The 54,537-nt window shown below is 55.2% G+C and carries 63 protein-coding genes and 1 pseudogene; 34 read left to right on the top strand and 30 right to left on the bottom strand.

Annotation, left to right across the window (positions count from 1 at the left end):
- Positions 1-8: 8 nt before the first annotated feature.
- From gstA to blr, 12 genes are all read right to left on the bottom strand, one after another.
- Positions 9-614 (bottom strand): glutathione transferase GstA, encoded by a 606-nt coding sequence (gene gstA, locus AB6V08_RS02050; protein WP_368541038.1) that lies wholly within the window; start codon positions 612-614, stop codon positions 9-11.
- Between the two features lie 108 nt (positions 615-722).
- Positions 723-2,231, bottom strand: coding sequence for a dipeptide/tripeptide permease DtpA (dtpA, locus tag AB6V08_RS02045; RefSeq protein ID WP_368541037.1), 1,509 nt, complete (start codon positions 2,229-2,231; stop codon positions 723-725).
- 615 nt (positions 2,232-2,846) lie between these two features.
- The gene (gene nth / locus AB6V08_RS02040; RefSeq protein WP_368541036.1) at positions 2,847-3,482 is read right to left on the bottom strand and encodes an endonuclease III; all 636 of its coding nucleotides are present in this window, start codon (positions 3,480-3,482) and stop codon (positions 2,847-2,849) included.
- On the bottom strand, positions 3,479-4,165 hold the full coding sequence (locus tag AB6V08_RS02035; RefSeq protein ID WP_264438850.1) for an electron transport complex subunit E: 687 nt from the start codon (positions 4,163-4,165) through the stop codon (positions 3,479-3,481). Before AB6V08_RS02035 ends, nth begins: the two co-directional genes overlap by 4 nt.
- Positions 4,166-4,167: 2 nt before the next feature.
- The gene (gene rsxG / locus AB6V08_RS02030; protein ID WP_368541035.1) at positions 4,168-4,788 is read right to left on the bottom strand and encodes an electron transport complex subunit RsxG; all 621 of its coding nucleotides are present in this window, start codon (positions 4,786-4,788) and stop codon (positions 4,168-4,170) included.
- A gap of 9 nt (positions 4,789-4,797) precedes the next feature.
- The gene (gene rsxD / locus AB6V08_RS02025) at positions 4,798-5,850 is read right to left on the bottom strand and encodes an electron transport complex subunit RsxD (protein ID WP_368541034.1); all 1,053 of its coding nucleotides are present in this window, start codon (positions 5,848-5,850) and stop codon (positions 4,798-4,800) included.
- Positions 5,851-7,875: an electron transport complex subunit RsxC gene (gene rsxC / locus AB6V08_RS02020; protein ID WP_368541033.1), complete on the bottom strand. Its 2,025-nt coding sequence runs from the start codon at positions 7,873-7,875 to the stop codon at positions 5,851-5,853.
- Complete coding sequence (gene rsxB, locus AB6V08_RS02015) at positions 7,868-8,446, bottom strand: electron transport complex subunit RsxB (protein ID WP_368541031.1); 579 nt, start codon at positions 8,444-8,446, stop codon at positions 7,868-7,870. The genes rsxC and rsxB overlap by 8 nt, the downstream gene beginning before the upstream one ends.
- Positions 8,446-9,027 carry an electron transport complex subunit RsxA gene (gene rsxA / locus AB6V08_RS02010; RefSeq protein WP_008500564.1) on the bottom strand — a complete coding sequence of 194 codons (582 nt, stop codon included), beginning with the start codon at positions 9,025-9,027 and terminating at the stop codon, positions 8,446-8,448. Before rsxA ends, rsxB begins: the two co-directional genes overlap by 1 nt.
- A 76-nt stretch (positions 9,028-9,103) precedes the next feature.
- On the bottom strand, positions 9,104-9,544 hold the full coding sequence (locus AB6V08_RS02005; protein ID WP_368541030.1) for a DUF2569 domain-containing protein: 441 nt from the start codon (positions 9,542-9,544) through the stop codon (positions 9,104-9,106).
- 86 nt (positions 9,545-9,630) lie between these two features.
- Positions 9,631-9,846, bottom strand: coding sequence for a transcription modulator YdgT (gene ydgT, locus AB6V08_RS02000; protein ID WP_006174966.1), 216 nt, complete (start codon positions 9,844-9,846; stop codon positions 9,631-9,633).
- Between the two features lie 234 nt (positions 9,847-10,080).
- Positions 10,081-10,218: a division septum protein Blr gene (gene blr / locus AB6V08_RS01995; RefSeq protein WP_368541358.1), complete on the bottom strand. Its 138-nt coding sequence runs from the start codon at positions 10,216-10,218 to the stop codon at positions 10,081-10,083.
- A 230-nt stretch (positions 10,219-10,448) separates the two neighbouring features.
- On the opposite strand from blr, the gene AB6V08_RS01990 reads away from it, so the two are divergent.
- On the top strand, positions 10,449-11,489 hold the full coding sequence (locus tag AB6V08_RS01990; protein WP_368541029.1) for an oxidoreductase: 1,041 nt from the start codon (positions 10,449-10,451) through the stop codon (positions 11,487-11,489).
- 50 nt (positions 11,490-11,539) lie between these two features.
- On the opposite strand, the gene add is transcribed toward AB6V08_RS01990, so the two are convergent.
- From add to malX, 3 genes are all read right to left on the bottom strand, one after another.
- Complete coding sequence (add, locus tag AB6V08_RS01985) at positions 11,540-12,541, bottom strand: adenosine deaminase (protein ID WP_368541027.1); 1,002 nt, start codon at positions 12,539-12,541, stop codon at positions 11,540-11,542.
- 96 nt (positions 12,542-12,637) lie between these two features.
- On the bottom strand, positions 12,638-13,810 hold the full coding sequence (locus AB6V08_RS01980) for a MalY/PatB family protein (protein ID WP_368541026.1): 1,173 nt from the start codon (positions 13,808-13,810) through the stop codon (positions 12,638-12,640).
- 48 nt (positions 13,811-13,858) lie between these two features.
- Positions 13,859-15,451 carry a maltose/glucose-specific PTS transporter subunit IIBC gene (gene malX, locus AB6V08_RS01975; RefSeq protein ID WP_368541025.1) on the bottom strand — a complete coding sequence of 531 codons (1,593 nt, stop codon included), beginning with the start codon at positions 15,449-15,451 and terminating at the stop codon, positions 13,859-13,861.
- Positions 15,452-15,628: 177 nt separating this feature from the next.
- On the opposite strand from malX, the gene AB6V08_RS01970 reads away from it, so the two are divergent.
- Positions 15,629-16,657 (top strand): Mal regulon transcriptional regulator MalI, encoded by a 1,029-nt coding sequence (locus AB6V08_RS01970; RefSeq protein ID WP_368541024.1) that lies wholly within the window; start codon positions 15,629-15,631, stop codon positions 16,655-16,657.
- Positions 16,658-16,709: 52 nt separating this feature from the next.
- Here the strand turns inward: AB6V08_RS01970 and AB6V08_RS01965 are convergent, their stop codons facing one another.
- Together AB6V08_RS01965 and manA are read right to left on the bottom strand one after the other, a co-directional pair.
- Positions 16,710-18,251, bottom strand: coding sequence for a YdgA family protein (locus tag AB6V08_RS01965; RefSeq protein ID WP_368541023.1), 1,542 nt, complete (start codon positions 18,249-18,251; stop codon positions 16,710-16,712).
- Positions 18,252-18,349: 98 nt separating this feature from the next.
- Positions 18,350-19,525 carry a mannose-6-phosphate isomerase gene (gene manA, locus AB6V08_RS01960; protein WP_368541022.1) on the bottom strand — a complete coding sequence of 392 codons (1,176 nt, stop codon included), beginning with the start codon at positions 19,523-19,525 and terminating at the stop codon, positions 18,350-18,352.
- Positions 19,526-19,724: 199 nt separating this feature from the next.
- On the opposite strand from manA, the gene fumA reads away from it, so the two are divergent.
- A complete protein-coding gene (gene fumA, locus AB6V08_RS01955) occupies positions 19,725-21,371 on the top strand; it encodes a class I fumarate hydratase FumA (protein ID WP_368541021.1) in 1,647 nt (548 codons plus the stop codon).
- A 183-nt stretch (positions 21,372-21,554) separates the two neighbouring features.
- Positions 21,555-22,949, top strand: coding sequence for a class II fumarate hydratase (fumC, locus tag AB6V08_RS01950; RefSeq protein WP_368541019.1), 1,395 nt, complete (start codon positions 21,555-21,557; stop codon positions 22,947-22,949).
- Here the strand turns inward: fumC and tus are convergent, their stop codons facing one another.
- The 10 genes and pseudogenes from tus to AB6V08_RS01900 form a co-directional block, all read right to left on the bottom strand.
- A complete protein-coding gene (tus, locus tag AB6V08_RS01945; protein ID WP_368541018.1) occupies positions 22,950-23,879 on the bottom strand; it encodes a DNA replication terminus site-binding protein in 930 nt (309 codons plus the stop codon).
- A 72-nt stretch (positions 23,880-23,951) separates the two neighbouring features.
- Positions 23,952-25,250, bottom strand: a complete 1,299-nt coding sequence (gene rstB, locus AB6V08_RS01940) for a two-component system sensor histidine kinase RstB (RefSeq protein WP_368541017.1) — start codon at positions 25,248-25,250, stop codon at positions 23,952-23,954.
- A gap of 29 nt (positions 25,251-25,279) precedes the next feature.
- Positions 25,280-26,560: an Arm DNA-binding domain-containing protein gene (locus tag AB6V08_RS01935; protein WP_368541016.1), complete on the bottom strand. Its 1,281-nt coding sequence runs from the start codon at positions 26,558-26,560 to the stop codon at positions 25,280-25,282.
- Positions 26,560-26,775 (bottom strand): excisionase family protein, encoded by a 216-nt coding sequence (gene xisR, locus AB6V08_RS01930; protein ID WP_368541015.1) that lies wholly within the window; start codon positions 26,773-26,775, stop codon positions 26,560-26,562. Before xisR ends, AB6V08_RS01935 begins: the two co-directional genes overlap by 1 nt.
- 70 nt (positions 26,776-26,845) lie before the next feature.
- On the bottom strand, positions 26,846-27,931 hold the full coding sequence (locus AB6V08_RS01925; protein ID WP_368541014.1) for a RecT family recombinase: 1,086 nt from the start codon (positions 27,929-27,931) through the stop codon (positions 26,846-26,848).
- Between the two features lie 9 nt (positions 27,932-27,940).
- Positions 27,941-31,258, bottom strand: a complete 3,318-nt coding sequence (locus AB6V08_RS01920) for a RecE family exodeoxyribonuclease (protein ID WP_368541012.1) — start codon at positions 31,256-31,258, stop codon at positions 27,941-27,943.
- Positions 31,259-31,396: 138 nt separating this feature from the next.
- Complete coding sequence (locus AB6V08_RS01915; RefSeq protein WP_236345691.1) at positions 31,397-31,561, bottom strand: YdaE family protein; 165 nt, start codon at positions 31,559-31,561, stop codon at positions 31,397-31,399.
- A pseudogene (locus AB6V08_RS01910) lies at positions 31,554-31,670 on the bottom strand (hypothetical protein); the annotation flags it as partial. The gene AB6V08_RS01915 and the pseudogene AB6V08_RS01910, both read right to left, overlap by 8 nt.
- A 9-nt stretch (positions 31,671-31,679) precedes the next feature.
- Positions 31,680-31,958, bottom strand: coding sequence for a hypothetical protein (locus tag AB6V08_RS01905; RefSeq protein WP_368541011.1), 279 nt, complete (start codon positions 31,956-31,958; stop codon positions 31,680-31,682).
- Positions 31,959-32,055: 97 nt separating this feature from the next.
- On the bottom strand, positions 32,056-32,469 hold the full coding sequence (locus tag AB6V08_RS01900; protein ID WP_368541010.1) for a helix-turn-helix domain-containing protein: 414 nt from the start codon (positions 32,467-32,469) through the stop codon (positions 32,056-32,058).
- Between the two features lie 110 nt (positions 32,470-32,579).
- Between AB6V08_RS01900 and AB6V08_RS01895 the strand changes: the two genes are divergently transcribed.
- From AB6V08_RS01895 to AB6V08_RS01815, 17 genes are all read left to right on the top strand, one after another.
- The gene (locus AB6V08_RS01895) at positions 32,580-32,810 is read left to right on the top strand and encodes a hypothetical protein (RefSeq protein WP_368541008.1); all 231 of its coding nucleotides are present in this window, start codon (positions 32,580-32,582) and stop codon (positions 32,808-32,810) included.
- Between the two features lie 2 nt (positions 32,811-32,812).
- Positions 32,813-33,355 carry a toxin YdaT domain-containing protein gene (locus AB6V08_RS01890; protein WP_368541007.1) on the top strand — a complete coding sequence of 181 codons (543 nt, stop codon included), beginning with the start codon at positions 32,813-32,815 and terminating at the stop codon, positions 33,353-33,355.
- 198 nt (positions 33,356-33,553) lie between these two features.
- Positions 33,554-34,543, top strand: coding sequence for a replication protein (locus AB6V08_RS01885; RefSeq protein ID WP_368541357.1), 990 nt, complete (start codon positions 33,554-33,556; stop codon positions 34,541-34,543).
- Positions 34,527-35,216, top strand: coding sequence for a replication protein P (locus tag AB6V08_RS01880; RefSeq protein WP_368541006.1), 690 nt, complete (start codon positions 34,527-34,529; stop codon positions 35,214-35,216). The genes AB6V08_RS01885 and AB6V08_RS01880 overlap by 17 nt, the downstream gene beginning before the upstream one ends.
- Positions 35,217-35,227: 11 nt before the next feature.
- Positions 35,228-35,959: a DUF1627 domain-containing protein gene (locus AB6V08_RS01875; RefSeq protein ID WP_368541005.1), complete on the top strand. Its 732-nt coding sequence runs from the start codon at positions 35,228-35,230 to the stop codon at positions 35,957-35,959.
- Positions 35,949-36,260 carry a hypothetical protein gene (locus AB6V08_RS01870; RefSeq protein WP_368541004.1) on the top strand — a complete coding sequence of 104 codons (312 nt, stop codon included), beginning with the start codon at positions 35,949-35,951 and terminating at the stop codon, positions 36,258-36,260. Before AB6V08_RS01875 ends, AB6V08_RS01870 begins: the two co-directional genes overlap by 11 nt.
- Positions 36,257-36,673, top strand: coding sequence for a hypothetical protein (locus AB6V08_RS01865; protein WP_368541003.1), 417 nt, complete (start codon positions 36,257-36,259; stop codon positions 36,671-36,673). The genes AB6V08_RS01870 and AB6V08_RS01865 overlap by 4 nt, the downstream gene beginning before the upstream one ends.
- Positions 36,673-37,047 (top strand): hypothetical protein, encoded by a 375-nt coding sequence (locus AB6V08_RS01860; protein WP_368541002.1) that lies wholly within the window; start codon positions 36,673-36,675, stop codon positions 37,045-37,047. Before AB6V08_RS01865 ends, AB6V08_RS01860 begins: the two co-directional genes overlap by 1 nt.
- On the top strand, positions 37,040-37,441 hold the full coding sequence (locus AB6V08_RS01855; protein ID WP_368541001.1) for a hypothetical protein: 402 nt from the start codon (positions 37,040-37,042) through the stop codon (positions 37,439-37,441). Before AB6V08_RS01860 ends, AB6V08_RS01855 begins: the two co-directional genes overlap by 8 nt.
- A complete protein-coding gene (locus AB6V08_RS01850) occupies positions 37,441-37,698 on the top strand; it encodes a hypothetical protein (RefSeq protein WP_368540999.1) in 258 nt (85 codons plus the stop codon). Before AB6V08_RS01855 ends, AB6V08_RS01850 begins: the two co-directional genes overlap by 1 nt.
- Positions 37,695-39,683, top strand: coding sequence for a DNA cytosine methyltransferase (locus tag AB6V08_RS01845; protein ID WP_368540998.1), 1,989 nt, complete (start codon positions 37,695-37,697; stop codon positions 39,681-39,683). The genes AB6V08_RS01850 and AB6V08_RS01845 overlap by 4 nt, the downstream gene beginning before the upstream one ends.
- 420 nt (positions 39,684-40,103) lie before the next feature.
- Entirely contained in the window at positions 40,104-40,412 is a 309-nt protein-coding gene (locus tag AB6V08_RS01840; RefSeq protein WP_368540997.1) for a hypothetical protein, read from the top strand.
- Between the two features lie 82 nt (positions 40,413-40,494).
- Positions 40,495-41,094 (top strand): DUF1367 family protein, encoded by a 600-nt coding sequence (locus AB6V08_RS01835; RefSeq protein WP_368540996.1) that lies wholly within the window; start codon positions 40,495-40,497, stop codon positions 41,092-41,094.
- Positions 41,094-41,300 carry a hypothetical protein gene (locus AB6V08_RS01830; RefSeq protein WP_368540994.1) on the top strand — a complete coding sequence of 69 codons (207 nt, stop codon included), beginning with the start codon at positions 41,094-41,096 and terminating at the stop codon, positions 41,298-41,300. Before AB6V08_RS01835 ends, AB6V08_RS01830 begins: the two co-directional genes overlap by 1 nt.
- A gap of 2 nt (positions 41,301-41,302) precedes the next feature.
- Positions 41,303-41,584: a hypothetical protein gene (locus AB6V08_RS01825; RefSeq protein ID WP_368540993.1), complete on the top strand. Its 282-nt coding sequence runs from the start codon at positions 41,303-41,305 to the stop codon at positions 41,582-41,584.
- Positions 41,581-41,949, top strand: coding sequence for a RusA family crossover junction endodeoxyribonuclease (locus AB6V08_RS01820; RefSeq protein ID WP_368540992.1), 369 nt, complete (start codon positions 41,581-41,583; stop codon positions 41,947-41,949). Before AB6V08_RS01825 ends, AB6V08_RS01820 begins: the two co-directional genes overlap by 4 nt.
- Positions 41,942-42,301, top strand: a complete 360-nt coding sequence (locus AB6V08_RS01815; RefSeq protein WP_368540991.1) for an antiterminator Q family protein — start codon at positions 41,942-41,944, stop codon at positions 42,299-42,301. Before AB6V08_RS01820 ends, AB6V08_RS01815 begins: the two co-directional genes overlap by 8 nt.
- On the opposite strand, the gene AB6V08_RS01810 is transcribed toward AB6V08_RS01815, so the two are convergent.
- Positions 42,298-42,873 carry a hypothetical protein gene (locus AB6V08_RS01810; protein WP_368540990.1) on the bottom strand — a complete coding sequence of 192 codons (576 nt, stop codon included), beginning with the start codon at positions 42,871-42,873 and terminating at the stop codon, positions 42,298-42,300. The genes AB6V08_RS01815 and AB6V08_RS01810 overlap by 4 nt on opposite strands.
- 7 nt (positions 42,874-42,880) lie before the next feature.
- A complete protein-coding gene (locus AB6V08_RS01805; RefSeq protein ID WP_368540989.1) occupies positions 42,881-43,909 on the bottom strand; it encodes a hypothetical protein in 1,029 nt (342 codons plus the stop codon).
- Between the two features lie 541 nt (positions 43,910-44,450).
- Here AB6V08_RS01805 and AB6V08_RS01800 point away from each other — a divergent pair.
- The 6 genes from AB6V08_RS01800 to AB6V08_RS01775 all read left to right on the top strand — a co-directional run bounded on the left by AB6V08_RS01800 (position 44,451) and on the right by AB6V08_RS01775 (position 47,125).
- Positions 44,451-44,825 (top strand): hypothetical protein, encoded by a 375-nt coding sequence (locus tag AB6V08_RS01800; RefSeq protein ID WP_368540988.1) that lies wholly within the window; start codon positions 44,451-44,453, stop codon positions 44,823-44,825.
- Positions 44,826-44,918: 93 nt separating this feature from the next.
- Positions 44,919-45,305, top strand: coding sequence for a phage holin family protein (locus AB6V08_RS01795; protein ID WP_017693505.1), 387 nt, complete (start codon positions 44,919-44,921; stop codon positions 45,303-45,305).
- On the top strand, positions 45,292-45,573 hold the full coding sequence (locus AB6V08_RS01790; protein ID WP_368540986.1) for a phage holin family protein: 282 nt from the start codon (positions 45,292-45,294) through the stop codon (positions 45,571-45,573). Before AB6V08_RS01795 ends, AB6V08_RS01790 begins: the two co-directional genes overlap by 14 nt.
- Complete coding sequence (locus tag AB6V08_RS01785; RefSeq protein WP_368540985.1) at positions 45,573-46,202, top strand: glycoside hydrolase family 19 protein; 630 nt, start codon at positions 45,573-45,575, stop codon at positions 46,200-46,202. Before AB6V08_RS01790 ends, AB6V08_RS01785 begins: the two co-directional genes overlap by 1 nt.
- 7 nt (positions 46,203-46,209) lie before the next feature.
- On the top strand, positions 46,210-46,479 hold the full coding sequence (locus AB6V08_RS01780; protein WP_368540984.1) for a hypothetical protein: 270 nt from the start codon (positions 46,210-46,212) through the stop codon (positions 46,477-46,479).
- A gap of 265 nt (positions 46,480-46,744) precedes the next feature.
- On the top strand, positions 46,745-47,125 hold the full coding sequence (locus AB6V08_RS01775; RefSeq protein WP_368540983.1) for a hypothetical protein: 381 nt from the start codon (positions 46,745-46,747) through the stop codon (positions 47,123-47,125).
- 105 nt (positions 47,126-47,230) lie between these two features.
- On the opposite strand, the gene AB6V08_RS01770 is transcribed toward AB6V08_RS01775, so the two are convergent.
- Positions 47,231-47,563, bottom strand: coding sequence for a hypothetical protein (locus AB6V08_RS01770; RefSeq protein WP_368540982.1), 333 nt, complete (start codon positions 47,561-47,563; stop codon positions 47,231-47,233).
- 67 nt (positions 47,564-47,630) lie between these two features.
- Here AB6V08_RS01770 and AB6V08_RS01765 point away from each other — a divergent pair, with 67 nt between their 5' ends.
- The 7 genes from AB6V08_RS01765 (at position 47,631) to AB6V08_RS01735 (ending at position 54,415) form a co-directional block, all read left to right on the top strand.
- Entirely contained in the window at positions 47,631-48,233 is a 603-nt protein-coding gene (locus tag AB6V08_RS01765) for a hypothetical protein (protein ID WP_368540981.1), read from the top strand.
- Positions 48,233-49,717 (top strand): terminase, encoded by a 1,485-nt coding sequence (locus AB6V08_RS01760; RefSeq protein WP_368540980.1) that lies wholly within the window; start codon positions 48,233-48,235, stop codon positions 49,715-49,717. Before AB6V08_RS01765 ends, AB6V08_RS01760 begins: the two co-directional genes overlap by 1 nt.
- A 4-nt stretch (positions 49,718-49,721) precedes the next feature.
- Positions 49,722-51,125: a DUF4055 domain-containing protein gene (locus tag AB6V08_RS01755; protein ID WP_368540979.1), complete on the top strand. Its 1,404-nt coding sequence runs from the start codon at positions 49,722-49,724 to the stop codon at positions 51,123-51,125.
- Between the two features lies 1 nt (position 51,126).
- Complete coding sequence (locus AB6V08_RS01750; RefSeq protein WP_368540978.1) at positions 51,127-52,233, top strand: phage minor head protein; 1,107 nt, start codon at positions 51,127-51,129, stop codon at positions 52,231-52,233.
- Positions 52,234-52,235: 2 nt separating this feature from the next.
- On the top strand, positions 52,236-52,379 hold the full coding sequence (locus AB6V08_RS01745) for a hypothetical protein (RefSeq protein ID WP_368540977.1): 144 nt from the start codon (positions 52,236-52,238) through the stop codon (positions 52,377-52,379).
- Between the two features lie 126 nt (positions 52,380-52,505).
- Positions 52,506-53,258: a DUF6651 domain-containing protein gene (locus tag AB6V08_RS01740; RefSeq protein ID WP_368540976.1), complete on the top strand. Its 753-nt coding sequence runs from the start codon at positions 52,506-52,508 to the stop codon at positions 53,256-53,258.
- 17 nt (positions 53,259-53,275) lie between these two features.
- Complete coding sequence (locus AB6V08_RS01735) at positions 53,276-54,415, top strand: P22 phage major capsid protein family protein (RefSeq protein WP_368540975.1); 1,140 nt, start codon at positions 53,276-53,278, stop codon at positions 54,413-54,415.
- The last annotated feature ends 122 nt before the right edge of the window (positions 54,416-54,537 follow it).

Below are 54,537 nucleotides of genomic sequence, written 5' to 3'. Positions count from 1 at the left end.
CATCCCGGTTAGTTCAACCCTTCCGCTTTCAGCGCAGCAGCCACCGCAGGACGTTCCGCTACGCGTTTCATATAGGCAGCGATATGGTCGAGTCCGTCCATATTCAGCTTAACCGCACGCGCCCAGCGCAGAACGGTAAACAGATAGGCATCGGCGATGGTGAAACGCTGGCCGCAAATCCACTCATCGTTTTTCAGCGAGTCATTAATGAAGTGCAGCTTCTTCTCCAGCAGGGCGCGCACGGTAGGCTTGTACTCTTCCGGCGTGTCAGGGCGGAACAGCGGCGTGAAGCCCTTGTGCAGCTCTGTAGCAATGTAGTTCAGCCATTCGATTGTCTTATAGCGAGAAATGCTGCCGGTCGGTGCCAGCAGCTGGCGGTCAGGCACGTTATCGGCGAGGAACTGCATAATCGCGACGCCTTCGGTCAGCAGCGTACCGTCGTCCAGCAGCAGAGCCGGAACTTGTCCCTTCGGGTTAATGGCAAAGAAATCGTCGCCGTTTTCGAGGCGTTTTTTCATCAGGTCAACGCCGTCCAGCGTGAAATCTTTGCCGCTCTCGCGCAGGGTGATATGGGAAGCAAGAGAGCAGGCGCCCGGTTTGTAGAACAGTTTCATCGGTAACTCCTTTTTGCTGAGGTTTCAGCTATGTTAGTGCGCGTATGCATAAAAAAAAAGCCGCTAACTCAAAGTTAGCGGCTTCCGTTCAGTCGTTCCCCGATGACATTACGCGGTCGCGGTTTCGGTCGCTTTAGCGGATTTGTCGTCGTCCTGAGTCATACGATTCAGTTTAGGCGCGGTCAGGAGCATCAGCACGGCGATAACGCCCGTTGCGATACCAATCTGCATGAACACGGTGCCGTAAACGTTCAGGGAGAGCAGCGGGTCGGTCACGTTTTCCGGAACCGCCATCAGGTTAGCAATCTTACCAGCAATGATTGCCGCACCCGCAGTGGTCAGGAACCAGCTACCCATGATGAAGCCCATCAGACGCTGAGGAACCAGCTGTGCAACCATCGCCAGGCCCAGACCGGAGATCATCAGCTCACCGATAGACTGCAGCGCGTAGCTCAGGATCAGCCAGTTAACGGAGACGATACCCGCGTCAGACGCGAATTTGGTACCCAGCGGCAGCACCAGGAACGCGCCGGAGCACAGCACCATACCGACGGCGAACTTGTGCGGCATTGGCAGACGGTCGCCCATCTTGTTATAGATAGCGGCCAGAATCGGGCTACCGATCATGATCCAGAACGGGTTCAGTGCCTGGAACTGCTCAGGTTCGAACGCGATGCCCAGAATGGAGTGCTCAACGTTACGAATGGCGAAGAAGTTCAGAGACGTCGGCATCTGGCTGTACAGCACGAAGAAGATGATCGCTTCCAGCATCAGAATGAAGGCCACAATCATTTTACGGCGCGCAGCACCTTTCATCGCGAACGCTTCTTTACCGAAGATGATCACGATACCCAGCGCAACAACGCCCAGCACCGCGCGAGCCACGCCCTGGTTGTGCAGCAGCCAGGTTGCGATAGCCGCCAGGATCACTACGCCCACGATGGTCGCCAGCAGTTTACCCATGTGTACCGGCTCGAAGTCAGGTTTAGAACCGTAGTCTTTAACCCAGCTGCGGCAGAACAGGAAGTTCACCACGGTGATCAGCATACCGACGAAGCTCAGCGCGAACGCCACGCTCCAGCCGAATTTCGCGGCCAGCCACGGCGTTGCCAGCATGGAGAAGAAGGAACCGATGTTGATGGACATGTAGTACATGGTGAATGCACCGTCCAGACGTGGGTCATCTTTGCTGTAGCAGGTAGAGAGCAGGGAAGACGGGTTCGCTTTGAACAGGCCGTTACCCACCGCAATGGTTGCCATACCCATATAGACCACAGCGGCGTCATGACCGGACCAGGCAACCAGCCCGTAACCGATCGCCAGAACGATAGCGCCCAGCATAATAACGCGTTTAGTACCCAGAACTTTATCGCCCAGCCAGCCGCCGATTGCGACCAGACCGTACACCAGAGCACTGAATGAGGAGAACAGCGTGATGGAATCCGCTTCGGACATACCCAGCTGTTTTACCAGGTAGACCGCCATGATCCCTTGCAGGCCGTAGTAACCAAAGCGTTCCCATAACTCGATAGAGAAGATGAGATAGAACGCTTTAGGCTGTTTGAAAGCGTTAAGACTTACGCTCTCATCTGTTGGTTTATTGTTTGCAGTAGACACATATACCTCTTTTTTTACATCCCATATTAACGGGGGTGTTCATAGCGTGATGACCGTAGTCCATCCGCTTTATAGTTATATTGGGAGGGGAAACGGCGGGTAATGTTCACTATCCTGACCCATCTGGCAATACATTTGTAATACTCTGTTACATATAACTGAGGCGCTATAATACTCGGATCATACAAATGTTATTCAGCGTTAAATTTCATTGGTTGAGTTTTGTTGGTTTTTTTCACTGCATTAATCCCCAGGGATGGGGTATTTGGCAATATGTTCTGCTATTTGGCCTTTCAGGTAGTGATATAGCCCATATTCTGAAAATTGACTGGTCTTATCTGCGGTATTCGATCGGTTAAATCTTGTCTGCTATAGGGTTTACACAGCTTTTCACAACAAAAATCCAACATGACGTTATCAGAGTGATCTTGATCACAGATGTATAGAAATTTTTGGTGATGAAAAAACAATTAACCTGTTTGAGCGTTAAACAACCGAACAATAGGCAGGGCGATAAGCGGAAAAAACGAACAATGCATGGAGAAAAGGAAGGTTCATAGTTGACCTTCCTTCTTTAAGGGTATGAAAAGGGAGTGAAAAGAAAAAAGGGGAGTATCAGGGATACACTTTTTCTTTAAATTCGCACAGATCTTCGATAATGCACGACCCGCAGCGGGGCTTGCGCGCAATGCAGGTGTAGCGCCCGTGCAGAATCAGCCAGTGGTGACAGTCGACCTTGAATTCGGCGGGCACCACCTTCAGCAGCTTCTCTTCAACCTGCTCAACGTTTTTGCCCGGGGCAAAGTTGGTTCGGTTCGATACGCGGAAGATATGGGTATCCACGGCGATGGTTGGCCAGCCAAACGCGGTATTCAGCACCACGTTGGCGGTTTTACGGCCCACGCCCGGCAGCGCTTCCAGCGCAGCCCGGTCTTCCGGAACCTCACCGCCATGCTGTTCAAGCAGGATCCGGCAGGTTTTAATCACGTTTTCGGCCTTGCTGTTAAACAGGCCGATGGTCTTAATGTACGACTTCACCCCTTCAACGCCCAGCGCCAGCATCGCCGCGGGGGTGTTGGCGACAGGATAAAGCAGGGCGGTGGCTTTATTGACGCTGACGTCAGTGGCCTGCGCCGAGAGCAGCACCGCGATCAGCAGCTCAAACGGTGAGTTAAAATTCAGCTCCGTTGTCGGATGCGGGTTTTCGTCCCGCAGCCGGGTCAGTATCGCAATGCGTTTCTCTTTGTTCATGAGGCCTTCTCGGGGATCCCTTCCTGAACGCTGCGCTCTGCCGCGCGGCGTTTACGTTTCTCGTCAATGAGGTATTTTATCGCCAGCATCATGCCGAGGCCAATAAAGGCGCCCGGCGGCAGCATCGCCAGCAGGAACGGCGTATCGGTATGGAACACTTCGATGCGTAACGCTTTTGCCCAGCCGCCGAGGAGGGCGTCTGCGCCGTCAAACAGCGTACCGTTGCCTAAAATTTCGCGCAGCGAGCCCAGCACGAACATGGCGCAGGTGGCGCCCATGCCGATGGAAAAGCCGTCCAGCGCGGACATCGCCGGGCTGTTTTTCACCGCAAAGGCTTCAGCACGGCCGACCACGATACAGTTGGTCACGATCAGCGGAATAAAGATCCCGAGCGACTGGTACAGGCCGAACGCGTAGGCGTTAATCAGCATCTGCACGATGCTCACCACCGAGGCGATGATCATGACGTAAATCGGAATACGGATTTCCGACGGCGTCCAGCGGCGCAGGGCTGAAATCGACAGGTTGGTCAGGGTCAGCACCAGCGTGGTCGCCAGCCCCAGACCGAGCGCGTTCGTGGCGGTGGAGGTGACCGCCAGCAGGGGACACATGCCCAGCAGCTGCACCAGCGCGGAGTTGTTCTTCCAGAGACCCTGGACGATTACCTCTTTAACCTGGCTCATGACTACTCCTCGCAGGCCGGAAGATTGTTAAGTTGCGCGGGCAGCGTTTCGGCATACAGCCCGGCACGTTTGACGGCGTTCACCACCGCGCGCGGCGTAATGGTCGCCCCGGTGAACTGATCGAACTCACCGCCGTCCTTCTTCACCGCAAAGGCGGCGTCGTCTTCGTCGTGAATCACTTTCCCGGCGAAATGCAAAATCCAGTCGCTTAAGCGCAGCTCAATTTTATCCCCAAGGCCGGGCGTTTCGTGGTGTTCGGTGACGCGCGTCCCCAGCACCGTGCCGGCGAAATCGGCGCCGACGAGCAGCTGGATCGCCCCGGAATAGCCGTCCGGCGCGGTCGCTTCCATCACTGCGCCCACCGCTTTATCCCCTTTGCGGGCGATAAACAGGCGATGTTCGCCCTTGCCTAACTGCGGTGCCTGCACAATAAAGCAGCTTTTTTGCAGGTCATTATCGTAGAAATCCGCCGGGATCACCTGGTCGAACAGCGCCTTTTGCTGCTTCGCCGCCTGTTCATCAATTGTCGTTTTGGTCAGCTCGTTCACCAGCGCCGTCAGCCCGGTCAGGACTGCCGCGAAGACCGCCAGCGTGACGCCGTGTTTTTGCATCGTTTTCAGCATGGCGGGCTCCTAGCGGTGGCCGTACACGCGCGGGCGCGTGTAGTAGTCGATAAGCGGAACGGTGATGTTGGCAAGCAGAACCGCAAAGGCCACGCCATCCGGATAGCCGCCAAAGCTGCGGATCAGCCAGACCAGCAGGCCCGCCAGTGCGCCGAAGATCAGGCGTCCGCGGTTGGTGGTCGACGCCGTGACCGGGTCGGTCAGAATAAAGAAGGCGCCTAGCATGGTGGCACCGGAAAGCAGGTGCATCTGCGGGCTGGCCAGCGTCTCGGGCGAGAACGCCCAGCCGAGGGTGGAGCAGATCGCAAGGGTCAACAGGAAGCTGACCGGAATATGCCAGCGGATCGTTTTCTGCCACAGCAGGAACACGCCGCCCAGCAGATACGCCAGGTTCACCCACTGCCAGCCCGCGCCGGCGATCACGCCGCTGTAAATCGCCGATTTCATGATCTGCTCAACGCTGTGCCCGGCGTGAAGTGACGTTTTGAAGGTGTCGAGCGGGGTCGCCTGGCTGATGCCGTCCACGCCCATGCGCAGCGCGTTCATGTCCGCACCCAGCGCCGTGTGGCCGGTGAAAATCACGTGCAGGGCGTCCATAAAGCCCGGCACCGTCGCGGCGATCTCATGCGGCGGCAGCCAGCTGGTCATCTGCACCGGGAACGAGATCAGCAGCACCACGTAGCCGATCATCGCCGGGTTAAACGGGTTATGACCCAGGCCGCCGTAAAGCTGTTTGGCGATAATCACCGCAAAAACGGTGCCCAGCACCACCATCCACCACGGGGCAAACGGCGGGATGCTGATCGCCAGCAGCAGGCCGGTCAGCAGCGCGGAGTTATCCCCGAGGATGCGGCTGACCTCCATTTTACGCAGCTTCAGCACCAGCGCTTCTGCCGCCAGCGCGGTGGCGCAGCCCAGCACTAACTGGAACAGGGTTCCCCAGCCGAAAAACCAAAACTGTACGGCAATGCCCGGCAGGGCCGCCAGGCAGACCAGCATCATAATGCGCGATGTCTGGCGCTGGTTATGGGTGTAAGGGGAGCTTGCGATTCTGAAAACCATTTATTCCTCGTTTACGGCTTGCTGCGCGGCTTTCTTGGCCTGAACGCGGGCAATCGCGGGGGCGACTGCGGCTTTGCGTGGATCGTCGTTTGCGGCCAGCGACTGCTCTTCCTGCTGCGCCGCCTTACGTGCTTTCGCACGGGCGATAGCGGCCTCAACCGCCGCCTTACGCGGGTCGACAGGTGCCTCTGGCTCTGCTGTTTGTGCCTGTTGCTCCGCCTTGCGCGCTTTGGCGCGGGCGATGGCGGCTTCTACCGCGGCTTTACGCGGATCCACCGGAGCCTCTTGCTCAACGACCACCGCCTGCTGTCCGGCTTTGCGTGCTTTCGCACGGGCAATCGCGGCTTCAACGGCGGCTTTGCGCGGGTCAACGTCGGCCTGCGGCTGTGCGGCCTGCGCTTTCTCAGCCTGACGCGCGCGGGCCTCGGCTTTACGCGCCTCACGGGCGGCAATCGCCTCGCTGTTGTCCGGTTTTGCGCCAGCCGGGATCACGACGGTTTGCGCGGCCGTGGCTTTCTTCTCGCGCACGCGGGCAAGGGCGGCGTTGATGGCGTCCTGATCTTTTGCACCAGGCTGCACGGCGGCCTGCTTATGGCGCTCCTGACGCGCGGCTTTCTCGCGCTCAAGGCGAGCCTGACGGGCCTCGAAGCGCGCTTTGGCTTCCGCCGCGCGCTTGTCTTCCATCGAAATGGCGTAAATCTCGGCCTTCTCCTGGCGGAAATACTGCACCAGCGGAATGTTGCTCGGGCAGACCCAGGCGCAGGCCCCGCATTCAATGCAGTCTGCCAGGTTGTGGGCCTTGGCCTTATCGTGCAGCTGGCCTTTGCTGTACCAGTAGAGCTGCTGCGGCAGCAGGTCTGCCGGGCAGGCATCGGCGCAGGCGCTGCAGCGGATGCAGCCTTTCTCTTCCTGCTCTTCACCCATCTCGGTCGGGGACGGTGCCAGCAGGCAGTTGGTAATTTTCACCACCGGGACATCGAGCCACGGCAGGGTAAAGCCCATCAGCGGGCCGCCCATAATCACCATCTGCTCGCTGCTGGGGCAGAAGCCCGCCTGCTCAAGCAGATGGCGAACCGGCGTGCCCAGACGCGCCCAGACGTTGCCCGGACGAGAAACGGACTCCCCGGTCAGGGTGACCACGCGCTCGGTCAGCGGCTCGCCGTCGATCACCGCGCGTTTCACCGCATAGGCAGTGCCGACGTTCTGCATCAGCACGCCGATATCGGACGAGCGTCCACCGTGGGGAACCTGCTTGCCGGTCAAAATTTGCGTGAGCTGTTTCGCGCCACCGGAAGGGTATTTGGTCGGGATCACGCGCAGGCCGATGTCGTGGCTGCCCGCCAGCACCGCGCGGAGCATCGAGATAGCCTGCGGCTTGTTGTCTTCAATGCCGATCAACACTTCGCGAGGCTGCAAAATGTGGGCAAGAATGCGAATGCCTTCCACCACCTGCGCGGCACAATCCTGCATCAGGCGGTCGTCCGCGGTGATGTAGGGCTCGCATTCGGCGGCGTTAATAATCAGCGTCTGAATTTTGTCTCCGCCGCCGCGCAGCTTGCTGCCCGTCGGGAAGCCCGCGCCGCCAAGACCGGCAACGCCGAACTGGTGGATACGTTCAATCAGCGCCTCGCGGCTCTGGGCGCGGTAGTCGCTCCAGCCGTCGCGATCGATCCAGCGGTCTTCGCCGTCGGCGTCAATCATCACGCTCAGTTCAGAGAGGGCAGAAGGGTGCGCCACGGTGTGCGGGGCAATCGCCACCACCGTGCCGGAGGTCGGGGCGTGAACCGGGAGCATTCGTCCGCGGCCAAAGGTAAGCGGCTGACCGCGAAGCACGCGATCGCCGACTTTCACGCACAGCTCGCCCTCTGCGCCAATGTGCTGTTTTAGCGGCATTACGTAGCGCGCCGCCAGCGGAATTTGACGCAGCGGCGTGCCGTTAGACTGGGTTTTCATCTCCGGCGGATGAATGCCGCCGTCAAAGTCCCAAATCTTCTCTTTTCTGAATGCAGAAAATAACTTAAGCATGTTGTTCCACAGGAATGATGCGAACCGGAATGGTTTGAAGATCCCACTTCCAGCTTTCGGTAGTCGTTTCGACCGGGCGCAGCTCGATACACTGCGTCGGGCAAGGGGCCACGCAGAGGTTACAGCCGGTGCAGAGATCCGCCACAACGGTGTGCATGGCGCGGGTGGCGCCCACAATGGCGTCGACAGGACACGCCTGAATACATTTGGTACAGCCGATACAGTTGGCTTCGTCGATCACCGCCAGCGCGCGCACAGGCTCCTGCGCGTCGGCATCGCCGTCGGCAGGCTGCGGATCGACGTTAAGCAGCGCAGCAATTTTCAGCATCACCGCTTCGCCGCCGGGCGCACAGCGGTTAATTTTTTCACCCTGGACGCCCACCGCCTCAGCGTAAGGGCGGCAGCCAGGGTAACCGCACTGCCCACACTGGCTTTGCGGCAGGAGTTCATCGATTTTTTCAACGACAGGGTCGTCTTCAACCGCAAAACGGCGGGAGGCATAACCCAGAATGACGCCAAACACCAATCCCAGAACGCTGATTGATGCGATGGCAATCCAGATAGCATTCATTACAACTTCACCAGACCACTAAAGCCCATAAAGGCCAATGACATTAAACCTGCGGTGACCAGCGCAATGGCGTTACCGCGAAAGGGTGCTGGAATATCCGCTGCCGCCAGACGCTCACGAATCGAGGCGAACAGTACCATCACCAGAGAGAAACCGACCGCCGCGGAAAAACCGTACAGCGCCGATTGCATGAAGTTATGACCGAGGTTGATGTTCAGCAGCGCCACGCCGAGCACGGCGCAGTTGGTGGTAATCAGCGGCAGGAAGATACCCAGCAGGCGATACAGCGCCGGGCTGGTTTTGCGCACCACCATTTCGGTAAATTGCACCACAACGGCGATAACCAGGATAAAGGCCAGGGTGCGAAGATAGGTCAGACCCAGCGGGATCAGGATCCAGGTATCAATCCACCAGGCGCAGATGGACGCCAGCGTCATGACGAAGGTTGTCGCCAGCCCCATGCCCATCGCGGTTTCGAGTTTTTTGGACACGCCCATAAACGGGCACAGGCCAAGGAACTTCACCAGCACGAAGTTGTTAACCAGCACAGTTCCGACAAAGAGCAGTAAGTAATCGGTCATTATTCAGCCTGAAATAAAAAAGCCGCCTATTATCGGATAAACCACAACAGGCGACAACAGGGTAACTGTAAGGTTATTACGGGTTCACGAAGGTTTTTTTCACACGCGTCGAGCGCTTGAAATAGGGCACCAGCAGCGCCGCAGCCAACAGTGGGAACAGCAGCTGGCGAACGGCCAGCGCGTCGGAAACCGGCGAGAACGCAAAGGCCTTCACCGCCAGCAGCACGGAAATCAGCAGCCAGATAATATAGTGCTTCGGCACACCCTTGCGGCGCTTAAAGAACGCAATGGTCAGCCACAGCGTGTAATACCACATGGCAATGGCGAAGACGAACGACACAAACCACAGCGTAATTCTGCCCGTGCTTTGGGACATCAATGTCTGGAGCGCGTGAGGAGTAATTAATGCGGTGGTGTAAAGCAGAAGCGCAAGGGACGCGCTTAATAAAGCAACCAGCAGCCATGCCAGCGGGGCGATTAACCAGCCTCCAATTCTTTCTCCGGGCGTTGCGGTCATGTCTTCTCCCATTAGTCTGCGCGAAACGTTATATATAAATTTGCAGGGCGCAGAGTATATAACATTTCGCGCGGATGGCTACTTTCTTATAGTACGTAACGCCATACGGACTTAGGCACTTCACCCACGTTGAACAGGCGGCCACCAGAGACCAGCTCGGCACGGCGGTGATCGGCGGCGCGGTACATATTGATGATTTCCTGATTATCCGAAAGGGTGTAGTTCAAATGATCAAACAGTTTTTCCAGGCTCTCAAGAGAATTGATTTTGCGAAATTTTAATAAATAGTCCTGAACTGTCATGTTAATTAGTTTCCATATAAAAGTGAGGAATACCACTAAAGGTAATTCGTTCGAATAATAAACGGATTAATAAAGACGTAAACTGCCCACTCAGATAACGCGACTAAATTAGGAGTTTTCTTTGTTGAAAGATTCAGGCATCAGACGATGCCTGGAAGAGAAGGGTAACCCTGTTCATCACGGCTGGCAATATGTTACTGACATAATGTGTCACTCTTCATGACCGCACGAGGATCACTTCGGCTGTGCGGCTGTGACGGGCTCCGGCGGCTGATAGTTATCAATATGGCTGGCAACGCCCAGAAAAATGACCGAAACCCCAAGGACAACCCATCCCGCTAATTCAATGATTCGATTAAATATTGACGTCATGATTCGTGTTTGTAATTTATCCATAAATACAGATTGTGAATGTTACAGCGCAACAATCATCGCGGCAAGCCCTTTGGGAACGGTTCCCTAAAATGAAATCAGAAGGTTATAGGAATGTAACAAGAATAGCTGGCAGAGGATGCTATTCTAAGTCGTATGGCACATTAATAATGGTTATCGCAGCATATTAGCCAGTGCGAAATAAGCTGATTACCTGAGAGGGCTACAATATGAATGACAACATCCGTGTCGGGCTTATTGGTTATGGTTATGCGAGTAAAACCTTTCACGCCCCTCTGATTGCCGGAACCCCGGGAATGGCGCTGGCGGCGGTGTCCAGCAGCGATGCCGGAAAGGTAAATAGCGACTGGCCCGCCGTCCCGGTGGTGTCAGAGCCTAAGCACCTGTTTAACGATCCCAATATTGACTTAATTGTGATTCCCACCCCCAACGATACCCATTTCCCGCTGGCGAAAGCGGCGCTTGAAGCCGGTAAACATGTGGTGGTGGATAAGCCCTTCACCGTGACGTTGTCACAGGCGCGCGAGCTGGACGCGCTGGCAAAAAGTCTCGGCAGGCTGCTCTCCGTGTTCCACAACCGCCGCTGGGACGGCGATTTCCTGACCGTCAAATCGCTGATTACTGAGGGCGCGCTCGGCGAGATCGCCTATTTCGAGTCCCATTTTGACCGCTTCCGCCCGCAGGTGCGGGACCGCTGGCGTGAACAGGCGGGGCCGGGGAGCGGCATCTGGTATGACTTAGGACCGCACCTGCTCGATCAGGCGGTCAACCTGTTTGGCCTGCCGGTCAGCCTGACCGTGGATCTGGCGCAGCTTCGCCCCGGCGCGCAAACCACGGACTATTTCCACGCCGTTTTAAGCTACCCGCAGCGGCGCATTGTGCTGCACGCCACCATGCTGGCGGCTGCGGAGTCTGCTCGCTACATCATTCACGGCACGCGCGGGAGCTACGTTAAGTTTGGTCTCGATCCGCAGGAAGAAAGGCTCAAAAGCGGCGAGCGCCTGCCGCAGGAGGACTGGGGCTACGATATGCGCGACGGGGTCTTAACGCGCTTTGAAGGCGAAGAGCAGGTAGAGGAAACGGTGTTGACGCAGCCGGGGAACTATCCGGCCTACTACGCGGCGGTGCGCGATGCGCTTAAGGGGACGGAGGAAAACCCGGTTCCGGCAAGCCAGGCGATTCAGATTATGGAGCTTATCGAGCTGGGGATTGAGTCGGCCAAACATCGCGCAACGCTCTGTCTGGCATAAGGCTCTGAGTATATGAAAGCCGGGCAGGCGCAAACCCGCCCGGCAAAGGCTCAACCGCGAGCCACTTTATCCTTAAGCGCCTGTTTCTCAGCGGGCGTCAGGAAGGCCATTTCCAGCCCGTTAATCTGCGCCTGGCGGATCTGCTCCCGGCTCAGCCCGGCTTTCGGCGCCGCAATTGTGTACTCGTGAATAATGTCCACGCCCTGAACCGCCGGATCGTCGGTGTTGAGCGAGGCCAGCACGCCGTGCTCGAGGAAGGTTTTCAGCGGGTGCTTATCCAGCGAGGCGACGGTGCTGGTCTGAATGTTGGAGGTCAGGCAGGATTCAATGCCGATACGCTGCTCGGCGAGGAAGTCCATCAGGGCGCGATCTTCCACCGCCTTGACGCCGTGGCCAATGCGCTCGGCGCCCAGCTCGCGGATTGCCTGCCAGATGCTTTCCGGGCCCGCCGCTTCACCCGCGTGAACGGTGACGTGCCAGCCCGCGTCGCGCGCGCGGTTGAAGTGGGAGAGGAACAGGCTGCCCGGGAAGCCCAGCTCGTCGCCCGCCAGATCGACAGCGGCAATCTGGTCGCGATGCGCCAGCAATGCTTCCAGCTCCTGCAAACAGGCCGCCTCGCCAAAGGTGCGGCTCATGATACCAATCAGACGCGCTTCGACGTCGAACGCCCGGCAGCCTTCGCGCACGCCCGCAATGACCGCTTCCACTACGCCCGCCACCGGCAGATTGTGGGTCATCGCCATATAGCCCGGCGAGAAGCGCAGTTCGACATAGTGCAGGCCGTTACGCGCCGCATCTTCGATGTTCTCAAACGCCACGCGGCGGCAGGCATCCAGCGAGGCCAGCATCTTCACGCCCCAGTCGAGCTTGCTCAGGAAGCTCACCAGGTCCGGTTCATTTGAGGTGACCTGAACGTGAGGGATCAGGGTTTCAAGCGTTTGAGCGGGGAGCGTCAGGTTGAACTGGCGGCCAAGATCGAGAATGGTTTGGGCACGAATGTTACCGTCAAGGTGACGATGGATATCAGTAAGGGGAAGGCGTGTATCAATCATGGTCGCACTCTTTTCTGGTTAAAGTGCGCCATATTATAAAAACAAAACGGGGTAAAAAGCTATTTGCGCAAGGGAATATTCCGTTGCGCAAATGGATTACAGCAGGACGTTAATGCCTGCGATAAGGCGCTGAACCCCTTGCTCCAGCTTGCTGCGCGGGCAGCCTGCGTTGAGGCGAACAAAACCGTTACCCTCTTCACCGTAGGTATATCCCGGCATGATGGCAACCTTTTGCTGCTCGATCAGCACCGTTTGCAGCGCGCGATCGTCGATGTTTAGCGGGCGCAGGTCAATCCACGCAAGATAGGTGGCCTCCGGCGGCTGCCAGTTCAGCGCCGGGAAGGCGCGGTTAAGCTCGTCGGCAACGTAGCGCAAATTCCCCGCTAAATAGTCGCGAAGCGCGTCGAGCCAGGCTTCGCCCTCCTGATAGGCGGCAATGTGCGCCACCAGCGCCAGAACGGAAGGGGATGAAAGCCCGTCGCGACCCTTCAGGGCGCTGAGATAAGCGCTGCGGCTCTCGTCATCGCCAATCAGCCCGTAGGCGCCGGTCAGCGCCGGAATGTTAAAGCTCTTGGAGCCGGAGGTGAGCAGCGCCCATTTCCCCCGCGCGACGGCGTTCCACGGGGTATGGCGATGTTCGCCCCACACCATATCCATATGGATCTCATCGCTGATGACCGCCACGCCGTAGCGCTCGCACAGCGCTGCCATGGTGCTCAGCTCCTCGTGCGTCCATACCTTTCCGGTAGGGTTCTGCGGGCTGCACAGCAGCAGGATCTTGTTCTGCGGCTTCGCGAGGGCGGCTTCGAGCGCGGCCATATTGCCCTGCCAGCCCTGCGCGTTTTTCTCCATCGCCACGGGCACAACGGTGCGCTGATTGCCTTCGATGGCCTTATAGAAGGCATCGTAGGCCGGGGTATGAACCACAATGCCGTCGCCCGCGTCAGACCAGATGCGGATCAGCTCCGACACCATATAAATGACGGACGGGCCGTAGACGAGGGATTCGGGATCGATCCGGCTGTTAAAGCGCTGTTTAAACCAGTGGGCTACCGCGGCCAGGAATTCGTCGTTTTTCCAGCGGCTGTAGCCAAACACGCCGTGGTTAATGCGCTGATGTAATGCGTCGATGATGCAGGGGGCGGTGGCGAAATCCATATCCGAGATGGTGAAGGGCAGCAGGTCGGCGGCGCCGAAGCGGTCTGCGACGTAATCCCACTGGGTACACCAGGTGCCGTGACGATCGACGACGTTAGAAAAATCGGTCATAACGTTGGTCCTTAAAGTAAAACCCCCTCATGGCGAGGGGGCGAGGCATCAGGCTTCGACCGTTCGCATCAGGGTCGCCAGCTCGTCTTTGACGGACTGCACCTGCGGGCCGATGACAACCTGCAAATTATGCTGATTCAACTGTACCACGCCGATGGCCCGGTTGGCCTTGAGGGCGTTGGTATCCACTTTGGACATATCCGCCACCGACAGACGCAGGCGGGTGATGCAGTTATCCAGAGAGGTGATGTTATCCGCGCCGCCCAGCGCCGCCAGGATAGCAGGGGTGTTGTAGCCCGATTTACCCACGGTGCCCGCAACCGCCTGCTCCACGCTGCTGGCGGTATCGGCATCGCGGCCTGGGGTTTTCAGGTTGAAGCGGGTGATGGCGAAGCGGAAGATCCCGTAGTACACCGCGAACCAGATAGCCGCCACAACCGGCACCAGATACCACTTGGTAGACAGGCCGTGCAGAATACCGAACACCACGAAGTCAATCACGTTACCGTCGGTGTTGCCGATCGTCACGCCCAGAACCGCCATCACGGTGAAGCCCAGACCGGTCAGAACCGCGTGAATGAGGTACAGCACCGGGGCAACGAACAGGAACAGGAACTCGATAGGCTCGGTGGTGCCGCCAACCACGCAGGCGATCACGCCGGAAATCAGCAGGCCCTTAATTTTATGACGATTTTCCGGGCGAGCACAGTGGTACATCGCCAGCGCCGCGCCCGGCAGGCCGCCGAGGAAGGCCGGCATTTTACCCTGAGACAGGAAGCGGGTCGCGCTTTCGGAGAAGCCGTGCGTGGTCGGGCAGCTCAGCTGCGCCTGGAAGATGGTCAGCGCGCCGCTCACGTCGTGACCGCACACCTCCATCGTGCCGCCCGCTTCGGTAAAGCGGATCAGCGCCACCAGAATGTGTTGCAGGCCGAACGGCAGCAGCAGGCGCTCGCCGGTACCGAAGATCATCGGGCCAAAATCACCCGCGCCGTTGATGATGCGGCCGATCCCGGTGATGCCCATCGCGAAGACCGGCCAGATCAGCGGAATGATCAGACCAAACAGGCCCATAACCACCAGCGTGATAATCGGGACAAAGCGGGTGCCGCCGAAGAAGGCCAGCGCGTCGGGCAGGCGAATATTGTGGAAGCGTTCGTGCAGCATCCAGATGATCACGCCCGCGATCACCGCGCCGAGAATCCCGGTATCGATGGACTGGATCCCAATCACGCTCTGAATGTTATTGGCTTTCAGGATTGCTGCATCGGTGGTTGGCAGAATGCCTTTCGCCGTGAGCCAGAAGTTAACCGCAAGGTTCATTACCGCGTAGCCGACGAAGCCCGCAAAGGCCGCCACGCCTTTATTTTCACGCGCCAGACCCAGCGGGATGGCGATACAGAACATCACCGGCAGGAAGCTAAAGGCAAAGGAGCCGACCTTGCTCATCCAGATAAAGATGGCCTGCAGTACCGGGTTGCCAAGGAACGGGATCAGGGTAATAACGTCATGGCTGCTTAGCGAGCTGCCGATCCCCAGCATGATCCCGCAGAAGGAGAGAAGCGCCACGGGCAGCATAAAGGTTTTACCCAGTTGCTGGAAAAACTCCCACAGCGATATTTTTTGTGCCGCTTTCGCCGTCATAAAACGACTCCTTTATTGGTAAAATAGATTTGCCTGCTTCAATGCTGCGAGAAGATAAAACGTTTTATCAAACTTTAGTGCGCGCTGAATCACATTCTCCATCTTTGGCTGGTAGTATAAATACATCGTATTGATAAAACGTTTTACCGATCTCATTATCAGGGAGTTCCGCCACACATGGCTGTAGCGAAAAAAGTCACCATTAACGATGTTGCCCTGGCGGCTGGCGTATCGGTCAGTACCGTTTCGCTGGTGCTGAGCGGAAAAGGGCGTATCTCTTCCGCCACGGGCCAGCGCGTAAACGAGGCGGTGGAACAGCTCGGCTTCGTGCGAAATCGCCAGGCCTCGGTTCTGCGCGGCGGTCAGAGCGGGGTTATTGGGCTGATTGTTCGCGATCTGACCTCGCCGTTTTACGCTGAACTGACCGCCGGGCTGACCGAAGCGCTCGAAGCGCAGGGGAGGATGGTGTTTTTACTTCACGGCGGCCGCGAGCCGGAGCAGCTGCTGTCCCGTCTGGACATGCTGCTGATGCAGGGCGTCGACGGCGTGATTGTCGCGGGAGCCTCCGGGGTGGGAAGCGAGCTGTGCGAACGCGCCGCAGAGAAAGGCGTGCCGCTGGTGTTTGCCTCGCGCGCCAGCTATCTGGACGAAGCCGATACCCTGCGCCCGGACAACATGCAGGCCGCACAAATGCTGACCGAACATCTTATTCGACGCGGCCATCAGCGCATTGCCTGGCTGGGCGGAAAAAGCTCCTCCCTGACCCGCGCCGAACGGGTCGGGGGCTACTGCGCCACGCTTATCAAGTACGGACTGCCGTTCCACAGCGAGTGGGTCGTGGAGTGCGAATCCAGCCAGAAGAAAGCGGCAGAAGCGATCGGCTCAATGCTTAGCAGCAGCCCCACCATCAGCGCCGTGATTTGCTACAACGACGTGATTGCCATGGGCGCCTGGTTTGGCCTGATCCGGGCCGGGCGTCAGAGCGGCGAGGGGGGCGTTGAAACCTTCTTCGGCCATCAGGTGGCGCTGGGGGCGTTTGCGGATGTGGGCGAAAGCGCGCTGGACGATCTGCCCATCGTCTGGGCGACAACCCCCGCGCGGGAGATGGGCTATACCCTGGCGGACAGAATGATGCAGCGCATTGAGAAATCAGACGTGCAGACGGGGCACCAGATTGTGTCGGCGCGGCTGGTGACTATCAAATAATCCCAGCCGCCGACAGGCCAATAAAAAACCCCTCATCGAGGGGTTTTTTACATTACTGCTGAGGCGCTACCGGCGCGGGTGGCGCTACCGGGGCTGCGGGTTCAGCGGGCTCTGGAGCGCCGAGGGTTGGCATGCCAAACATTCCCACGAACTCTTCCAGCGGCATTTTCTGACCGTTAAGCGTAACCTGGCCGTTGGCGTACTGCAGGCTGGCACCAATGGTGTTGTTTTCCAGGGTGGTGATGCGGAACATCTGGCCCATCGCCGCCAGGCCTTTCACCTGCTGGCTCGCCAGTTTGCCGGCATCTTCTTCACCGTAACCCTCAAGCTTCGCAATCTGGGTCATAAACTCGGTGGCCATATCCACCGGGATAGCGAGCTTGCTGTCGAGGGACTTCACGCTGCGATCCACTTCCTGCGCCAGCGTCTGGGCTTCACCCGTAGCAGTGGCCGGATCTTTTAAGAACAGCGACAGGTTAAAGCTGGTTTCGCCTTTGCTGTTCTTCCAGCTCAGCGGCGCCACGGTAATCACCGGTTCGCCTTTTAGCAGGATCGGCAGGTTGTTGAACAGTACCGCCATCGCCTGCTGCTGATACACTTCCGGATTCTGCTTTAACGCGGCGTCGGTCAGCAGCGCCTGGCTTTCCTGGCTGTATTTCTGGCTAAACTGATGCCAGGCCGCGCCGTCGATGTTGCCGATTTTCAGCGACAGCTTGCCGGTGCCCAGATCCTGATTCTGTACCTTCAGGCTTTTCAGGGTGTAATCCAGCTGGGTATTGATGCTCTTGCCGTCTTTGGATACATCGGATTTTCCGTCCAGATCCATCCCTTCCAGCACCGCCATCTCTTTACCTTCTACCGCGATGGCGACCTTCTCAAGGCTGATTTTCTGATCGCCGATACGCTCGTCAAAGCTGGTCATACGGCTGTTGCCGTCGGCTTTCAGGTTGTTGAAGGTCAGCTGAACCTTCTGATCGAACTCGTTAACCGCGTCCACCAGTCCGCTCTGCGCTTCGCCGCTCAGGGAGTAGGTTTTACCGTCGCGATCGGCGTCGAGGGTAAAGTTACCGCCGCTAAAGGCGACTTTCTCGTTACCGTTTTCGTAGTTCAGCGGCTTAAGCGCGATATCAGAACTTGTGTCACCGGCATAGCTGATGCGGGTCTGCACTTCGAATGGCGAGGTGTTTTTCGCGATATCGAACAATGGTTTAGTGACATCGTTGTTCACCAGAACGGTTTTCACGGATGCCATAGAGGGAATGAGGTTAAATTTCTTAAGCTGCGCCAGCGGGAAGGGGCCGTGGCTCACGACTTCGTCCAGCACCACGCTCTGGCCGGGCTTCAGCCACGGGTTCTCAGTGCCCGCAACCGGCTTCACGACCAGCTCCATATGGCTGGTAAACACGCCGCGCTGGTAGTTTTGATAGCTCAGCTCTACGCCGGCTTCCGGCGCGCTGCGCTTAATTTCGCTGTTGGCCTGCGCCACCATCTCTGCCAGACGACCCTCCAGCTGCTTGCCGGTAAACCAGGACGCACCCGTCCAGATCGCGCCCAATGCAACAATAACGCCAACCGCTACGACCGATTTTTTCATTGCGACTATCCCTAAAATGAAACCAGGCGGTAAAAACCGCCTGGTGATAAAAGTCATTAACTAGATTAGCAAGAGTTGTTACAAAAATCAGTAAGCGGTTATAGCTTATTGAAAACTCGCGCCAGACGACCCGCGCCGCTGATGCTAATCGGTGACTCATTGGCGGCGATAAACGCCGACTCGCCCGGCTTGAGCACCAGACGCTGCGCGTCTTTGTGCAGCACCGCTTCGCCTTCCACGCAGAACAGGATCGCCGCGCTGTCCTGGGCCACCTCTGTTTCTGCCTGGCTGAGATCGTGCAGGGAGAACGCGAAATCTTCCACCGGGATCGGGAAGTCCAGCTCTGCGCCCTGTTTAACCGGCTGGGTCAGCAGCTCCGATGCGGGTTTGGCCACAAACTTCACGTTGGCCACCAGCTCCGGAATGTCGATGTACTTCGGCGTCAGGCCCGCGCGCAGCACGTTATCGGAGTTCGCCATCACTTCCAGCGCCACGCCCTGAAGATAGGCGTGCGGGGTTTCGGCAAACAGGAACATCGCTTCGCCCGGGTTGAGCTTCACCACGTTCAGCAGCAGCGGGGAGAACAGACCGCTATCGTCCGGATAGAACTCGGCGATCAGGCGGATAGTGTCCCAGGGTTCACCCTGCTGGTCGTTCAGCGCGGCTTTCAGCACCGCCAGCGCGTGGGATTTTTCCTCGCCCTGCATGTTAAGCAGGCTGGCGAACAGCTGGCTCAGGCCTTCGGCATTCGGGTTTTGCAGGAAGTGGGCGATGGCGTTGTTCGCGCCCGCGACCGGCTGCAGCAGAGAGATAAGTTCGGAGAACTCGCGGAACGCGTTCATTGCCAGGAAGGGGGTCAGGGCAAAGACCAGCTCGGGCTTGTGGTTCGGATCTTTGTAGTTACGCTCGGCGGCATCTAATGGAATGCCCGCGGCGTTCTCTTTCGCAAAACCGATTTCAGAGGCTTTCTTGTTCGGGTGAACCTGAATGGAGAGCGGCTGGTCGGCGCACAGCACCTTAAACAGGAACGGCAGCTCGCCAAAACGGCGGGCAACCTTTTCGCCCAGCAGCGCGGATTTGTCCGCGTCAATCACTTCGCGCAGGGAGCGAACCTGGCCGCTGGCGTCTTCAACTTTTGAGCTGCTCTTCGGGTGCGCACCCATCCACAGCTCTGCCATCGGCAGATTGTCTGGATTGTTGATGCCGTAGAGATCCGTTAACGCAGTTTTACTTCCCCAGGCGTAGTTTTGCACTGAGTTGATGAGTTTTTGCATTATCAAGCCCTGATTCAAATGTGGAATTAACTGCGGGTATTAAAGCAATAAACCGCGTGGATGTAACCTGCGGATGTAAAAAGTCGTACTAGTCTCAGTTTTTGTTAAAAAATTGTGTAGGATAGGCTAACTCGCTTTTAAGCCGGGCAGCGGAACATCTGCCCTGAATAATCAGACCCAAGCAGTAAGTGAGAGAACAATGTCGAATAAACCCTTCTATTATCAGGATCCTTTTCCTCTAAGTAAGGATCGAACCGAGTATTATCTGTTAACCCGCGATTACGTTTCTGTCTCTGAGTTTGAAGGACAGGAGATCCTTAAAGTTGAGCCGCAGGCGCTGACGCTGATGGCGCAGCAGGCCTTCCACGACGCCTCCTTTATGCTTCGCCCGGCGCACCAGCAGCAGGTTGCAGATATCCTGAGCGACCCGCAGGCCAGCGAAAACGATAAGTACGTTGCGCTGCAGTTCCTGCGCAACTCGGATATCGCCGCGAAAGGCATTCTGCCAACCTGCCAGGATACGGGCACCGCCATCATTACCGGTAAAAAAGGTCAGCGCGTCTGGACCGGCGGCGGTGACGAAGCGGCCCTGGCCCACGGCGTGTACAACACCTATATCGAAGACAACCTGCGTTACTCGCAGAACGCGGCGCTGGATATGTATAAAGAGGTCAACACCGGCACCAACCTGCCGGCGCAGATTGACCTCTACAGCGTGGACGGCGACGAATATAAATTCCTGTGCATCGCCAAAGGCGGCGGTTCAGCCAACAAAACCTACCTCTATCAGGAAACCAAAGCGCTGCTCACCCCGGGCAAGCTGAAGAATTATCTTGTGGAGAAGATGCGCACGCTGGGCACCGCGGCGTGTCCGCCGTACCACATCGCCTTCGTGATCGGCGGGACGTCCGCTGAAAGCACGCTGAAAACCGTGAAGCTCGCCTCCACCAAGTACTACGACGGTCTGCCAACAGAAGGTAACGAGCACGGTCAGGCGTTCCGCGACGTGCAGCTCGAGCAGGAGCTGCTGATCGAAGCGCAGAACCTGGGTCTCGGCGCGCAGTTTGGCGGTAAATACTTTGCCCACGATATCCGCGTGATCCGCCTGCCGCGCCACGGCGCGTCCTGCCCGGTGGGCATGGGCGTGTCTTGCTCCGCGGATCGCAACATCAAAGCGAAGATCAACCGCGACGGTATCTGGATCGAAAAGCTGGAAAACAACCCGGGCAAATACATCCCAGAAGAGCTGCGTAAAGCGGGCGAGGGCGAAGCGGTACGCGTCGACCTGAACAAGCCGATGAAGGAGATCCTGGCGCAGCTTTCTCAGTATCCGGTCTCCACGCGTCTGTCCCTGAACGGCACCATTATTGTGGGCCGCGACATTGCCCACGCGAAGCTGAAAGAGCGCCTGGACAACGGCGAAGGGCTGCCGCAGTACATTAAAGATCACCCGATCTACTACGCGGGCCCGGCGAAAACGCCAGAGGGCTATGCGTCCGGCTCTTTGGGCCCGACCACGGCGGGGCGTATGGATTCCTACGTCGATCAGCTTCAGGCCAACGGCGGCAGCATGATCATGCTGGCAAAAGGCAACCGCAGCCAGCAGGTCACGGACGCGTGCCACAAGCACGGCGGCTTCTACCTCGGCAGCATCGGCGGCCCGGCGGCGGTGCTGGCGCAGGGCAGCATCAAGAGCCTGGAGTGCGTGGAATACCCTGAGCTGGGGATGGAAGCGATCTGGAAAATTGAAGTGGAAGACTTCCCTGCGTTTATCCTGGTGGATGACAAGGGCAACGACTTCTTCAAACAGATCCAGTCGTCCCAGTGTTCGGCGTGTGTGAAGTAATTCTGTAAATTGCCGGGTGGCGGCTGCGCCTTACCCGGCCTACGAATCTGGTAGGTCGGGTCAGCGTCAGCGCCACCCGACGCCAAAAAGAGCGCACAAAGCGCCATACAGCATTCCTGAAGCCATCAATACTTATCTCTTAAGCATGTGAGCAATTCCATCATTGTTATCAAGGAGAAAGTAATGACCACGGTACGTAGCGAAAAAGATTCCATGGGCGCCATCGACGTCCCGGCAGACAAGCTATGGGGCGCGCAGACCCAGCGCTCGCTGGAGCATTTCCGTATCTCGACGGAAAAAATGCCCGTTTCGCTGATCCAGGCGCTGGCGCTGACCAAGCGCGCGGCGGCCAAAGTGAACCAGGACTTAGGCCTGCTGGCGGCGGATAAAGCCACCGCCATCATTAACGCCGCGGACGAAGTGCTGGCAGGTAAACACCCCGACGAATTCCCTCTCGCCATCTGGCAGACCGGCTCCGGTACGCAAAGCAACATGAACATGAACGAAGTGCTGGCGAACCGCGCCAGCGAGCTGCTGGGCGGCGCGCGCGGGATGGAGCGCAAGGTTCACCCGAACGACGACGTGAATAAAAGCCAAAGTTCCAACGACGTCTTCCCGACGGCGATGCACGTCGCGGCGGTGATCGCCATCCGCGAGCAGCTTATTCCGCAGCTCAACGTGCTGAAAAAGACCCTCAGCGAGAAAGCGCAGGCGTTCAGCACCATCGTCAAAATCGGGCGTACCCACCTGCAGGATGCCACGCCGTTGACCCTCGGCCAGGAGATCTCCGGCTGGGTGGCGATGCTGGAACATAACCTCAAGCACATTGATTACAGCCTGCCGCATCTGGCGGAGCTGGCGCTTGGCGGGACGGCGGTGGGCACCGGGCTAAACACCCATCCCGAGTACGCGGTGCGCGTGGCGCAAGAGCTGGCGAATATCACCGGGCAGCCGTTTGTCACCGCGCCGAACAAGTTTGAAGCGCTCGCCACCTGCGATGCGCTGGTGCATACCCACGGGGCGCTGAAAGGGCTGGCGGCCTCGTTAATGAAGATTGCCAACGACGTGCGCTGGCTGGCCTCAGGCCCGCGCTGCGGGATTGGCGAAATCAGCATTCCGGAGAACGAACCGGGCAGCTCCATCATGCCGGGCAAGGTGAACCCGACCCAGTGTGAGGCCATGACCATGCTGTGCTGTCAGGTGATGGGCAACGACGTGGCGGTCAACATGGGCGGCGCGTCCGGCAACTTTGAGCTCAACGTCTATCGCCCGATGGTTATCCATAACCTGCTGCAGTCCGTGCGCCTGCTGGCGGACGGCATGGAGAGCTTTAACGAGCATTGCGCGGTGGGGATCGAGCCCAACCGCGAGCGCATCAGCCAACTGCTGAACGAGTCGCTGATGCTGGTGACCGCGCTCAATACCCATATCGGCTACGATAAAGCCGCCGAAATCGCCAAGAAAGCGCACAAGGAGGGGCTGACGCTGAAGGCCTCCGCGCTAGCGCTGGGCTATCTGACGGCGGCCGAATTCGACGCCTGGGTGCGCCCGGAAGAGATGGTCGGCAGCCTGAAATAATCACTCCGCCACGTACAGGTGCAGCCGCGGAATAATCAACCGCAGCGGCTGCGCCTCTGGCTTATAGCGATGCTGAACGTTTTCGGCATCGTAGTTCAGCAGCTCCCCGATATCCGGCACCACGGCGCCCTGGCTGGCATCGTAAAGCGCAATCAGCGGCGTCGGGCAGGCGTGCTGCACCTGCTTTTGCTGCCCCGAATACCAGACCCGCGCGATAGGCTGCACCTTTACCGGACGCTTGATTTTAAGGCGCGTGCTGGCGGGCAGCGAGGCAATGCTCTGATACTCCTGCTCCAGCCGTTCGATCCACTGCTCCCGCGACCAGGGAGCGACCGTGCGCGGCGCCTTCAGGCTTTTCTCCAGCTGCGCCAGGATCTCATCCCGGGTAAAGTTTTTGATGATGTGCTTATTGGCCCAGCCAAAGCGCAGGGTGGCGGGGTGGCGCAGCGCTGTCAGGGTGCGATAGGCGTTGAGGGTAATCAGCCCCGGAAGCTGGCGGTGTACCCACTCAAAGCGGGCGGCAGGGGCTAATCCCGACTCCTCGGTGACGATTTTCTCGAAAGCGGCTTTCAGGGCGTTGATGTGGCCGATTTGTGTTTCCAGCGCTTCGCGGGTCGCGGCATCGGTTTGCAGGCAGATCACCCCCGGCAGGCGAACCGCCGCTTTGCTGCTGCGGTTTTCCGACTGCTGCTGGATAAACAGGCGGCGGTAATGCTGCAGGGCGAGATCCAGCGCGTCTTTGCCGATGTGCTGCTTCACCTCGATGGTTTCCAGCGGATCGTGCTCGGCCCCTTTTTCCACATCCGGCAGGCTAAAGACGCGCGCCGCCAGCAGACGGCAGGTCTGCAAACGCTCGGTCAGGCTGAGCAGCTCATGCTCCATTTCCCGAAACGTGGTGTTGAGCCTTTCGATAAGATCGTAAGTCGCCATAAAACCCTTCCTTAGTTACAACATACTTACGGTATAGCACAGCACGCCGGGTCAGGCCAGCGTGCGGTGGGGTCAGGCAGGAACGGGAAGGGGGATGTTGTGATACACCGGCCAGCTAAAGCAGAATTGCGCGCCGCCCAGCTCGCTCTCGCCACAGCGCACCGTGCCGCCCATCGCCTGGGCGATGGAGTGGACAATCGCCAGCCCAAGCCCGCATCCGCCGGTGGCGCGGTCGCGGCTCGGATCCAGGCGCACAAAGGGCTCAAACACTTTTTCGCGCTCGTCCGGGGCAATGCCGGGGCCGTCGTCCTCGACGGACAGCGTCGCCTGGTTGCCCTGCAAATCCAGGCCTATGCGCAGCGTGCTGTCGCTGTAGCGCATCGCGTTATTCATCAGGTTATCCAGCACGCGCTCCATCAGGCGCATATCCAGCGCGCCGTAGTCGCCCGGCGTGACGGCGGTCAGCAGCGTGCGCTGCGGGTTAACGCTCTGGACGTCGTCGATATGGGTTTGCAGCCAGACGGGCAGGTCAGGCGTGGTAAGGTTCAGCTCGTTTTGTGGGCGATCGAGTCGCGCGTAGGTCAGCAGCTCCTCAATCAGCGCTTCCAGCTGGCCGATATCGCGATTCAGCGCCTGGGATTCCGCCTCGGTGAGATTCTCGCTCATCTCCAGACGATAGCGCAGGCGCACCAGCGGGGTGCGCAGCTCGTGGGCAATCCCGTCGATCAGCTGTTTCTTGCTGGCAATCAGCGCGTTGATGTTATCCGCCATCTGGTTGAAGGCAATGCCCAGACGATCGAAGCTGGAACCGCTGTCAAAATGAATCCGCTCGCTGAAATGTCCCTCGCCAAAGCGCTGCGCGGCGGATTCCAGCTTCAGCATGTCCTGCCAGTGGGGCCGCATCCAGATAAAGACCGGGAAGGCCAGCGAAATGGCGATAAACGCCAGCAGCGCCATGTCCAGCAGCCGCATTTGATGCAGATAATAGAGATACGGCACCGGGCCGACCGCCAGCACGTAGTGGCTGCGCGGAATGCGCTGGATAAAGGTGTATTTCTCATCGAGCGCCACGATATCCCCGTCACGCAGGCGCTGCATGGCAGGCGGATCTAATTCGAAATCCTTCATCGGCTCGATGCGCAGATCGAACGACAGGTTCAGATCCAGCTCTTTCAGGGTGTGGGCCCAGTCGTGCGGCGGGATTTCACGGAGTTCGCTGCGCATCAGGTAGAGCGAGCTTTTCATTAGGTCGTCCAGAGACTGTCGGCCAGCGCGCTCGGCGGTGAATTTATAGACCAGCCCGACCAGCATGGTCATCACCAGGAAGCAGACAAACAGCAACAGATAAAACTGCACAAACAGCTTTTTCATTAAATATCACCGGAAAATCAAATGGTTAGCTACTTTGTTTTTACCTTCAGGGGCACTGTAGGGGCATTTGCATATCCGCCAAAGCGCTGATTCAAAAATGATACCTGATCGCTATCGAGAGCATTTATCCACGCAGAGTATACATGGAAGACCATCTCTGCATTCTCATGACCCATCTGATTCGCTATAAAAGCAGGATTAGCACCTGCCGACAACATCCAGCACGCATATGTATGACGCAGCTGGTAGGGGCGTCTGCGGCGAATGCCCGATCGTCTTACCGTAATATCCCATAGTGACACAATTGAGCTGACTGAATAGTACGCAGCTTGCTTGCCTCTCTGAGGTCGAGGCATAAACACAAAGTGCAGCTTTTGCGTTTCCGTTTTCCCGAACTCCCGGTGGTGAAAAGTTATTGGTACCTTAGGGGCACTCCCCGTAAGCTCCTTTTGAGCCCGTAAAGCCTCCAGAGCCGGCTCCAGTAACTTGATCGTCCGGTATCCTGCTTCGGTTTTGGGGGGGCCAAATAATCCTTCCTGAGTTAGATTGCGCGCAATATTAGCTTCGCCGGTGTTAAAATCGATATCCTCCCAGGCAAGAGCGCAAAGCTCGCCGGGCCGAACGCCGGTGTAAGCAAAAAATTGCCACATATTTTTCTGCTGAGCCGGAGCAGTATCTTTCAACTGCTCAAACTCATGTCTCAGAAGGGGATCTGGTTTTGTTTTCCCTTTGCGGAGCCTTTTTATTCCAACATATGGTTGATATGAAATAACTTTATTTTTAACCGCATAGTCGAGGATTTGTCGCATGATGGCCATATAATAATCTACTGTTCTAACGGAGCGGCCGGTTTTATTTCTCCTCTTTTCGGGAGCATAGTTAGTCTCGCCAATGAGCAATTCCTTTCTCCAGCCCAAAATGTCGCTGTTGGTGATAGATGCAACCAGCGTGTCTGGGCCAATAAGTTTTGTTAACGTTCTTACAGCTATCCCATAGCTTCTTGTGGCATTGGGTGAGAGATCGATTTTATGGTTTTCATACCAGGTTAATGCAAGTTCGGTGAACGTCGTAATATTTTTAGATGTATAAAACTTGGCTGCTACCTTCGACTCCGGGAACATGCCCCGGTAGTCAAAAGTGCCCAGTTGAATCTCGCTTACAATTTTGGCCCTTAGATTCCCGGCTTTTTTGACATTCGAAGCATTTACGATCCACCCTTTCAATGTTTCTCGGCATCTAACGCCATGAAACTTGAAACTAATTCGTATTTTATTATTGTGGATTTCAACACCAGTTGGCACTGCGGCCATCACGCCTCCTTCACAAACCTGTTAATGTTTGGGATGTTGTACCAGACAAGTCCTCGCTCTTCAGAACAGCTTCCATCCAATGGGATCCTCTTAAAATGCACCCCTTCGACCCAGTGGGTTTGGCGATAGCTTTTAATCTGACGATCGGTAAGGCCTGTCTTCTCTTTTAGTTTTGAAGCAACGCCCCATTCTGAATCGTAAATTACCTGCGACATGGTTCACCTCAGGTAACCGGCATGAGTATAAATATGCCGGTCATTAGTCGTTGATATTTCGGTTTCAGTATTAGGCCAGGTATTCCGGTTTCATATCCGCCAGGGTAATGCTGAACTGATCGTGCAACTCGTCGCCAAGGTGACGCTTTGAAGATGCCAGCACGCGCTCGGCTTCCGCGAATCGGTCAGCGGCATTTGGCTCGTCAGGCTGGGGAAGGGAGTTAATAGCGGCCTCAACTTTGTTGCGTGCGTCCACCAGGTAATAACGCTTCACGGCCTTGTTTTTCAGCTCAGTGAACAGGGCAGAACCCAGCGTTGCTTTCACGGTTTCAATATCTGCACGCAGAGCTTTAGCGCTATCCACATCCTGAGCCGCCTCGATGCGGTCACGGAAATCATCAGCAAGTGCATCAATATTTTGAGCTGATTCCTGAGCCGTTTGAGTCGTAGTGACGTTGTCACCTGAAATATCAGCGAGGCTAACGTGCTGCGCCGGTGCGGGATTTACCTCTCGTTCTTCACGGCGATCATCCAGTTCATCCGGGGTATAAACGCCCAGAATCACATCCGGGCAGAACAGTCTCGCCCAGCGTTTGACGGCCAGGTACGCCAGTTGCTGGCGAGGGTCGTCAGCCCACAGGGTAGAGTTTCTGGTGCGGGCCTGAGCCAGCAGTAAATCAAGTTCTCTCGGCTGCTCTTCACCTTTCAGGGTTGCGCGGATAATGATGCCGATTCCTGCTTCGTCAGACATGGTCCAGCCCGGGACGCGGTACTCACCTTTTTCACTTTTGCGAATATTGAATTTTCCAACAACTTTTTCCCATGGCCCGTACCATTCATATTCAAAGCGGCTGGCCAGCACGCCGCTGCGCGAAATAACGGCATTAACCAGCTGCGCTTCATACCCGAGCACACTGTTAATCAGGTGAGTTTTCTGCGCCACGGCAAAGGGATTCATCTGCCACTGTGCCGCTTGCATAGCTACAGCCATGCAGTCGGCCTGATTACCCTGAAGGTGTTTAGGAACAGTCGCTGTGCCTTGCGCCATGATCTGCGCAAAAGTGCTGATGGCGTTCAGATACTGGGAATCGAACAAAGCCACATTGGAATTGATAACGGTGTTCTGATCAGCCACGGTAACGTTGGTATTTTGCATATATCCCCCTTATGCCTGAGTACGCAGCGCTTCAAGGCGGCGCAGGTCGAAGTCGTTCAGTTCGTCGGTGTAGTCGGCTGTGATTGGTGCTGGCCATTCACCTGTGTCAAATCCGGTTGCGATAGCACGCATCGCTTTGCGGTACTCGAGCATTCCCAGTTCCAGCAGTTCAGCGGATGCCTCAATGATGGCGATCCAGTGGTAGTTCTCGTCTTTGTTGACGAAAATCCAGAAGAACTGATCCAGCGCCGCGGTTTCGCAGTACATTGACGCGCTCAGGTGATAATCACGTTCAATAATTTCCCGGTGTAGCCTGGCGCGCAGGCTTTCCTGCTTAACGTTCCACATGCTGATAGTTTTCAGGTCAGTACCGATACGCACGCCGTCCAAGTCGATCTCAAGGTCAGGGCGCACACGGACTTCCAGGCCGGTCTCCTCGTCAAAGCCGAAGTAGCTCACCTCAACAGCGCGGCTTGGGTGCTGGAGCAACATGCCAGCGCTTGGATGTGCCAGTAGTGCCGACTGAATCGCCAGTGCGGTCGCCAGCTGCTGGCGCGTTACCAGAATCTTGTCGTCGGGATTGTCGCGCCAGGCTTCCAGCAGCTCGTCAGCGAATACTGCATCCGGTTTGACTGACTTCACCGCCTGGATCATGTCAGCTTTGGTGCCTGACACTTTCAGCGGTGCCGGCTTCTGGGCTTCCTGCGCCACCAGATCAGGGTTGATGATCGCCAGCTGCTCAAGCAGCGCGTCACGGCTGCCGCTGGTTTTAACTGGTGCGGGCAGGGTGGCGTTGAACTCTTTGATGCAGGCCTTCATTGCAGTAGCGGTCTGCTTTTGGCCTGCACCGATCCGCTGGTATTCCGCAGGCAGGGCCATATAGCTCTGCGCCGTTTCCTCCAGGCTGCTGCCCATCGGCACCTGCGCGGGTAGGGTGGCGTTGTGCTCTTCCAGAAGCGCTTTGATATCTTCAGCGCTCAGTAGTGCCGGCAGGGTGGCGTTGTGCTCGTCAATAAAGGCGCGCAGAGTTGCAGTGGTCGTGAAGGCTCCTTCCGGGATCGCCGGTTCAACGCTGAACTCTTCATCGAGGTTTTCTGGTTGAAGTGCCAGCGCGTGAACCAGGTTACCCATGTCCAGCACTTTCGATGGCGCGCGCGGGATGGTTTTGGCAACGTGCCGCGCGTTGAAATACATCAGCGAAACGCGCGCATCTTTCACCTGAGTTGAGCTGATGCCGTTGGCTGCGTGGTAAACCTCGTTGGGCAGACCTTCATAGCGGCCTGGTTCGAAATAAGCAGGATATTCCGGCGCGCTGACGGTCTCCTCCGCCGCTTCGGTGATTACTTCCGGCTGCGCGGCGTTCGCCAGCTCCGGCGCCGCGGCGGCCAGAACCTCAGCCGGGCTCAGGGCAACTGTTTGCGGATCAACTGCATCAACGCTTTCGCCTGGTTGAACCGAATCAGTATTTTCGACTTTCTCTGGCTGAGTCGTTTCCATCTGCACATCGCTGGTGGTCTCCGCTTCGGTTTCCGTTTCTTCGACTTCATTTGAGATGGTATTGAAGACCTGATCGTTATTCCCACCCATTAGGGCATTGATGGAGAACATGCCACCGCCGAGGTTCTCGACCTGCGGCTGGCTGGCGGTCGTGTTCGCCCACTTCGGCAGGGTCTGCGTTTCAGCTTCACTCCCTTCAGCGAGTTGTTGCTCGCCCGCCTCTGCCCATTTTGGCAGTTGATGTTCTTCGGCAGTTTGGGTTTCTGCTTCTGGTTGTGCGATTGGGAGTGGCATCAGCTCAGTTGCAGCGTTGAATTCCGCGGTCATCGTCTGGTTCACGAACTCCAGATGCGCAACCGGCGTCAGGTGGATATTCTCAGGCGCGATACGCACCAAGTTGAAGATAGCCGCGCGGTTAACCGCCAGAACGCCGGGCTGGTTACGCAGGATTTTGCTCCAAGATTTCCATGGCTCTTCTTTGGTCGCGACGATCTCTTTGGCGCTGCGCAAAACACTGGAAGGGATTTCAAAGTGGTGAAAATCCATCGGCAGCAGGGCGCAGGCGATCTCCAGATCGAGGGTATCAAGGGTGTGATGTGCGCCTTCGCCGCGATCAGTGACATAACCGCCGTCGGCATTGGTGCCTGCGTCAGTGCGCTGTACATTGCTCACACGATTGCCCGTTGCCCATTCGCGCGCCAGGATGCCACGGTCGATGTAATCAGTCGCCGCCCAGATTCTGGTGAAGCGGAGAACCAAAGCGAGTTCATGACGCTTTTCCTGGCTGAATACTTTGCGGATGGCATCGGTGTAGCGCCACAGGTCTTTGGTATCGTACCCTTTGACCTCCTCGCAGTTTTCTGCCGCCAGCAGCAGGTTCTGGACATAGCTGTTGTCTGTGTCCATTTCCAGCGCGCTAATAGCTTCGTACTCTTCGCGAGTTACGTGATGGCGCAGTTCGTCTGAGGTGAACTGAGCGAGTAGCTGCTTACGGAAGGGCATACGAACGACTGGATAACGTGTGGTTTCGTCATCATTCTCGTCAATTTGGATACCGTCATCAGCTGCGATATCCTGACCAGTTTCAACCCCGTCGTCGCTGGTTCTTTCTGATTTGAGCAGAAGAGTAAGCTTTCCGTTCCTCCACTCTCTTACTACCTCATTGCGGTCGCCAGCATCTACTCTCAACCAGTCGGCCATGAAGGCAGCCAGCAACTTAACTTCGTGCTCTTCGTTTGGTGCGAAAATCTCCTTAACAGCCTGGATCATCTTCCACTCAGCATTCAGGCTGAGTTCGGCAACTTCAGGGATGTCGTTCTTCGCCAGCAGCAGGTTCTGGAGATAGGTGTTGCCTTCATCCAGTGACATTTCGCTGGCAGCCAGCTGCTGCTCTTTAGTGATATGTGACTGGTATTTGTCGCTGGTCAGGTGGACGGCATAACGAACCGCTGGAGTGCGGTTTTCAAGCGGGACACTCTCGACGGTAGTTTCAACTTTAACGGTCGTTTCCTGTGCGGCAGTGTTGTCCACTGCGCCAGTCGACACATCACCAGCCTTCGGCAGCCAGGTGCGCCCGTCGGCCTGGAGTGAGTAGCGCTCGCACCAGGTGTAATCCACGGTACCTTCTTCCGGCAGGTCGTTATATACCGGGAAATCGGTGCGGATCGGTTTGGCGTAGTCTTTACCGCGGCCAGTTTCTTCAATGCCTGCTTCTTCCAGTGCCACATCGAGTTGGAGATTGGCGCGCGCAGCACTTTTCGCAGTGAACCATATCACCGCATCTTTCTTGCCAGACTTCTGACTGGCTTTAAGCAGATGGAAAAATTCCATGTCAGATCCTCATTTTTGGATGTAAGATCCCCGGGCCAGAGATAGCGCCCATTGGGTATGTTTTTGGTTTGGTATAAATTCCGGTGTAACTTTGGTCGGTGGCACCGGACGTAAATCCCGCCTTGCGCGGGGTTTTCGTTATGCTTCGTGAGCCATCTGGTCGAACGAAGCGCAACGTACAGAACAGTAATCTCGTTGTTCGCGTTTCAGCTGCGAGCCGTGGATGAAGAGCAGTTCGTTTTTAACTTCTTTCCCTTGCTCGACCGGCTTGCGGCAGTACGCGCATTTCTTTGCATCACACATCTGGATTCCCCTTCTGCGCCAGCAGGTAACATAAACGGCGAAGAATCACTTCAAAGAAGTTCAGTTTTACGGCCTGTTGCCGGGCTGGTTTGCGTGCTAAATCAATCATGCTTCCCCCTTACCAGACCTTTGGCCAGCCTGCTATTACGGCCGCGATGCCAATTTCATGCTCCGGTTCATCCGGTTCTTTGCTGCGATGGAGATTAATGGCGATCTGGTCAGCCTCTTTCCAATCTTTAGCTTTAACGTAATACGTGCGATATCCATTACTGCCGGAGATCACTACGGTAAACCTCAACTTAGCCATGCTTTCCTCGTTTGCCTTATCGCTGGCCAGCGGAACGTTTATCACCTGACAACGGTGCGCTTGTTGTCGATGAATCCAATACTGCAACATAAAGTTTCAGATGTAAAGTGGAGGAAAGTAAAACTTTCTCGGAAGGGCAAAAAAAAGCGCCCTTATAGGCGCTGTGATGTTTCGTTGCAATTTTAAGCTATGTTTTGGAGCTATTTATGATGTCGTATACGTCGCTTTTCAGAAGCTCAATTTCATGAAGAACAGATTTTGTATGAAGAATAAGCCGTAGCTTCTCAGCCTCTGGAAGCTGGTTAAAGAGGGAAAGGAGTGCCTGCTCTTTATCGTCAAGTTCTACACCTGACTTTCCTGAAGTGGGGGGCGTTGTATCTTCCTGCCCCTCCTCCATGAAAAACCAGTGCTCAGGCTTTCCTGTTACAGCAGCAAGCCTCTTCAGCCGTTCCCCACTCGCTACGTTTCTTCCCTTGGCCCAATTTTGAACAGCCGTATGCGAAAGCATGACTTTTTTGGCGAGGTCAGATTTCGTCCAGCCATTTTCAGCCATAACTTGTTGAATTCTTCTAGCGAAGGTCGGGAAAGTTATTTCATTCATACGTTCATTTTACAACCTAAGGTTTCACTCAGCACTAAAACAATATCTTTCGTTTTATTGAAACATAAACTTTCGTCATGTATGCTTCGTTCATCATTGAAGGAGAGCACATGAACAAACTAACCCAAGAAAAAATCACCAAAGCTGCATCGCGTACTCGTATCGGCAAGCACTTCGGCATTAGCAGCCAAGCTGTCGGCAAGTGGATCTATGCGAGCGGGGTACCCCAGAAAAGAATCATTCCCCTGTGTAAATTCCTGGATTGGCAAGTAACACCGCACGAAATCGATCCCTGCGCCTATCCAAATCCCACCGACGGCCTTCCATATCAGGAGTCCTGACCATGCACGCCATTTCATATCAACAAAATACCGGAATAACTCCGGCGGCGATGATAAATCGCAATCAGCCAAGCGCGGCAGATAAGCACGAACTGATCCGTGACGCCGTTCGTGCCTGGGCAGCGTCACTGGATAACCAGGATGTCGTTGCCGGAATCATCGTTGAGGAATGGGAGCGACAGGGCGGCACCGGGCTGGCGTTTCCCGAAGACCTGAGCCGTAAGCGTCAAAAACTCTTCCGTTGGCTCGATGGCGATACGGAGTATGCCCGCAAAAACATCAGCCAGCTGTCACCCGCGATCCTCGCCGTTCTACCGCTTGAGTTCCGCGGTCGCTTGGTACCCCAGGACTGCTTTATGACGCGTTATGCAGCGATGGAGAAGGAAATCAGCGAGGCCAAACGCGCTGTGATCCTGAAGGCGCCACAGCACCAGCTGGTGAAAGAGGTGAGAGAGGGCATAGAGCATCTGCTGGCGCTACTACCGGGGGAGGCTGTCATTCAGATTCTGAGTGGTCTCGCGGTCTTGAGCCCGGGCGTTATGTGAGGTGCGCATTGAATTATTTCGAATTGAAGGTGAAAGCCGCGGTGCGCGAACACCAACGGCTTTCGGGTGCAAAAACGCGACGTGATTGCGAGGTCATTATGACAAACGTATGTACTAAACACCAGGCTAAAGGGGCATAGCATGTCGAATGTCGCTTATGCCGATTTTGCGGCACGTAGTGCCATCAGGAGCAACCGGATGGAGAACCAGAAGACCGGATTCATCCCGTTGTACCGGAGCGTACTGAAGAAGCCCTGGGCGAAAGATGTGTTCCTGCGCACGCTGTGGGAGAACCTTCTTTTAGGGGCTGCGCGTCAGCCCTACACGGCGAACTTTAAAGGCCGTCAATGGCCATTACAAACCGGACAACTGGTAACCACCTCGGCCGATTTGGGGCTGAGATTATGTGACAGGGACGGGAGGCCATGTAGTCGTCACGCCGTGGATAGAATGCTGGATATTTTTGAGCGTGAAGGGATGATTTCTCGCTTGGGAGAGAAGCGAAAAGGCACTGTGATAACCATCACAAATTATGAGCGATACGCTCAAAAAGTGAGCGATTTACCCGCGCAATTCCCCGAGCAATTCCCCGCGCATTACCCCGCGCATGACGAAGCCAGCAGTGGCGCGGCTTGCGGAGGGTATGCCGCGCATTTGCCCGCGAATAAGGCCGAGCATTTCACCGAGAATCATGAACAACAATGTAATAACAACAATATAAATAATAAGATCTCTTCGTCTCGGAATTCTGAAGAATCCCGAAACGAGGCAACTCAAAAATTCCTCTCTCGTCACCCTGAAGCTACTGACGGAATCTACACGCCGGCAGGTAAGTCATGGGGAACTGCTGACGATCTCAAAGCCGCTCGCTGGATTCATTCCCTGCGCCTGACGGTTAATTCCAGCCTGAACGAGCCGAAGTGGGTCGAATGGGCTAACACCATCCGTCTGATGCGCGTGCAGGACAACCGTACTCACTTCGAGATTTGCGACCTGTTCAAATGGGCCAACAAGGATGATTTCTGGAAAGACAACATCCTGAGCCCATCAAGCCTGCGCAGGAAGTGGGACGAACTGACAACCAAGCGCCTGCGCAGCGGTGGACAAACGAAGCCCACTGCGAAGGGCAAGATCGATTTCAACAACACAGACTGGATAAACGGGGTGTTCGATGAAAAGTCTTTCTGAGCAGCTGATGAACTGCGATCGCGAGAATTTCCACCGTATCGCAAACGGTATGCCCGAAGCGCCTGCAGAACGCCCGCAGGTTGAGCAGACAGCCGAAATTTTTAACGCCCTTTTCAGCGCATTGCGCGCCGCGTTCCCGGCCAGCTTGCACAGCTTTAACGACCAGGCCGAATTCAATGAACTGCGCCGCCAGTGGGTGCTGGCATTCCGTGAAAACGGCATCACCACCATGGATCAGGTGAGCGCTGGTCTTCGTGTGGCACGCCGCCAGGAAAAACCTTTCCTGCCTTCACCGGGTCAGTTCGTTGCCTGGTGCAAAGAGGAAATCTGCCTGCTGGGCATTACGGTTGACGAAGTGATGTCCGAATACTGGAAGTGGCGCCGTCTGGTATTCCGCTATCCGACCAGCGAGCAATACCCATGGCCAGCGCCGGTTCTCTATCACATTTGTATTGAGCTTCGCCGCCAGAGTACCGATCGCCAGATGACAGAGAAGGAGCTGCACCAGGCGGCCGCAAAATGTCTCGCAGGCTGGGAGAAACGTGTCTCTGAAGGTAAGCCCATTCCACCTGTTCGCCGTGCAATCGCCGCACCCGCCAAATCAAGCGGGCCTACGCCAGCACAAATGCTGAAGGCTCAATACGAACAACGCAAAAGCGCTGGATTTATTTAATAGGAGTTCCCATGGAAACAGTAATTCAAGCACTGGAAAAAATGGGGCGGGCGACATACCGCGAAGTGGCAGCCCGTCTGAATATCGAGCCTGTTGAAGCTCAGAATATGCTGCGCGAACAGCGCGAGCAGGGCCTGTGTGATTTCTCCGACGGCGGCTGGTTCATCGGTTCCGTGACAAAACAGCCACAACAATCAACGCCAAAAACTTCATTGAGTCAGGCCCCGCGTCTGAAAGGTGAGGAGCCGGAGGTGGTTGATCCCGATGTCATCCGCCAGCAGCTGCGCGATAACGGGGCAATGACCACCGTATCGCTGGCCGCGTCCGCTAATCGTAATGCCCGGGGGATGGTCTCTGTACTCCGCGCGCTGGAGCGCCAGGGCTTTGTGGTGAAGAACGGGCATGGTAAAGGCGTAACCTGGTCGCTGCCGGCGCCGACGACAGAACCGGATGCAGAACCTGCGGCAGCTGAATCTGTAACTGTAGTCAGTGCTGAGTCTGAATTAACCGCTACCGCGCAGCCGAAGGATATTGCGCAGATTATCAGTGAGATCCCCTCGTTCACCGAAGGGCGCGTTACTGCTCAGACCGTTCCGACAGCTCGGGTGATCTCCCGCGAAATCCGCCGCACCAGAAACAAGCTGGCGAGCCTGGAGAAATTGCGTGAAGCGGTTCGTGTTGTTGGTCGGCACAAAAGCCTCGTCAACCAGCTGGTGAATCCGGAGGCGCGCAATGGCCAGTAACAACCTTTGGACAATTATTCGCGCCATCCAGCACGGTGGCGAGATCACCCCGCGTCAGGTTCGCCGGCTGCTGGGCTGCGACAGCAAAAAGGCCTGTCGCCTGCTGGAGCATCTCGTTTCCGCTGGCGCCGTGAAGAACATCGGTCAGCGCCGCCACCCGGTCTACGTGATGCAGCCAGGCGGAGAAGCGCGCATTAAGCCGATGCCTGTTGCGCGTCAGAAGCCAAGTATCGCTGACATGTGTCGCCAGAACTGGCAGGGCTATCAGATCCATAAAATTATCGGGAGCGCGCGAGCATGAGCAATTTACTGAGCATCATCGACAAACAGTCCGTGCAATCATTTGCTGACTTGAAGGCTGGTTACCAGTTAGGTAACGCAGACGTAGAAATTATACAGCAGATAGCGCTTGACGCGCTGGCGCTGCTGGATGTGCTGGAAGCAGAAAAGCGAATCAGCACAACGTGGAGAAAAACTGCGGAGTCGAACCGTGAAAAGCTTGGAGCAGCAGAGAAGCGGATTGCTGAGCTGGAGGCGCTGGCGCCTGAATTGAAAATGGCGCACCTCATAAACAAATTCTACGAACGCTATCCGCTGGCAGAATTCAAAAGCGATACGGAGCGCAGCGCGGCGTTGGGATATTTCATGGCTGGTGCAGAACTGCAGTGCTTCGGTGAATTTATCAATTACGCCGAACTGATGGGGGATGAGTAATGGAGTTCACCAAAGAACGGCTTCTTAAAATCCAATCATGGAGCGAAACATACGGACCAGGCAGCAACGTTGTTTTGCCAGCAGAAGAAGCGGAGGAGCTGGCGCGTATCGTGCTGGCATCGCTAGAAGCCCCGCCGGCTGGCTACATCGACGCTGAATACGCTGAGCTCTTAAGGTCAGGGCATATCGAATCATGCTCTGTGTATGCCGAGGCTGGAGAAGGATGCATTACGCTATACGCCGCCCCGCCATCGCCGGTATCTGTGCCTGATGAATATGTAGCCGCCGTGCCAACACCTACAAATCTTGGGTATGAAGCGGGCTGGAACGCCTGCCGCGCCGCCATGTTGGACCAGGAGAAAAGCAATGGATAATCGCTACGAAATAGCAGAGCAGAACGGCATGAGCCGAGAGTTTGCGGACTGGTTCTTTGATAACAAAAAGGCTGGCTGTGGAAACGTCTGGTTCATGATAATGGCGGCAATGTGGGAAGGGTGGCATGGCCGCGCCGCCATACAGCTGCCTGCCGAAAACGCCGAGTCGCGCTGCGCCATCCAGACCGCGCCAGCACTGGATTCTTTGCCAAAAAACGCCGAATCGCGCAGCAGCAACTCTCCGGTTATTCCGGATGGCTGGGTGATGGTGCCGGTTGAGCCGACAACAAATCAATGGGCTGCTGGAATGCAAGCCTTTGATTCTGGAATGGACAAAGTTACACGAGTATACAAAGCAATGATCGCAGCAGCACCGCAGCAGGAGGTGAAATAGTGGATCCTTTGCTCAAATATGCCTGCCATCGTGTAGTTGAACTTGAAAGCCTGCTGCTGGTGGACATGCCAGATACCGTATGGCCTGCCGAGGTCGGTATGGTCTACTGCCAGATTGATAACGCTGGGGATCTCCCAGCGCATCACCAGCGCCGCCTTAAGCATCACATCAATCGGATGTGGCTTGAGAAAATGCCTGTGCCGGTCATCGTCACCGCGGCCCGGTCGCTGGCAACTGCCATGGAGGAATACGCGTGAGAGAAATCATTGTTGATAACTTTGCCGGCGGCGGCGGGGCGAGCACGGGAATTGAGCTGGCGATCGGGCGCAGTGTGGACATCGCTATCAATCACGACCCGAACGCCGTTGCGATGCACACTACGAACCACCCGGACACGCTTCACTACTGTGAATCCGTTTTTGATGTGGATCCGGTCGCGGCAACCGCTGGCCGCCCGGTGGGGTTGGCGTGGTTTTCTCCTGACTGTCGCCACTTCTCGAAAGCAAAAGGCTCGAAGCCGGTGGAGAAAGAGATTCGCGGTCTGGCGTGGATAGTCATTCGCTGGGCGCTGGCGGTGCGCCCGCGCGTGATGATGCTGGAGAACGTGGAGGAGTTCAAAACGTGGGGGCCGCTTATCGCATCTGCTGATGGCGGGCTACGCCCAGACCCGAGCCGGGCCGGAGAAACCTTTGAGGCATTTTGCGGAATGCTATCTGGCGGTATCCCGGCCGATCATCCGGCACTGGTGGAGTGCTGCGCGTTTCTTGGTATTGCCGCTGACGGAGTGCAGGCACAGCAGCTGGTTGCCGGGCTTGGCTATGCCGTTGACTACCGCGAACTGCGCGCCTGCGACTTTGGGGCGCCGACCATCCGGAAGCGATTCTTCATGGTGATGCGCTGTGATGGTGTCCCGGTGACCTGGCCGGAGCCGACCCATGGCGACCCGAAAACACCAGCAGTGCAGAGCGGCAAGCTGGCGCCATGGCGCACCGCGGCGGAATTTATCGACTGGTCAATTCCGGCGCAGTCCATCTTCGACCGCAAAAAGCCGCTGGCGGAGAACACGCTTAAGCGCATCGCCCGCGGCATTCAGCGTTTCGTTATTGATAGCGCTTCGCCGTTTATCGTGAAGTGCAACCACACCACCACGAAAGGTAAATACGACTGCTTCCGCGGCCAGGCGCTGGAGGAACCATTGCAGACCATTACCAAAACGCATGGCTATGCGATTGCGATTCCGCACCTGACAAAGTTCCGCACCGGAGCGACCGGGCAGCCGGTGACCGAACCGGTGCCAACGGTCACCGCCGGCACATCAGTACGTCCTGGCGGAAATGGGCATGCTTTGGGCGTCGTTGAGGCGGAGCTGGCACCATTCCTGGCGGGTAGTGGCGGCAGTGAGTACCAGGCGAAGCCACGCCCACTGGATAAACCCATGCACACCATTTTGAAAGAGTCCCGCGCATGTGTTGTCGCGCCGGTGATCGCCCGGCAATTCGGAGCCAGCATCGGGCACCGGGCCGACGAACCGAGCGCCACGATCACCGCCGGCGGGGGCGGCAAATCACAGCTGGTGTCCACGACACTGATTCAGATGGGCTATGGTGAACGCCCTGGGCAGGAGCCTCGCGTACCAGGTCTGCATAAGCCACTAGGCACTGTCGTCGCCGGTGGCGGCAAGTTCGGGCTGGTGGCTGCGAATCTGGTGAAGCACTATGGCGGGAATTACCAGGGTGCTGGCGTGGGTATGGTCGAGCCGATGCATTCAGTGACAACGGTTGATCATCATGCCGCGGTAACCTCTCACCTAATAATGCTTCGCGGCACCTGCCGTGATGGCCGGGTGGTTGATGCACCAGCTCCAGGGTTAACCGCGGGCGGCCTGCATGTCGGGAAGGTTGAGACCAGCCTGGCAACAGAGGGCTATGACGAGCTGCGCGCTCAGCAGGCTCTTGAGTTCCTGCGCGCGTACTGTGGCGAAGACAGCACTGGCCTGGTAACCATTGAGGGCGTGGTTTATCGCATCGTTGATGTCGGTATGAGAATGCTTCAACCACATGAGCTTTATCGCGCTCAAGGTTTCCCAGAGTGGTACATCATCGATCGTGATTTCCGCGGCGTGAAGTATGCGAAGGATAAGCAGGTAGCTCGCTGTGGCAATGCGGTTCCTCCGCCGTTTGCTGAAGCGCTAGTGCGTGCAAATCTCCCTGAACTTTGTGCTCTCAAGGTGAGAGCCGCCTGATACTATCATGGATGCCGCAAACCCGCGGCATTCGGTACCTACAAACGGAAATCATAGCGAACTATGAACGTGTTATTTAAATGACACATACAGCAACAACTTCTCTACCTATCCCTACCCGCCTTTATGACTGAATATCCCAAGACAGTTGCCATTACCCAATTAGGGGTAGGTGAAAGTATCGGAATCAGACATTTAACTCAGCATTATTAATCTGAAAGAATTGTTAATAATAACGATCGTTTTTTAAGCATAAGTAGCTGTAAAAATTACCTAAATCAATTAGATAAATGAACTTGCGCAAAGGTGTATTTAACATGCATACTTAAGCCAGATGAACAAATGCTGTATAAATAAACAGTGTTTTGCTATATGTTTCATAGGTGCAGCAAAAGCTTGAATTTTTCGTCGGTAGACAAAATGGAGACTCAAACCATTTTTTATCTTGGTTTCATGAAGGGGGGTTTCACTGCCGACAAAGGTAAATTAGGTGATAGTAAAAAGGGGGTTGATGTGGCTGAGGTGTATTCCGATGGAGGTGAATATTACGATCTTGTGAGGCGTTCAGATGGTGCTACCAGATGCTCGCTTAAACTCCATCCTGGCGATCGTATGCTGGTCAATTTTAGTGGTGTTGAAATTGGCTATAAGCGTCTCCAGAGGGATGAACACGTTATATCACGTGAAACTCTGGTCGAGATTATCAGGGAGTTTTCCGCCAGAAATTGACCTTTTTACTTCCTGAATAGCATAATGTTTATATCGGCCTGAACAACCGATAACCTGACATCGATGCGCCACGGAGAATGCCATGGCGCAGTTACAACTCATCAAGCAGTCTTCAGGAATCCTGATCCCCGCCACACCGGAGACCAGCGATTTACTGCAATCAAAAATTAAGCTCGGCGCCGTGCTGGTGGCCGACTTCAAACAGGTTCGCAATCCGGCTTTCCATCGCCGCTTCTTCGCGCTTCTAAATCTCGGGTTCGAATACTGGGAGCCAACGGGCGGCGCGATCTCCTCCAACGAGCGCAAGCTTGTGACCGGTTACGCTAAATTCCTCGCGTCTTACGGCGGGAACGAAGGCGCGCTGCTGGATGCCGCTGAACAATACCTCGAGCAGGTGGGCAGTCGTCGTATCTCCAGTGGCATCAGCCTGTGCAAATCCTTTGATGCCTACCGCGCCTGGGTAACAATCGAGGCCGGGCACTTCGACGCTATCCAGCTGCCTGACGGCACCCTCCGCAAATATCCCCGCAGTATTGCTTTCGCCAATATGGACGAGACTGAGTTTCAGCAGCTCTACAAAGCCGCGCTCGATGTCCTCTGGCGTTGGATCCTGTCACGGGCATTCGGGGATCAGCGCGAGGCCGAGAACGCCGCTGCGCAGCTCATGAGCTTCGCGGGGTGATGCCGATGAAAGAGACATGGTTCCAGCACACCGAGTGCACCACGCAGCAGGCAGAAGAGCTCATGGCGGAATACAGGCGCCGCGGTGTGAAGGTAGAGCGAAGCCTTAACCCTGATTATCTCACCTGGACCGTCAGCGCCCGGCTGCCGGAGGCGCGCCGGCAGGAACGTACGCCGCGGTCATTCCGTCAGAAGGTCTGGGGGTGAGCATGGCGATTTATCGCAGCAAAAAATGGCTCGCGGCAGTGGGTCAGATAGAGCGGTGCGTCCTGTGCGGAGCCTGGGGAACACAGGTTGCTCACCGCAACGAGGGAAAGGGCATGGGATTAAAAACGGACGACTGCGCGACGGCTGCGCTTTGCATCTGCTGCCACGACAGCATCGATAACGGGAACAAGTTGAGTAGGGGAGAGCGTCGGCAGCTTATGGATCGCGCGATTGTTCTGACAGTGATCGAAGTTGCCCGCCGCGGGCTGGTGGTACCTGCATGAAAATCTATGAAATTACGCCGATTGGCAAACCCCGCATGACACAGCGAGACCGTTGGCATAAACGGCCAGCAACAGCTGCGTACTGGGCATACAAAGAACAGATCCGGCTACGGGGCGTTAAATTGCCTGAATCTGGTTATCACGTCACGTTCGTTATCCCCATGCCAAAGAGCTGGAGTAAGGCAAAGCGGGCGCAATATGTCGGCCGGCCTCACCAACAAAAGCCAGACAAAGACAACCTGGAAAAAGCTTTGCTGGATGCGGTGTTTGACGAGGATAGCCATGTCTGGGACGGACGGGTTACCAAAATCTGGGGTGAAACCGGAATGATAATTATCGATGGTATTGGAGAGAAAAATGCGTGACATGTATGAGGTAATGGATCGATGGGGAGCTTGGGCTGCAGCTGATAGCAGTGGAGTCGACTGGCAACCAATAGCTGCTGGTTTTAAAGGTTTACTGCCTCACGGTAAAAAGTCACGTCAGCAATGTGATGACGATGAAGGAATCATGATTGACGGCTGTGTTGCGCGTTTGCGGAAGTATAAGCCAGAAGAGTATGAGCTTGTTATCGCCCATTTCGTGATTGGAATTTCACTGAGAACGATAGCCAAAAAGCGGAAGTGTTCTGATGGGACGATCAGAAAGGAGTTGCAGACGGCTATGGGGTTTATTGAGGGAGTTGTAATGTCTATAAACCCCGCGGTAATGACTTAGTTGATGTGGATTCGATCACCAAGATAATATAATCCAAAGAATGTTGAAACTAGCATTTGCCAAGTGAAGAACAAGAAAACAATGATATAGCACCAATTGACTATATCATTGTTTAGAACATTTGTTAGCGGTGTAACAAATGCATTGAACATTAATATGCATATGCTTAGTGCTGTGAGGAAAGAAAATAACATGCATAAAAATAGACGGCGCGTAAGTTTCTCTTGCGTATCGACGGTCTTGCCATTCTCTTTCGTTCTTGTGACTTTAATAAAAGGCGTGCCATTCAAACCAATCAAAGGGTAGTCAATCTGCTCTCTATTGAAAGTTGCGATTGCAGCTAATGCTGCTATATAGAACCCCGGCAAATTTGAAATGAATGAAGATACAGATTTGACAAACCCACCTTCCTTCAGTAAATCAGTTGTGGGAACTTTGAGTAAACAAAAATATGCGGCCGAAATGATTGTAAGAAAAGCGGGAGCCCACCAATCGTAGGCTCTCTTTCCACTGATACCTTTAATAAGTAGATAACCAAAGGGTTTTAGTAAATGTGAAAAAACATTAATCATATTTACCTCACATGCGCTCAATGATCTTGGAAATAAATTCTAAGTTAAGACTATCATATGAGTCCTTCAAACGCGATGAAAATCCATTTAAAATACTTTTTTTAATGAATGTTTTCTCAAGTCCATCTAATCGAATGTTGGAAGTGTCTAGGTCAACTTGTCTGGTAGCACCAGTTTCAGGCTCTTTGAATTTCACTTTTATTAGATTGTACCCGCCATGTTTATTTTCTTTGAAATAATTGGACACCCCTCTAATCCAACCTAAAACATCATTTGGGCCATGATTGGGAACAATTCTCAAAGTGCTTTCACGGGGAACAATAGCAGCATTTACATCAGGGGCATTAATTGTTCTAAATTCATTTCTAACTAATACTACATCAGATAAACCTTCACTGTTAATCTTGTTAAATAATTCTTGATCAAGCTTTCCTGATATTTCAAATACGGGTTTGTATAATACTTTGATTTTTTCTTTTGTTGACTCGGAAACTTCGTTTGTAACGGAGTTGCAGGTATAAATATCTTCATTTCTGCGAGCAACTTCGAAAAGGATACGATCTAAAAAACTATTCATACGAGCTGAAGAAACGCCTGGGATAGGCATGAAACTCATATCGTAAGTTCTCATGTGACCATTTAGTGCGATAACAATATGAGATGATACCTCATAGCCTTCACCCTCTTCATGCTTAGGTGATATTTCGGTCCGGGTATCGGTAGTAATGTTCTTTAATACTGTCGTACTTCCATTTTTATCAACAGCGTTGACAAGAATACCTAGATGAGTCGACATTTTATCCTGCCGGGTGGTGTAAAAGTTAATGTCCTGGAGGGTCAGTACAACGTCACCTTTTTCGTAACTATGTTTTAACCCCTTTAGACCTGTCATTTGCCGTGCAAGTACTGACATTTCAGGGACAGGGCATATGCATTGCGCTTTTACTTTCTCATCAATTTTTTGTGTACGGAATCGGGTATCGATAGTAACACTATGGTGTGTAATAACTCTGCTGAATGCATCCAAGTTAGCCATTGCAAAAATCCGTATTTTGTAAGTATTTTTATAGAATCTTACCCAAAGGCTAACGCGTACGCAAAAACTATCGTAACCTGTTAAGAGTGGTCTCTAAGCTACGGGCTTAACAATCTGTTTTACCTTTCAAAAATCGATCTGTGTCAATGATATATCGGTAACTCTTTGCTATAGCTAATTTTTAGCTATCAGAAGGAGTTGTTTGATGGGGAAGGGTTGTCCTGTCTGTGGATGTTCTCTGAACGATTCACAGGATGTTGTACACAGAGGTGTTGATTGTAAGTCTTGTCCGAAGTGCTCAGTAGATGCTGGGATTCATGTGTTTTATAAAACTGAAGACTTTGGTTATAGGGATATGGGGGATGGTCGCCACATAGTTCAATCTTGGTGCCCGTCGTGTCGTTCAGGAGACAATCCCTCCATCCCTGAAGCGTTCCGATGTAGGTAACGTAATCATTTTAATAAGGCTGCCTTCGGGCGGCCTTTTTTGTTTTCCAAAATCGATTTTATGTCGTTTTTTCTCAATATACCGAGGTTATATATGGCTTTATCAACGGGTGTTTTTGTTAGTGAAGATGGTAAACACAAACTCACTGTTACTTCAGTGAATGTAAATAACGGTACATTTGAAGGTACTTTTACAGCGCTTGATACACCTGTGGGTGATATTACCTATGATGCAACAGTGGGTTTTAACGGGGGCTGGGATTACCTACAGGGACAATTATCTCTGGCCGTGCGAGTGACATGTCGCCATCGTCCTTCGAACTGGGGTTATGTTATTTTTGACTCATGGGTTGGTTGTTCTTCGAATAATCCTTCCAAAATCCTTATGAGTGGTGCTCGCGCTTATACGAATACTGCCGGTGTTCGAGAAGTGTTCTCATTCGATAACGTTACATTCACTCGCCAGTAAGTGTTCCGCTCTTAAATCTAGGCCACCATTTGGTGGCCTTTTTTATTTCCCCTCAAATTTACTGAGAGGATTCACAGCAATGAGGGGGGACGGATGTCCGATCCGATTTCCGGCACGGGGTTTGCCGGTTTAGCTTTGACCGGAGCCAGTGTTTACGGGCTACTAACCGGAACTGATTACGGTGTTGTTTTTGGTGCATTCGCAGGCGCCGTATTCTACATTGCGACAGCAGCTGACCTAAGTGTGCTACGTCGGCTGGCCTATTTCGTCGTGTCCTATATCGTCGGCATTCTTGGCTCCGGCCTGGTTGGTTCAAAACTCGCATCCTGGACGGAATATAGCGATAAACCGCTGGATGCTATCGGTGCCGTGATTGTATCTGCACTGGCCGTTCAAATCCTTACGTTCCTGAACAAGCAGGACATCGGATCGCTGGTGGCGCTGATAACGCGCCGGGGAGGTTCAGGTGGTACTAAATGACCCATCAGCAACTATCAACGCGCTCCTCTGCTCAGGAGTTGTGCTTACCCTGATGTTTTATCGCCGTGGTGATTCGCGCCACCGTCCGTGGGTTTCGCGCTTAGCCTGGCTGATTACTGTCACGTACAGCGCTGTGCCGTTGGCCTACCTGTGCGGGATTTATCCTGATTCGTCATGGGCCACTATTGGGGCCAACATCATCTTTCTTTCCGTGCTGGTGGCCGTTAAAGGCAACGTTGCGTGCCTGGTTGATCATCTGAGGCACTAATGAACCAAACACAATTTCAGAAGGCGGCTGGTATCAGCGCCGGGTTAGCTGCGCGCTGGTTTCCGCATATCGACGCCGCCATGAGGGAATACGGCATAATCGCGCCGCTCGATCAGGCAATGTTTATCGCGCAGATGGGCCATGAGTCTGGCGGCTTCACCCGGCTGGTCGAAAACCTGAACTATTCGGCGGAAAACCTGGTACCCACATTCGGCCGGCACCGCATTACTCCCCAGCAGGCCGCCACGCTCGGCAGAACGGCAACTCAACCGGCCAACCAGAAAGCGATCGCCAATCTGGTTTATGGCGGTGAGTGGGGCAAAAAGAATCTGGGTAACCAGGGGGCTGGTGATGGCTGGAAATATCGAGGTCGCGGCCTGAAGCAGATCACCGGGCTCAGCAACTATCGCAGCTGCGGCATGGCGCTCAAGCTGGAGCTGGTGGCCCACCCGGAAGTGCTCGAGCAGGATGTTTACGCTGCCCGCTCAGCTGCATGGTTCTATGCCTCCCGCGGTTGCCTGCTTCATTCCGGCGACGTGGAGCGCGTGACACTGCTTATCAATGGCGGACGCAACGGGCTGGAACAACGGCGCGCCCTGTTTAACCTGGCGAAATCAGTGCTGGTGTGAGGTCACTATGGGATTTGAAACGTTTATTGGTATTGCTGCTGCACTCATTGCCGCAATCGCTGGCGCTTTCGGCCTGGGCCATATTCGCGGCTCAAGCAAAGCAGAAGCAAAAGCAGATCAGCAGCGTACTGAAGACAACGCAGCGGCAACGGTCGCAGCAGCAGAACGCCGGGTAGAAGTAACCAAAGAGGCCAGCAATGTACAGCAGACTGTTAACCGCCTGCCTGATGACGATGTTGATCGCGAGCTGCGTGGAAACTGGACCCGCAAGGGTTGAAGTAGTCGATACCGGCTGTGACTGGGTAAAGCCCATTTACGGAACGGACAATGACTGGGATGTGCTGAATAAGCAGACGAAGAAGGCCATCCTGACGCACAACAAATCGTGGCGGGCGAACTGCGACAGGGTGAGTGCATCGATGTCATCACACCAAGAGTTGGGGTTGGAACGATTACCCCAACAATTGTGATATGTCTGATTAAGCTATTTTTTTTAGCTTTGGATATTCATAATAACCTCACACAAAATTGGTGAGGCCATTATGTCTACAGGTACAGTAGTTTTAACGGACTTAAACTCCGACAACAATTCTGTTTTTACATTGACAGCGGTAGGGAACAGAGCAGTGACATACCTCCATGATCTTGATAGTGGTCATGCCGAGTATTGTCTACATCATGCTCATTTCTCTCGTGAGTACAGCATAAAGATTGATGGTACCAAAAGGGCTATCTCTCTATTCCATGATGGAAGAAAAGTATTCACATTAGTGGGGGAGGTGATTCATAACAATGAGATGTACCACTATGGGCAAGAACCGTTTGATTTGAAACCACTCAAAGTTGGTGATGAATTACACGCTACAGATCACGCTAACCCAATGAATAAGCTTGTACTAAAGATTATCAGCTTAAACGCTTAACGAGTCTCTTATCCAACATGTCTGATTTTCATCCAAGCCACTGGCACATGCTGGTGGCTTTTTTGTTACTATCACCATGGGCAGGCCCATCGTAATGGAGTATGGCTATCGATAGAAAAGTTGTAGCGCCCATTCATACACGGATTTGTATATCGGCTCGTGGTAAATGCTGTCAATGCTGTTGAGATGATCAATCATGGACTCGATAGTGGAATCTGCTTCAATGAATCCAATAATGGCTGGACGGTCATCATCCTCATCAACGTATTCGAACAGAAGAACGGGCTTCCCTGCGAGAGCAGCGTCAGAAACTCTGAGGTTGTGAGAGCCACTCAGTTCAAAATGAATTCTGTAGTTTCCCTTTACGGTGTGATTGATTGGGAAATAATAAAGAGAGTCATCATTATTTAGACACCATTCCCATTCGCTTCTATTCATCTGCAAACCTCAACAAATTGTTTCGCTTAAGTTTCATGCAAAACCCGAGAATTACAAAGGATAATTTATGGCAAAACCGGACTGGGAGGCTATCGAATCGGCTTACCGGGCCGGGGTGATGTCCCTCCGCGAAATTGCATCGCAGCATGGCATAAGTGAAGGCGCTATCCGTAAGCGTGCCAAGCGTGATGAATGGTCACGTGACCTTAATGCGAAGGTGAAAGAACGCGCTGACGATCTGGTACGCAAAGCTGAGGTACGCAAGCAGGTACGCAGCGAAACGGTACTATCTGAGCGCGTACTGATAGAGGCCACTGCCGAGGTAATCGCTAACGTCCGCATGGAGCATCGCGGCGACATCCGCCGGGCGAGAACCCTGGCAAACGCGCTGTTTGATGAGCTCGAGGCCGAGTGCGCAGACGTTGAGGCGCTGCGTACTTTAGGGCAGTTAATGCTGTGCCCGGATGAAAACGGGCGTGACCGGCTGAACGAACTTTATCACACCATCATCAGCTTGCCGGAGCGCGTCAAATCGATGAAGGCCTTGAGCGAGACCCTGAAGAATCTCATTGGCCTCGAACGACAGGCTTACGGCATGGACGAAGGCGAAAAGGATAAGGTCGTTGACGCACTGTCTGACCTGATGGATTCGCTCTCTCAGGGGGCGTAATGAAACCTGAGCATCTGAAGCTGCTGGCCGATAAAGACTGGCGGCTGAACAATCTCTACTGGATCACCGACAAAGAGGGTAAACCCACGCGTTTCAGGATGACCCCTGAGCAGCGGGAATACTTCGAGGGGATCCACACCCGCAACATTATCCTGAAAGCCCGGCAACTCGGTTTCACGACCGAAGTGTGCATCATCCAGCTCGACGCGGCCCTGTTCGAGTCGGCGAAATGCGCGTTGATCGCACACACGCTGAACGACGCAAAGCGCCTGTTCCGCGAAAAGGTGAAGTACGCATACGACAAGCTGCCGAAGGAAATCAGGGCAGCGAACCCGGCGAGCAATGATTCTTCTGGTGAGCTGGTATTCAAGAAAGGCGGTTCGCTCTATGTCAGTACATCTTTTCGTGGCGGTACGCTGCGTTACCTGCACGTTTCTGAGTTCGGGAAGATATGCGCCAAGTTTCCTCATAAAGCCCGCGAGATCGTCACTGGTGCGTTTGAGGCGGTATCAACCGGATGCTTCGCTACCATCGAGAGCACGGCGGAGGGCCGGGCGGGATACTTCTTCGATTACTGCCAGGCGGCCGAGAAAGCCTCGCTTCAGGGCAAACCGTTATCTGCGCTGGACTGGAAGTTCTTCTTCTTCTCCTGGTGGAAGAACCCGCAGTACGCCATCGACCCGGTAGAACCGCTACCGCAGCGCCTGGTCGATTACTTCGCCGAAATGGAGGCGAAGCATGGTGTAGCCGTTAATGACAGACAGAAGGCCTGGTATCACGCCAAAGAGAAAACGCTCGGCGACGACATGAAGCGCGAATACCCGACCATTCCGGCCGAGGCGTTCCAGCAGTCGGTCGAAGGCGCGTACTACGCCAAACAGTTCCGATGGCTCTACACCAACAAGCGAATCGGCAAAATCCCGGATAACTCGCATCTCCCGGTACATACGTTCTGGGATATCGGTGTTAGCGACTCCACGGCTATCTGGTTCGTTCGCGAGGTCGGTGAAGAGTTCCACATCATCGACTACTACGAGAACTCAGGCGAGGGTCTGCGGCATTACATGAAGGTGCTGAAAGACCGGGGCTACACCTACGGTGAGCACTGGGGGCCACACGATATCGATAACAGAGAGTTCGGTAGCGATGCCAAATCACGCCGTGAGCTTGCTCGTGAAGGTTACGAAATCGACGGGAAGAAATACTCGCTGCGTTTCCAGGTTGTGCCGAAAGTCTCGGTCGATACCGGCATTGAGTCAGTCCGTGAAATACTCCCTTCGTGTGTTTTTGCAGAAGATAGATGCGCTGAGGGGATCTCCCACCTTGAGGGCTACCGCAAGGAGTGGGATGACAAGCGCGGCTGTTGGAAAGATAAACCACTTCATGACAAAACCTCTCACGGCTCTGATGGATTCCGCTATTTCGCAGTCGTGAAGACAAACCGCCGTAAACCAACCGGCAAAGTCACCAACCTACGGATCTAAACCCATGCCTGATATTTCAACCCCCAATCTGGACTATGGGAACATGGTCGAGGCGTGGGATATCAACGATGCCCTGATGGGCGGCACGCTGTATATGCGCCAACTGGGCGAGGCTTATCTCCCGCGCTGGCCCAAAGAAGATAAAGAGGACTACAAAAAACGCCTCGCTGTGGCCACGCTTCTGCCAGCCTACGAAGAGACCATTAAGCAGAACATCGGACGTGTCTTCGCCGAGCCGATTAAGCTCGCCGAGAATGTTCCAGACCAGCTCCGCGAGTATGCGAAGAACATCGACCTGGAAGGTACACGCCTTGATGTCTGGGCTCAGTCATTCTTCGGCCTGGCGATGCAGTACGGCGTATCACACGCGCTGGTGGATTACCCGCGGGTCGACGCTGAACAAGTGAAGACCAAAGCGGATGAAAAGGCTACCGGCGCACGCCCGTATGTAACTATGTTGAACCCGCGCCAGGTGATCGGCTGGAAGTCTAAGATGGTCGGCGGAAAAGTGATTCTGACTGAACTGCGAATCAAAGAGGTAGTCATCGAAGATGGTGACGACTTCGGGCAGACGAAAGTCGAGCAGATACGCTATCTGACGCCAGGTAGGGTGGAAATCTATCGGAAATCGAAGGATGCCGATGGCGCGGCGAACTGGGCGCTATTCGAAGGATGGCAGACATCTCGCCGGGACATCGCACTGGTGACGCTCTATACCAAACGCACCGGGTTCATGTGCGGCTCACCGCCACTGCTCAACATGGCTCTGCTGAACGTGAAGCACTGGCAGAGCCAGAGCGAGCAGGACAACATCCTGCACGTTGCCCGGGTTCCGATCCTGACTGTGTTCGGGCTCGAGGAAGGGCAGGAGCTGGTGATTGGCTCATCCTCTGCGGCAAGTTTTAACAATCGGCAGGAGCAGGGCCTCGAGTACGTCGAGCATACCGGCTCCTCTATCGGGGCTGGCAAAGAGTCACTGACCGACCTTGTGGAACAGATGCGCCAGGCTGGCGCCAAGCTGTTGCGCACCGATAACACTTCAACGAAGTCAGTCGACCAGACCTCGGAAGAGAAGATGCAGGAGCAGTCCCCACTCTACACCATGGCAACCAGCCTGGAGGATGCGCTCGACAACATCCTGCAAATCATGGCTGAGTACATCGGCGAGAAGGAGGGCGGCAACGTAGATGTCCGCACCGAGCTGGATGTAGAGTCGAAAGAGTTTAACCCGCCTGCGGCGCTGGCTATTCAGTCACTTCGCCAGGGTGGCGATCTCCGCCGTATCGATGCGATTAAGGCGTTGCAAAAGCTCAATCTTATTGATGCCGATGCAGACCCCGACAAGGTGCTGAACGAGTTACTGGCTGAATCGGCCTCGCTGACAGAGCCGCCGCCGGACGAGGTGTGATATGGCCCGTTCCGTCAATGACAGAATCCAGGATGAGACCCTGGCTCACGGGCTGTATGTGACCCGTTATGGCACGGGCGTTACCCGGCGCATGATAGCGCTATTGAATAAGATGGATTCAGACCTGGCGGCCAGGCTGATGGTGCTGCTGGACGGAAAGCGCGCTGATACCTACAGCGCCCGCCGCCTGGCATCGTTGCTGGCTGGCGTGCGTGAACTGAACCAACAGGCATATGAACCGGTTAACGCTGCGCTGGTGCGCGAGCTGAAGCGCTACGTGGAATATGAGGCGGGTTATCAGTTAGATCTGTTCAGCAGCATCATACCGAAGCAAATCCTCAAGCATGTGCCGCTCCAGAGCATCGCGCCCGAGCAGGTATACGCAGCAGCAGTGGCTCAACCTTTCCAGGGGCGATTGCTGAAAGAGTGGGGCAAGAAGCTCGAATCGGATCGGCTGGACAAAATCACCAACGCTGTGCGCTCCGGGCTCCTCCAGGGCGAAACGGTAGAGCAGATTGTCCGGCGCGTTGCCGGCACGCCGAAACTCAATCGTGAAGACGGGGTGATCAACGCATCCCGGCGCGACCTGGCTGTGGTGACCCGCACCGCGGTGAACCATATGGCCGCCACGGCGCGCCAGGAGTTCGCCCAGGCCAATAGCGATATCGTTAAGGCCAAGCAGTGGTCGTCTACGCTCGACACACACACCAGCCAATGGTGCATCGTCAGGGATCGAAAACTCTACTCGCTCGATGGTAAGCCGCTGGGGCATGTGGTGCCGTATCTTCGCGGCCCCGGCAAAATCCACTTCTGCTGTCGCTCATGCGAAATCCTGATCACCAAGTCGTGGGAGGAGTTGCAGATAGCGCCAGGAGCGCTGAGCAGCGCCACGCGCGCCTCTATGGACGGACAGGTGCCAGCGCATACCAGTTATGCAGACTGGCTTGCCCGGCAGCCGTATGCGCGGCAGGAGCAGGTTCTGGGCGTTACCCGGGCGCAGATGCTGCGTGACGGTAAAATCACGGTGCCGGAGATGTTCAACGATGCCGGGGAGTTCCTGACCCTGGACGAACTGCGCCGCGTTGATGCGTTGGCGTTTGAGGGTTAACCATGCAAAACGAGAAAGACAAAACTGTGACCCTGACTGAGGCTGAGCGCAAATTCATCATGATTGCGATGATTGCCTATGCCTTATCAGGTGACCTGCCAGTAGAAGACGCAAAAACCGCAGAGCAAATAATCAACAAGCTCTGAGTATTACAACATTCAAATCAAGGCTGCCTCTGGGCAGCTTTTTTTATGCCTGCCGCTGAGCGGATGCGATGCGGTGCCCGGGTCGGATGACCCATTACGTATGGCCGGAAGGCTGGAGCAAAAAAAATGAAACTGAAACTTGATGCTAACGGAAATGTGGTCGTTGAAAACGGTATGCCTGTGTACATCCACGATGATGGCAAAGAGATCCCGTTCGATGCGGTCGCAGCGATGACCAAAATCACCTCTCTGAATGGCGAGGCGAAAACACACCGTGAAGCGAAGGAAGCGGCGGAAGCCAATCTCGCGAAATTCTCTGGCATCACTGACCCGGCCAAGGCGCTCGAAGCCCTGGAGATGATGACCAAAATCGACCAGAAAAAACTGATCGATGCTGGTGCCGTTGACCAGGTAAAGGCGGAAATCACCAAAGTTTTCCAACAGCAGCTGGACGAGGCGAACGGCAAGAACCAGCAGCTGGAAACTCAACTCTACGACGAGATGATCGGCGGCCGCTTCGGTGGCTCTAAGTACATCTCCGAAAAGATGGCGATCCCGACAGAGTTTGTGCGTTCGTACTTCGGGCAGAACTTCAAAATCGAAGACGGCAAGGTTGTGGCCTATGACGGCCAGGGCAATAAGGTGTTCTCTCGCACCAAACCCGGTGAGCTGGCCAGCTTTGATGAAGCGCTGGAATCCCTGGTCGAGTCGCATCCGCAGAAAGATTACATCCTCAAAGCGTCCGGCAACAACGGCGGCGGTTCTCACCAGTCGCAGCACCAGGCCGGGCAAAAAACCATGAAACGCGATGCGTTTGATTCCCTGGATGCCGCTGGTAAGCAATCAGCGCTGAAAGATGGCGTCAGCATCGTCGATTAAATAGAAAGGAGCCATAAATGGCAGGTAATACCCTCACTGGTCTGATCCCGACCATCTATACCGCGCTGGATGTAGTGTCCCGCGAGCAAACTGGTTTTATTCCCGCGGTGTCGCGTGACGCGAAAGCAGATGCAGCTGCCAAAGACCAGACCGTGCGCGCACCAGTAGCGCCTCCGGCCACCACTGAAGATATCGTTCCAGGGCCGTCTGCACCTAATTCCGGTGACCAGACTATCGGCGGTGTGGATGTAAAAATCACCAAATCCAAAATGGCCCCAGTGAAATGGAATGGTGAAGAGCAGCTGGCACTTGGCCCAGCAGGAACCTACAACACCATCCTGGCAGATCAGTTCAAACAGGCTTTTCGTGCTCTTGCTAACGAAGTTGATGCTGATCTGGCCGCGCTGTACTTCAACTCCTCGCGCGCAGTTGGTACGCCGAAGGATACCCCGTTCAGCATTAAAGACGATTTGTCTGATGCTGCTCTGGCCCGTCAGATTCTCACGGATAATGGCGCGCCAACTACCGATTTACGTATGGTGCTTGGCGGCGAAGCGATGGCGTCCATCCGCGGTAAACAGGCCGTCCTCTTCAAAGCGAATGAAGCGGGAACCGACCAGCTGCTGCGTGAAGGCGTTATCGGCCGCATCATGGGCTTCAATCTCCATGAGTCATTCAGCATCAAGCGCACCTCGAAGAGCACCGCCGCGGGTTATAAGGTCAACGGTGCAAAAAAAGAAGGCGATATCATCATTGCCATCTCCGCCGGAACTGGTGGTATTGCGGTTGGCACCGCAGTGAAGTTTGATGGTGACGACAACAAGTATCTGGTCGTCGCAGCCACGTCCTCGAGCATCACCATCAGCTCTCCGGGTCTGCGTCAAGACCTGGCAGACGAAACGGCCGTCACCGTACTCAGTGAGTTCACCCCGAACATGGCGTTTGACCGCGGGGCATTCCTGCTGGCCAGTCGTACCCCGGCGATGCCTGATGGTGGCGATACTGCTGATGACGTCATGAACGTGACTGACCCGAAATCTGGCATCACCTTCCAGGTGGCGCTGTACCGCCAGTATCGTCAGGTGCGTTACGAAGTGGGTCTGGCATGGGGTGTAGCATCCGTGGCGCCACGCCATTCCGCCATCATTATGGGTTAACCCAGGGGGCTTCGGCCCCTTTGCTTTTCAGGAGGCCCAATGGCCGGATTAACCAAAGAACAGCGCGCTCAGCGTGAAGCGAAAAAGCTTGCAGCTGAGCAGGCCGCTGATATTAAACCTGC

The organism is Enterobacter soli, from assembly GCF_964208575.1.
GTDB classification, from domain to species: Bacteria; Pseudomonadota; Gammaproteobacteria; order Enterobacterales; family Enterobacteriaceae; genus Enterobacter; species Enterobacter soli_A.
This window is presented reverse-complemented; position numbering and strand designations above follow the sequence as displayed.

Bases quoted from the DNA above. Each gene is read 5' to 3' on its own strand.
- gstA (WP_368541038.1), bottom strand. From the start codon at position 614: ATGAAACTGTTCTACAAACCGGGCGCCTGCTCTCTTGCTTCCCATATC.
- nth (WP_368541036.1), bottom strand. From the start codon at position 3,482: ATGAACAAAGAGAAACGCATTGCGATACTGACCCGGCTGCGGGACGAA.
- AB6V08_RS02035 (WP_264438850.1), bottom strand. From the start codon at position 4,165: ATGAGCCAGGTTAAAGAGGTAATCGTCCAGGGTCTCTGGAAGAACAAC.
- rsxG (WP_368541035.1), bottom strand. From the start codon at position 4,788: ATGCTGAAAACGATGCAAAAACACGGCGTCACGCTGGCGGTCTTCGCG.
- rsxD (WP_368541034.1), bottom strand. From the start codon at position 5,850: ATGGTTTTCAGAATCGCAAGCTCCCCTTACACCCATAACCAGCGCCAG.
- rsxC (WP_368541033.1), bottom strand. From the start codon at position 7,875: ATGCTTAAGTTATTTTCTGCATTCAGAAAAGAGAAGATTTGGGACTTT.
- rsxB (WP_368541031.1), bottom strand. From the start codon at position 8,446: ATGAATGCTATCTGGATTGCCATCGCATCAATCAGCGTTCTGGGATTG.
- rsxA (WP_008500564.1), bottom strand. From the start codon at position 9,027: ATGACCGATTACTTACTGCTCTTTGTCGGAACTGTGCTGGTTAACAAC.
- AB6V08_RS02005 (WP_368541030.1), bottom strand. From the start codon at position 9,544: ATGACCGCAACGCCCGGAGAAAGAATTGGAGGCTGGTTAATCGCCCCG.
- ydgT (WP_006174966.1), bottom strand. From the start codon at position 9,846: ATGACAGTTCAGGACTATTTATTAAAATTTCGCAAAATCAATTCTCTT.
- blr (WP_368541358.1), bottom strand. From the start codon at position 10,218: ATGACGTCAATATTTAATCGAATCATTGAATTAGCGGGATGGGTTGTC.
- AB6V08_RS01990 (WP_368541029.1), top strand. From the start codon at position 10,449: ATGAATGACAACATCCGTGTCGGGCTTATTGGTTATGGTTATGCGAGT.
- add (WP_368541027.1), bottom strand. From the start codon at position 12,541: ATGATTGATACACGCCTTCCCCTTACTGATATCCATCGTCACCTTGAC.
- AB6V08_RS01980 (WP_368541026.1), bottom strand. From the start codon at position 13,810: ATGACCGATTTTTCTAACGTCGTCGATCGTCACGGCACCTGGTGTACC.
- malX (WP_368541025.1), bottom strand. From the start codon at position 15,451: ATGACGGCGAAAGCGGCACAAAAAATATCGCTGTGGGAGTTTTTCCAG.
- AB6V08_RS01970 (WP_368541024.1), top strand. From the start codon at position 15,629: ATGGCTGTAGCGAAAAAAGTCACCATTAACGATGTTGCCCTGGCGGCT.
- AB6V08_RS01965 (WP_368541023.1), bottom strand. From the start codon at position 18,251: ATGAAAAAATCGGTCGTAGCGGTTGGCGTTATTGTTGCATTGGGCGCG.
- manA (WP_368541022.1), bottom strand. From the start codon at position 19,525: ATGCAAAAACTCATCAACTCAGTGCAAAACTACGCCTGGGGAAGTAAA.
- fumA (WP_368541021.1), top strand. From the start codon at position 19,725: ATGTCGAATAAACCCTTCTATTATCAGGATCCTTTTCCTCTAAGTAAG.
- fumC (WP_368541019.1), top strand. From the start codon at position 21,555: ATGACCACGGTACGTAGCGAAAAAGATTCCATGGGCGCCATCGACGTC.
- tus (WP_368541018.1), bottom strand. From the start codon at position 23,879: ATGGCGACTTACGATCTTATCGAAAGGCTCAACACCACGTTTCGGGAA.
- rstB (WP_368541017.1), bottom strand. From the start codon at position 25,250: ATGAAAAAGCTGTTTGTGCAGTTTTATCTGTTGCTGTTTGTCTGCTTC.
- AB6V08_RS01935 (WP_368541016.1), bottom strand. From the start codon at position 26,560: ATGGCCGCAGTGCCAACTGGTGTTGAAATCCACAATAATAAAATACGA.
- xisR (WP_368541015.1), bottom strand. From the start codon at position 26,775: ATGTCGCAGGTAATTTACGATTCAGAATGGGGCGTTGCTTCAAAACTA.
- AB6V08_RS01925 (WP_368541014.1), bottom strand. From the start codon at position 27,931: ATGCAAAATACCAACGTTACCGTGGCTGATCAGAACACCGTTATCAAT.
- AB6V08_RS01920 (WP_368541012.1), bottom strand. From the start codon at position 31,258: ATGGAATTTTTCCATCTGCTTAAAGCCAGTCAGAAGTCTGGCAAGAAA.
- AB6V08_RS01915 (WP_236345691.1), bottom strand. From the start codon at position 31,561: ATGTGTGATGCAAAGAAATGCGCGTACTGCCGCAAGCCGGTCGAGCAA.
- AB6V08_RS01905 (WP_368541011.1), bottom strand. From the start codon at position 31,958: ATGTTGCAGTATTGGATTCATCGACAACAAGCGCACCGTTGTCAGGTG.
- AB6V08_RS01900 (WP_368541010.1), bottom strand. From the start codon at position 32,469: ATGAATGAAATAACTTTCCCGACCTTCGCTAGAAGAATTCAACAAGTT.
- AB6V08_RS01895 (WP_368541008.1), top strand. From the start codon at position 32,580: ATGAACAAACTAACCCAAGAAAAAATCACCAAAGCTGCATCGCGTACT.
- AB6V08_RS01890 (WP_368541007.1), top strand. From the start codon at position 32,813: ATGCACGCCATTTCATATCAACAAAATACCGGAATAACTCCGGCGGCG.
- AB6V08_RS01885 (WP_368541357.1), top strand. From the start codon at position 33,554: ATGGAGAACCAGAAGACCGGATTCATCCCGTTGTACCGGAGCGTACTG.
- AB6V08_RS01880 (WP_368541006.1), top strand. From the start codon at position 34,527: ATGAAAAGTCTTTCTGAGCAGCTGATGAACTGCGATCGCGAGAATTTC.
- AB6V08_RS01875 (WP_368541005.1), top strand. From the start codon at position 35,228: ATGGAAACAGTAATTCAAGCACTGGAAAAAATGGGGCGGGCGACATAC.
- AB6V08_RS01870 (WP_368541004.1), top strand. From the start codon at position 35,949: ATGGCCAGTAACAACCTTTGGACAATTATTCGCGCCATCCAGCACGGT.
- AB6V08_RS01865 (WP_368541003.1), top strand. From the start codon at position 36,257: ATGAGCAATTTACTGAGCATCATCGACAAACAGTCCGTGCAATCATTT.
- AB6V08_RS01860 (WP_368541002.1), top strand. From the start codon at position 36,673: ATGGAGTTCACCAAAGAACGGCTTCTTAAAATCCAATCATGGAGCGAA.
- AB6V08_RS01855 (WP_368541001.1), top strand. From the start codon at position 37,040: ATGGATAATCGCTACGAAATAGCAGAGCAGAACGGCATGAGCCGAGAG.
- AB6V08_RS01840 (WP_368540997.1), top strand. From the start codon at position 40,104: ATGGAGACTCAAACCATTTTTTATCTTGGTTTCATGAAGGGGGGTTTC.
- AB6V08_RS01835 (WP_368540996.1), top strand. From the start codon at position 40,495: ATGGCGCAGTTACAACTCATCAAGCAGTCTTCAGGAATCCTGATCCCC.
- AB6V08_RS01830 (WP_368540994.1), top strand. From the start codon at position 41,094: ATGCCGATGAAAGAGACATGGTTCCAGCACACCGAGTGCACCACGCAG.
- AB6V08_RS01825 (WP_368540993.1), top strand. From the start codon at position 41,303: ATGGCGATTTATCGCAGCAAAAAATGGCTCGCGGCAGTGGGTCAGATA.
- AB6V08_RS01820 (WP_368540992.1), top strand. From the start codon at position 41,581: ATGAAAATCTATGAAATTACGCCGATTGGCAAACCCCGCATGACACAG.
- AB6V08_RS01815 (WP_368540991.1), top strand. From the start codon at position 41,942: ATGCGTGACATGTATGAGGTAATGGATCGATGGGGAGCTTGGGCTGCA.
- AB6V08_RS01810 (WP_368540990.1), bottom strand. From the start codon at position 42,873: ATGATTAATGTTTTTTCACATTTACTAAAACCCTTTGGTTATCTACTT.
- AB6V08_RS01805 (WP_368540989.1), bottom strand. From the start codon at position 43,909: ATGGCTAACTTGGATGCATTCAGCAGAGTTATTACACACCATAGTGTT.
- AB6V08_RS01800 (WP_368540988.1), top strand. From the start codon at position 44,451: ATGGCTTTATCAACGGGTGTTTTTGTTAGTGAAGATGGTAAACACAAA.
- AB6V08_RS01795 (WP_017693505.1), top strand. From the start codon at position 44,919: ATGTCCGATCCGATTTCCGGCACGGGGTTTGCCGGTTTAGCTTTGACC.
- AB6V08_RS01785 (WP_368540985.1), top strand. From the start codon at position 45,573: ATGAACCAAACACAATTTCAGAAGGCGGCTGGTATCAGCGCCGGGTTA.
- AB6V08_RS01780 (WP_368540984.1), top strand. From the start codon at position 46,210: ATGGGATTTGAAACGTTTATTGGTATTGCTGCTGCACTCATTGCCGCA.
- AB6V08_RS01775 (WP_368540983.1), top strand. From the start codon at position 46,745: ATGTCTACAGGTACAGTAGTTTTAACGGACTTAAACTCCGACAACAAT.
- AB6V08_RS01770 (WP_368540982.1), bottom strand. From the start codon at position 47,563: ATGAATAGAAGCGAATGGGAATGGTGTCTAAATAATGATGACTCTCTT.
- AB6V08_RS01765 (WP_368540981.1), top strand. From the start codon at position 47,631: ATGGCAAAACCGGACTGGGAGGCTATCGAATCGGCTTACCGGGCCGGG.
- AB6V08_RS01760 (WP_368540980.1), top strand. From the start codon at position 48,233: ATGAAACCTGAGCATCTGAAGCTGCTGGCCGATAAAGACTGGCGGCTG.
- AB6V08_RS01755 (WP_368540979.1), top strand. From the start codon at position 49,722: ATGCCTGATATTTCAACCCCCAATCTGGACTATGGGAACATGGTCGAG.
- AB6V08_RS01750 (WP_368540978.1), top strand. From the start codon at position 51,127: ATGGCCCGTTCCGTCAATGACAGAATCCAGGATGAGACCCTGGCTCAC.
- AB6V08_RS01745 (WP_368540977.1), top strand. From the start codon at position 52,236: ATGCAAAACGAGAAAGACAAAACTGTGACCCTGACTGAGGCTGAGCGC.
- AB6V08_RS01740 (WP_368540976.1), top strand. From the start codon at position 52,506: ATGAAACTGAAACTTGATGCTAACGGAAATGTGGTCGTTGAAAACGGT.
- AB6V08_RS01735 (WP_368540975.1), top strand. From the start codon at position 53,276: ATGGCAGGTAATACCCTCACTGGTCTGATCCCGACCATCTATACCGCG.